Below are 57,671 nucleotides of genomic sequence, written 5' to 3' on the forward strand. Positions count from 1 at the left end.
TTACCTCTAGCTATAAACATCCTCTTTACTTGGTGGAATTTACCTTCACGGATTGTAAGTAATATTTCAGAACCATGCTCATTTGCAGTAATTATTTCTAATTTTGCAGGAAGACATTCATAATCATCCTCTAACACAATCCCTTTTTTGAATTCTGCAATATCTCTTTCATCAACTTTTTGATCTATCTCTGCATAATATACTTTATCTACATGATGTTTTGGGGATGTCAATCTATGATTTAGTTCACCATCATTAGTTAATAAAAGTAATCCAACTGTATCTTTATCTAACCTACCAACAGGGGCTGGTTTAAATACTTGATACTCATATGGTAGTAAATCTACTACTGTTTCATCATAATTATCGTGAGTTGCAGATACCACTCCATTAGGTTTATTTAGCATTATGTACACATATTCTCTATATAAAATCTCTTCTCCAAAGACTTTTATAATCATTGTATTAGGATCAACTTTTGCACTTACATCTTTTATAGTCTTTCCTTCAACTTCAATGTCTCCATTTTTAGCTAATTTCTTAATTTCTTTTCTAGAACCATATCCTAGATTCGCAAGTATTTTGTCTATTCTCTCCATCTTTAGCTCCTTTTTATAATATATCCATTTCAATATTTAAATCAATTTTTTTATAATCATCATATTTTGATAATGAATCTCTGCTTTTTGCAATAATAAAGACTGAATATTTCCCTAACTTTCTAGGTAAAAATGTATAATAATTTTTTTTACTAAGATTTTGAACTAGCTTCCAGTTTTTATCTTCGTTTATATAGAATTCGTACATAACATCTTCTCCATACATTGATTCTACTCGTATAGTAATCGGATAATCAATTATATATTCATCTTTATCAATATGTACATCTGTAATTTTAACAGTTTTAAATTCTTTAATACAAATCATTGTATTATTTAAATATTCTTTTTCAATTCCTGTATCAATATTCTTTTTAACTATATCAATAGAATAGCCACCTTCCACTCTAGGCTGGAATATTAACTTACCATTTTTTGAAAAATCGATTTCCTCAATTATCGTATTTTCTAATCGTATTATATATTTATACATTAAATTTTCAATATTATTTTTATGAAAATCAATAACGATTTTATCCCCAACTAAATATTCGTTTTTTGCTCCCATTATTGAATAATCAATTTTGTTCTCTCCAATATAAACAAATGTAATAGCCTTCTCATAGCATTTGTTATCTGCATCTATATTTTTTACAGTAGTCTCTATTTCATACTCACCAAATTTTTCTGTTGAAAAATTCAGTGTATTGTTCGTAGAATATTCAATGATATCTTCATTTCCTGATTTATTAATCTTATAATTATATAATATCTCACTTCCGCCTTCTGCAAAAACTTCTAAGTCAATAAAACCTTCTTCACCATTATTAATAAGTTTATTTATTGTGATATATTTGATTTTCACTTCTTCATCTTTATATGAATCCATATCCACAGCTACAGCTTTTTGAACTAAAACAGTTTCTTCTTCGCACGCTTGTCTATCTTCAGTTAATATTTCAATTTCTTTGAATTTTTCTTCTTCTTTAGCATTTAATTTTACTGAATACATTAAAGTAGTTTTATCATCAAAAGGTTCTTCGGAATCTTTTGATTTAACATAACATACCAAAGTATATGATCCCGGATTCTTTTCATTGTATTTTAGGATATTACTTTCTGAAAAATCACTTAAGATAATGTTTTTATTTTCATTATCTATCTTTTCAAACTTATAAAGTGCTTTACTTTTTAAACACTTTTGAACATCAACTTTAAATTTTAACTCATTCTCTGTATACAATAAAGTTTCACATGGGATTAGTGACTTAATCTCGTACTTTTCCTGTGGTATTACTTTTATCCTTGTTTTTTTCAAGTCTTCAAATGCTACTTCAGAATCTTCATCTTTACTCTGTATTGTAATAATATGCTCCCCAATATATTCAGTAACATATTCTATAGAGTTTTCTTTTGAATATTCTTTATAATGGATTTGATTTTCACCTTGATTTATTATATATTTGTACATTAATCCTTTATCCTTAGGAGATACATTTATTAAAACTTTTTCGCCAACAATTACCTCTTTTTTGTTTACATTGATTTTTTCAATGATATTAGTTTTAATATTACCAATTGAGTATTGACACTTATATATATAATCAAAAGGTTTTTTACTATGAGACATTTTAGCTTGTATCATAATTATATAATTCCCATCTTCTCTAGGTATCCATATAGCTTTTGTTGACATGCTATAGTTTTTCAAAGTCCTCCATCTGCCATTATACCCAATCATATACTTATATAACAATTTTTCATCTGAATGTTTATTAACGTTAATAATTATTTCTTTAAATTTCTTTTGTGGAGAATTCAAATTAAATCTAACATTTAATTCATTCATAAGCTTCACCTCTGACTCATAATATATCAATATACTAATTATATTACATTTCATTACTTTACACTAACATTTTTTGACTTGTTTAGTAAATGAGTTTATAATTAAGTTAATTCTTTAGAGTTTTAACCTTTTAGGAGGAATGGAATGCGTATAATAGACGCTTTTTTAGTGAATTTTAATAATATTAATATAAAATTTGATAATGCCGAAGATATTCTTAAAGATGAAATTATTCTTATAAATGGAACCTTACATATAAAAATTTCCAAAATTTCTGTTATAAAAGATGGTTATTACAACCTTTCTCTTTCTAATAAAATAAATATAAAATTTGAAAGCACATTGATATTTAAAAATATTACATTAAAATTGTCGTATTCTTCTCTGTTTAAGTCTGAAGAATTTAATAAAATTTATTCTACAGATAAAAAGTTAGGATATTCTTACACTTCCTCATGCACAGAATTTAGACTTTGGTCACCTGCGGCCACTTCAGTATCTCTTTTGCTATATAAAACAGGAGATTCAGATATTAAAGAAACACCAGAAAAATATGATATGTATGAAGAAAATGGAGTATGGACAATAAAACTTTATAGAAATTTAAAAAATTATTTTTTCAATTATAAAGTTAAAGTTTATGATTCTCAACGAGAAGTTGTTGATCCATATACACCTGCAGTAGGAATAAATGGTATGAGAGGATCTATTTTAGACTTAAAAGATACAAATCCTGTGAACTGGGAAAAAGATTTGTATATTCAAAATAACCAAATCACAGATACCGTAATATATGAAATAAATATTAAGGATATAACTTCAAATAAAAATAGTTCTATTTTAAATAGAGGCAAGTATTTAGGGTTAACAGAAAATAATACTATGTCTATTTATAATCAAAAAACTGGGTTTTCACATATAAAAGAATTAAGCATTACCCATGTACAAATTATGCCTTTCTATGATTTTAGTCAGAGTAGCATAGATGAAAAGAACCCAATTCAATATAATTGGGGATATGACCCTGTTAATTTAAATGCTCCTGAAGGGGTATATTCAACGGACCCTTTTGATCCTAAAACACGTATATTAGAATTAAAAAGTATGATTCAACACTTTCACAATAATAACATAGGAGTTATTATGGATGTTGTATACAACCATTTATTCAAACTAGAAGAAAGTAACTTTTATAACATTTTTCCTAAATATTATTTTAGGTATTATAATAGTAATGAACCTTCAAATGGTACTGGTTGTGGCAATGATACTGCATCAGAAAATGTTATGATGAGAAGATTTATAATTGATTCCGTTTGTTATTGGGCAAAAGAATACCATATTGATGGTTTTAGATTTGATTTAATGGGTATTCATGATATAGAAACTATGAAAGAAGTTTATTCTGCTTTAAAGAAAATTAATCCTAATATCATAATTTACGGCGAAGGGTGGGATTTAAATACTAATCTTCCCACAAACAAAAGAGCAACTATAAATAATAGTAAAAAACTCCCTGAAATCGGATTTTTTAATGATTATTTTAGAGATATACTCAAAGGTAATATTTTTGCACCTTATGATAAAGGCTATGTTAATGGAAAACCACATTTAGAATATGTAGTTAAAAATTGTATATTAGGTTCTATTGGTTATAATTGCAACCATCAGAAGTTTCTTAACCCAACTCAATCAATTAATTTTATATCTTGTCATGATAACCATACGTTATGGGATAAGTTCCAATTAAATTCTCAGGAATTTAATATCGACGAGAAAAAACAACTGGTTAAACTAGCCAATGTAGTTTTGCTCACAAGTCAAGGAGTTCCTTTTTTACATTCGGGAATGGAATTCTGTAGGACAAAAAAAGGTGTAGAAAATAGTTATAAATCACCAGATGAAATAAATTCAATTGATTGGAAAAGAAAAGCAGATTTTAAAGATGTATATGAGTATACTAAAGGTCTTATAAAACTTCGTCTAGCTCACCCTGCCTTTAGAATAGCTTCTAGCCATTTAGTAAAACAGTCAATAGAATTCATAGACAATGTACCAGAGAATGTTGTGGCGTTTTTTATAAAGAACTATGCTAATAATGACGAATGGAAAAATATTTTAATTATATATAATCCAAATAAGCACAGTGTAAATATTAACCTTCCATACAAATCTATTTTTCATCAAGTAGTAAACAAATACTATGTTGGTGAGAAGCCAATTAAAGTTCAAGAATCTAATATGTTACATGTTGAGTGTTTAAGCGCAAATATATATTATGAAAAATAGGCCCTGAAATAGGGTCTATTTATTTTTTATTCTTTTTAATCAAAAAAACTAAGTTCTTATAAAGTCGTTTGTTATCATCCTCAGTTCTTTTCTTAATTGAACCTGTCCTGCCTCCACCTCTCCTGATTTTTGCATATATATGTCTTTGTTCTAATAAAGTATCTATATTTTTTTCATCATAAATATAGCCCTTGGGACTTATAGCATAACATCCTCTTGGCAGCACCATAGCCGCTACCCCGTAATCTTGAGTAATTATTATATCACTTTTTTTTGCTTCATTAACAATTTTCATATCCACACTTTGAAATCCACTATCCACAATTCTTATTATGCTATAATCACTTTGCAAATAATGATTATAATCACAATACATTATTACCTCTATATCATGTTCTTTAGCAGCTTTTTCAATATAAGTTTTTCCTGGACATGCATCTGCATCTACTATTATTCTCATATTCACCAACTTTTCCAGTTGACAGTATACAATTGACAGTATAGGAGGATTTTCTTTCAGAAAATCTTTAAATAAAAGCTTTCGACTAAGGGTCAGCTTAAGAATTAATTCCACTTTTCATTAAAAAATATGCAATTACAAACATTTTTTTAATGAAATATAGTGGGAATTATTCTTAAACGATCCCTAAGCGAAAGCTTTCTTTAACTGTGAACTGTGCATTGTGAACTGTGCACTGTTTTTATAGTCTTTCTTCTAATTTTGCTTTTAAATCTTCAAATCCTGGTTTACCTAATAAAGCAAACATATTTTTCTTGTATGCTTCAACACCTGGTTGATTAAATGGATTAACACCTAATAAATATCCACCTAATCCACAAGCCTTTTCAAAGAAATATACTAAAGAACCAAAATAGTATGGAGTCAATTCAGGAATGTTAATAATAATATTAGGCACTCCACCGTCTACATGGGCAAGAACTGTCCCACTAAAGGCTTGATTATTGACAAAGTCCATATCTTTTCCTGCTAAAAAGTTTAGTCCATCTAGATTTTCTTCATTAGCTTCAACTATTATAGATTTTCTAGGCTTTTCAACATTCAATTGCGTTTCAAACAAAGTTCTCATACCATCTTGAATATATTGTCCCATTGAATGCAAATCAGTTGAGAAATCTGCTGCTGCTGGAAAAATACCCTTTTGATCTTTTCCGTCACTCTCACCGTATAATTGTTTCCACCATTCTCCCATGTAATGAAGACAAGGCTCAAAATTAACCATCATTTCAGTTGTCTTTCCTTTTGAATATAAAGCATTTCTTGCAGCTGCATATTGATATGCTATATTTTTCTCTAATTCAGGAACACTATATTCTTCTCTTGCATCTTGTGCACCTTTCATCATTTCATCAACATTTACACCTGCTGCTGCTATAGGCAAAAGACCAACTGGAGTTAATACCGAAAATCTTCCTCCAACATCATCTGGAATAATAAATGTTTCATATCCTTCTGAATCAGATAATTGTCTAAGTGCACCTCTTACTTTATCAGTTGTAGCGTATATTCTCTCTTTTGCTCCATCTTTTCCGTATTTTTTTTCTAACATATCTTTAAATATTCTAAAAGCTATTGCTGGTTCAGTTGTAGTTCCTGATTTAGAAATAACATTAACTGAGAAATCTTTATCTTTAACAAGCTCTAATAAATCTGCCATATATGTAGAACTAATATTGTTTCCAGCATATAAAACAGTAACTCCGTCTTTACTTCCACTTTGTAAATAATTATGGAATGTATTTGTTAACATTTCAATTGCAGCTCTAGCACCTAAATATGAACCACCAATTCCAATAACAACTAAAACCTCAGAATTAGCTTTAATTTTTTCAGCAGCCGCTTTTATTCTTGAGAATTCTTCTTTATCATAGTTCAATGGTAAATCTATCCACCCCAAAAATTCATTACCTGCTCCTGTCATATTATGTAACATACTATGCGCAGCACTTACCATTGGTTGTAATTGCTCAACTTCATGGTCATTTAAATATGGTTTTGTTTTCGATAAATCTAATGTGATTCCCATAATGTTTTAATACCTCCTTAAAAATTCATACAAAAAAATTTTAATTCAATAAAAAAAATAAATCAAGAAAAATAAATCACTACACTACCATTCATATATTCTCACAAAATATGTTACCATAAATTGTTATAAGTAACAACATGAGTAATCCTTTTCACCCCTAAATTATTTCAAACATTTTCATTCCTATGATAATAATTGCACTATCAGCTAATATATGAAGAATCCAAGAATTTATAAAGTTCTTTGATTTTGTGTCCAACCAGTTAAAGATAACTCCAACTGAAATTAATCCAAATAAAGCGAGAACCATTATAGGAAAATCAAACCACGTTCTAAAAATAGCTAAATGATATAAAGCAAAAGCTATTGAAGAAAAAACATATGCTATTTTAGTGTATCCCAATTCGTAAAGATTTAAAAATACAAAACCTCTAAAAAAGAATTCTTCTAAAAATGAATTTCCAAAAGTCACGTATAATCCTACTAAAATAAAATTAGATGGAGTAATTTTAGATTTTGTTTGCATTTCATTAGAAATAGCTGCAATATCAATATAACTTCTAAAAATAAAGTATGCCAATAATACTATTCCAAATGATATAGCACCAAAAATTATACCTAACTTAAAATGTTTCTTTGTTGTACTCGATAAGTTCAAAGCATTCTTTATTGATTGTTTTTTATAAAACCTAAAATATACATAAGGAACTAAAGTAAAAGCTATTATTTTTATTATAGTTTTTACAATATAACTAACTCCTATGCTTTGTTCTATAAAAAATAACAAAGAACAACATAGAATTGTAGAAAAAATTATAAAATATTTTTTAATCTTAGTCACATCCTTTCTTGAAAGACTAACAAAATGATTTTCTTTTATATTACCATATTTTAAACTTTTATTGCATAGAAAAAGCACCGAATAAATCGATACTTAAAATTTTTTCAAACCATTTATAATTATAATAATCTTACATATATCGCATAATCAACATCTTTAAAAACATTAAATATAAAACGATCAAAGCTATCCCTATTCTGTTTCATAAATTCATTAACAGTTTCAACAGCTATTTTTGCAGCTTCATCATTAGGGAATCTAAATTCTCCTGTAGAGATACAACAAAAGGCTAGTGTTCTAATCCCATTTTCTAAAGCTAGTGTTAAACATGATTTATAGCAATTTTTCAAATCTTGTTTTAGTGAATCATTTAATTTATTACTTACAATAGGACCTACTGTATGCAATACATATTGACTCGGAAGATTAAAAGCTCCTGTTAACATAGCAGTTCCAGTTGGCTCCTCATAATTCGCATTAAATTTTCTATTTTGTTGCATATAATCATTACAAGCTTCTCTCAACTGAATCCCTGCAACTGAGTGAATTGCATTGTCTATACATTTATGCTGGGGGATAAAGCAGCCTAACATTTGGGCATTTGCTGCATTTACAATTGCGCCTACCTCTAACCTTGTAATATCGCCCTGCCATATTGAAATTTTACTGCCAAATTCATTCTTAGAGTTAAATTCTTCCTCTATTGTTGGTATTTCATTTAACTTAACTATCCCTTTATCAATAATCTCTTGTTTCAGAAAATCATTTTGTACATCTAAAAATTCTTTTGAAATCTGTTTTGGTAATCTAACATTCATTAGAGAACGTAATAAACCTCTTTTGTCTTCTACTTTACTTAAGTTGATTTTTTGATACTGTTTAGATTCAGAAATTAATGTACTTATTAAATAATCTAATCTTTCTTTTTGTTGCATTCTACTCCTCACCCTTCTTAACTTCAGACATTTCTTCCATAACTACTTTAATATCCTCATCTATACAAATTGATTTATCTTTAATTTCATTTGGAACATATGCAGCGCCTTTATTTATACAAATATAAGTGGCATTTGGCCATGAATTAGTCATTCTCCAAAATGGATATTTTATTATTACAGGGGTATTCATTCCTACACCTAATTCAATAAATAGAACCTTATCTTCTTTATGTTTTGATAAGAAATTTTCATAGTTTTTATATTCAATATCCCAATTTTCATCCTGAATAAAATAATTATCTTTACGAAGATTTACTTCCATATCTCCACCACAAACAGGACATTTAGGAATTAACTCTGAAGGTATTTTTAAATCCTTTTGCTTTTCAATCATTTCATAAACAATATGTTCATTATCATATAATTTATCATGACAAGCCTTAGCGCATTGTAATAACCCATAATCACCTTGAGTGGCAAAAATTCTATTAGAATCAAAACCCGCCTTATAAAATAGATGGTCACCATTAGTTGTTAAAACAAAATAATCTTTATCTTTTATTAAATCTTTTAAATTCTTGTATGTACCATTTTCTTTAAACTCATATCTATTCATTAAAATATGATTACTCCAATAGCTCCATTTTTCTTCCTGAGTTTTAAAAGGATAAAAAGCTGCTGAATACATATCTGTCATTCCATATTTATTAATAAACTCTTTAAAATTACTCTCAAATCTTTCGCCACCATATTCGAGCCCAGCAGCTGTTGAAAGACCTGCTCCTGCACCAACTATTATAGCATCAGCATCTTTTATTAAGTTTTTAATTCTTTCATATCTGTATTCACTGTTACTAAGTGTATTCTGAACTTTTGCACCATTTTCAATTTTTCTATTTCTATTCTTAAATATATTTTTTATTTCCAAATTATTAACCTCCTATCATTTATAGATAAACTTATTCGAATATTTATCTATGCAATTCACAATTAACAATCTCATTCATTAACTTAAAACTTATACCTTATAACTTATTAATTCTTGAACTTTTATTCCTAATAATATACAATAGTATTGTAGTATCTTTCCGAAGGTACAGATATAAATATACTGGAGGTTTCTCTATGTCTACAAATAAAAAAATGCCGGATTGTCCTGTAGAAACAACACTATCATTAATAGGAAACAAATGGAAAGTATTGATTCTAAGAGATTTAATGGAGAAAACTATGCGTTTCAATGAATTAATGCGCTCAGTTTCAGGTATAACACAAAAGGTTCTTACAAGTCACCTTAGAGATATGGAGAGTGATGGTCTACTAACAAGAAAAATATATCCTGTCATTCCACCAAAAGTAGAATACTCTTTAACTGATACAGGCCGTAGCTTAAAACCCATTTTAGATACAATGGCAGTTTGGGGTAAAGAATTCAAACAAAATAGCACAGTATAGTTAGAAAGCTCAAAAACCATTTTAAATAAAGGTGTTGAGCTTTAATTTTACTTACTCTTCATATAACTAAGTACTTTCTTTCCACATTCTTTTCTATAGTCTTCTTCCATAGGCATCTTAGCTACTACAGCATTCACTGGACATACACTGTAACAAGACCCACATTCATCGCATCTATTACTATTTATTGAATACTTTTCTCCAGGTACAATTGCACTAAAAGTACATACTTTAAAGCAATTATCACAAGCTATACATTTATCCTTTTCTATTACAAAACCTGGCTTTATTTGCTCCATGCCTCCAAATGAGAATCTCTCACGCTCTAATTTATAATCACGCTTAGTTTTTGCAAAATCATAATTATATACTTCACCTTTATATCGGTACAATACAAAAGTTGTCATAGTTGGATATTTTTCAATATCTTTAACTAATGGTAAGAACCTTGAATCTTTCTCCTCTTTTTTTGTTAATTCTTCAAAGGATAGCTCTCTAACATCTCCACTTATTTTAATGAAAAAGCCTGCTGGGAAGTTTGGTAACCCATCCTTGTCATGCGTTGCTGGCACAGCATCTGCCACCATTGAGCATGCAGCAACTTTATTAGTTTTCTTTAATTGACGGTAAAAAGGCTTAACTTTCATAGTTTGAAAGTAAATTCCCTCATCATCATAAGTTAAAAAGTGAGCTATCCTAGTTTCAGGATATTCTCCATCAATTGTTGAAAATGCATATGCATTAAGCTTTTCAAATTTCTCAAATATTTCCTTACTATTTAACATAATACCGCTCCCCTATCTATTCATAAATTTTCTCAATTTTTGAGTTTTTGGATTGTCTAAGTAACTCATATACCCATGTTCTATAATTTCACCCTTGTCCATGAATATAAAATAATCAGCAAACTTTTTTAAGAATTCCATTTCGTGAGTAACAAAAATAAATTCAGTTCCTTTATTTTTTAATATCTGCACAGAATCTAATACTTCTTTTGTAAGAATTGGATCAAGCGCTGCTGTTGGTTCATCTAAAAATACCAATTCCGGTGAAGTAACAAAAGCTCTAGCTATTGAAGCTCTTTGAGCTTGCCCACCAGATACTTTATTAGGCTTTTGTTTCGCTATATCAATAAGATAAAACTCTTCTAAAACTTCATCACACTTCTTATTAGCCTGGCTCTTGTCCATTTTCTTTATCCTTTCTAATATTAATAGAATATTATTCTTTATAGATAAATGGGGAAAAAGATTGTGCTTTTGAAATACATAACCTATTTTATCATGATATTCTTTTAAACTATTTTGCACTAACTTAATATTATTAACTATAATTGTACCTTCATCAGCAATTTCGATTCCAGATAATTGACGCAAAAGTGTCGATTTACCGCAGCCTGACTCTCCAATAATTCCAAGAGAAGTTATATTCGAAATATTAATATTTAAATCTTTTAATATCAATTTATCATCATATGATTTACTTATATTATTTAACTCTATTTTCATACAGAAAATCTCCTTCCAACATAACCAGCTAGTAATGATAACGGTATTGTAATAATTAAATACATAACCCACATTACTAAATACCCTTCAATGGCAGCATAGTTTTTGTTAGAAATAACAGTTATTATATAAGATATTTCCGAAACAGACACTATTTTTAGTAGGGCTGAACCTTTAATAATACTAGATAAATTATTTATCATAGATGGAATTAAAGGCTTAACCATCTGAGGGATAATTACATATCTGTATTTTTGCCATCCATTAAAATGATATAAACTCATTACAGTGTATTGGTCCTCATCAACAACTGCACTAGCAGTTTGGTATGCATTAGCAATATATGGAGTCATGTAAAATGTTAATGCCATTATCCCTAATGCTAACTTCTCATTAATACCCAATCTTATGCCTAAAACATAAACCACTAAAAATATCATAACTAACAATGGTGTTCCCATTACTATTTCTTTCATTAAATTTGTTAGTGTTCTCAAAAACGTATTTTTACTATTCATACTTATAAAGAACATAAAACCAGATATCATACTAATTATTAATGTTACTACGCTTACCCATAAAGTAGTAAATAATGCACTAAGAAGTAAATTTGTCTCTTTCAATACCAAATCATACCTTAAGTTATCAGTTGCCGTAAATAATATAATTGCAAATCCTGCTATAACAATTGCGTAAGCTAATATTTTTTGAATGAATTGGCTGTTCTTACTGTTTTTATTCTGGTTTGTTGACGATGTATTCGAGTCCCAGTGATTTATCTTTAAGGAATTCTCCAATTTCATCGTCGTATTTGCTTCCAAGTTGTTCATATAAACCACCTTCCTCATACAATGTAGCTATAAATTCATTTGCTTTCTCTAATAATTCAGTGTTACCTTTTTTTACTGCAAAGGCTGAAGCAGAATATTCAGGGATTCCAAAATAAATTTCTGTAGTTTCTTTATTTGCCGCATGGTCACCAATAATAGTATTTGCCCCTACTAAAATATCATAATTACCTGACGTTACTTCCATTAACCCAGAAGCAATTTCTGTTATTTCAGTTACATCTAAACCATAATTTTGTGGCACACTTACTGAAATTGTTCCTGATAAACCTATTGCTCTTATTCCATCTATATTAAAAAAGTCCTGTGCTGCCATATCATCTGAAATATTGTTTTCCTCATAGAATTCTTTATTTACTAAAGCTAAAGTTCTTCCATAACGATATCCTTCTGAAAAATCAACCTTTTCTTTTCTTTCTTTCTTCACTGACATATCACTAATTACTATATCCGTTTCTCCAGTTTCTAAAGAAGGGATTAACATAGGGAAATCTGTATTTACAATTTGGACTTCTTGGCCAATATATTCTCCAAATGCATAAGCTAAATCCACTTCTAATCCTGCTGGATTTCCTTCATCATCCACATACATAAATGGAGGATATTTCAAGTCTATTGCTACCTTTAATACATCTTCATTACTTTTAGTATCCGATGAACCACATCCCGTTAAAATGCCTATTAACAACATACTCACTAATAATATTGATGCTAGTTTTTTCATTTTCTTTATCTCCTATCTTTATCTATAATTTTAGTTCACAGTTCACAGTGCACAGTTCACAGTTATTGAAACCTTTCGCAATCGAAAACCTTAATGAATGCAAAATTGACAATTCATAATTCATAATTGTAGATCTTATTCTTAAACAATCTCTTTCCTAAATTATGAATTATATATTTTTTTGCTTTGAAGCGGCCTCTTCCCTTATGATTTTATATTATAATATGTATCTATCCGTGTGAAGAACGCACTTCAAAGTGGTATAGGCACCAGATAGTATTATAGTATCTTTTAGATACTGTGAGAATTTCACAAATTCATATACAATAAAAAAAGCTCAAAAACCGCTTAAAATAACGGTTTTTGAGCATTATATTTTATTCCCACTCAATAGTTGCAGGTGGTTTACTTGTTATATCATATACAATTCTATTAACACCTTTAACTTCATTAACTATTCTTCTAGATACTGTATCTAATACTTCATAAGGTATTCTAGCCCAGTCAACAGTCATTGCATCTGAAGATGTTACAGCTCTTAAAGCTATTGTATGGCAGTAAGTTCTCTCGTCTCCCATAACCCCAACAGATTGGATGTTTGGTAGGCATGCAAAGTATTGCCAGATTTCTTCATCAAGTCCTGCATTTGCAATCTCTTCTCTATATATTGCATCTGCTTCTCTTGTGATAAATAATTTCTCATCAGTGATTTCTCCAAGAACTCTAATGGCAAGCCCTGGACCTGGAAAAGGCTGTCTCCACACTAATTTATGAGGGATACCTAATTCTTCACCAACAGCTCTAACTTCATCTTTAAATAATTCTCTCAAAGGCTCAATTAATTCAAAGTGCATATCTTCAGGTAATCCACCTACATTATGGTGACTTTTTATAGTTGCTGAGGTGTCTGTTCCACTTTCTACAACATCTGGATAAATAGTTCCTTGAACTAGAAAATCTAATTGTCCAAGCTTATTAGATTCTTCTTCAAACACTCTAATAAATTCTTCACCAATGATTTTTCTCTTCTTCTCAGGATCACTAACACCTTTAAGTTTCCCTAAAAATCTATCTTGAGCATTGACTCTAATTAAATTCATATCAAATTGCTTTTTGAATATATTTTCAACTTGATCTCCTTCATCTTTTCTAAGAAGACCGTGATCAACAAATACACATGTTAATTGCTTTCCAATTGCTTTATGAACCATAACCGCTGCAACTGAAGAATCTACCCCTCCTGATAATGCACATAAAACCTTTTTATCTCCAACTAATGCTTTGATTTCTGCAATTTTATCTTGAGCAAAAGAGGCCATTGACCAATCTCCTCTTACGTTACATATGTTAAATAAGAAGTTTCCAAGCATTTTTTGTCCAAATAAAGTGTGTTGTACTTCTGGATGGAATTGAACTCCATAAATTTTTCTTTCAGCATTTTCAAAAGCCGCAACTGGACATTGGTCTGTTGTTCCTATTACTTTGAAACCAGCTGGCACTTCAGAAACGTAGTCAGTATGACTCATCCATGATTGGTCTTTTTCATTCATTCCATCAAACAACAATGAAGTTGTATCTAATTCAACATCTTTTTTACCGTATTCTCTTATATCAGGACTTTCAACTTTACCACCTAATAAATGAGCAACTAATTGATGTCCATAACAAATTCCAAGTACAGGAATTCCAAGTTCAAATATTTCTTTTTCTATTGTTGCCGTTCCTTCACCATAAACACTACTATGTCCACCAGTGAATATAACGCCCTTAGGATTTTTCTCTTTTATTTTTTCTATTGTATAGTTATATGGTACAATTTCACAATATACATTGTGCTCTCTTACTCTTCTAGCAATAAGTTGATTGTATTGTCCACCAAAATCAATTACCAATACTAATTCTTTTTCCATATTGTCCTCCTATGTTATAAATCAGTTCACAATTAACAATGCACAGTGCACAGTTGTGGATGATTTTCCTAGGGGAAAATCTTAAAATTAAATTAAAAGCTTTCGTGTTAGCGAAAGGTGTCCTTTACTTTAAACTGTCAACCATCAACTGTAAACACAAATATCATATTTCAATAAGTTAAATTATAGTTTGATTATAAATTATAATTTATATGCGGTTTATCTATATATAATTATACTTCTAATTAAACACTAACGCTATAGTTAGGAGCTTCTTTAGTAATTGAAATATCATGCGGATGACTTTCTCTTAATCCTGAAGCTGATTGAGTTACAAATCTTGCATTTTCGTATAAATCCACTAAAGTTTTTGCACCTAAGTATCCCATACCAGAACGAATTCCACCAACTAATTGGAACAAAGTATCTTGAACAGGTCCTTTATAAGGCACTCTTCCTTCTACACCTTCTGGAACTAATTTTTTACTATCTTCTTGGAAATATCTATCTTTACTTCCTTCAGCCATAGCAGCTAAAGAACCCATACCTCTGTATACTTTATAGCTTCTTCCTTGATAAATCTCAAGTTCTCCTGGAGCTTCAGCACATCCTGCTAAAAGTGAACCCATCATTGCGATCTTTGCACCTGCTGCTAATGCTTTAACAACATCTCCTGAATATTTGATTCCTCCATCTGCAATTACAGGAATATCATATTTATTAGCTTCTTCTACACAATCCATAACAGCTGTTAATTGAGGTACCCCAACCCCTGCTACAACTCTTGTAGTACATATAGATCCTGGCCCAATTCCTACTTTTATACAATCAGCACCAGCTTCAATTAAATCTTTTGTTGCTTCTGCTGTAGCTATATTACCAGCGATAATTTGCAGTTCTGGATAAACTTCTTTCACTTTCTTAACAGCACTAATTACTCCCATTGAATGACCGTGCGCAGTATCTATAGTTATAACATCTACCCCAGCATTTACTAGAGCTTCTACTCTTTCCATCATATCTCCAGTTACTCCTACAGCAGCTCCACATAATAATCTACCTTTTTCATCTTTCGCTGCATTTGGAAACTTTCTTACTTTTTCGATATCTTTTATTGTTATTAAGCCTTTTAAGTTGTTATCTTTATCAACCAAAGGTAATTTTTCAATTCTGTGAGTTTTTAAAAGCTCTTTTGCTTCCTCTAGTGTAGTATCTTCTGCAGCAGTAACTAAATTTTCTTTAGTCATTACACTTTCAATTTTTTTAGAAAAATCAGTTTCAAATAATATATCTCTGTTAGTAATTATCCCAACCAATTTTTCTTCTACACATATAGGAACACCAGAAATTCTATATTTAGCCATTAAACCATTTGCTTCTTCAATTGTATTATCAGGTGCTAAAAAGAATGGATCTGTAATAACTCCATTTTCTTGTCTTTTTACTTTATCAACTTCACTCGCTTGTCTCTCAATACTCATATTCTTATGAACTACACCTATACCACCTTCTCTAGCCATTGATATAGCCATTTTTGAGTCAGTTACTGTATCCATACTTGCACTTATTAAAGGAATATTCAAGTTAATTTTTTTAGTCAATTTTGTCTTTAATGTAACTTCCTTTGGTAAAACCTCTGATTTATTTGGTACTAACAAAACATCATCGAATGTATAAGCTTGCTTCCATATTATTGCCATTACTTTCTTCCTCCTTTAGTTATTATAAATAATAATTTCCAATACTATAAAAATAGCATTAACTTCACAAAATATAGTTTAAGTGAAATTAATGCAGCATATGCAAAAATAACACTTATAGTCGAGAATTTACGGTTCTCGGTAGATACTCCTTGCCTTATTCAAGGTATATACAAGCGAAAAATAACTTTCTTATGAATATATTATTTTATATTCTATTTTATAATTTGCATTTTGTCAATTAAAATAATCTATTTTTTGATAAATTTCTTGCAATAATTTTTTTTTTAATCTTTTAATGAATTTATCTATGCTTAAAGTAAATAGAATATGATAAATTCAAGGAATTTTAATAGTAAATTTATTTTATTTTTTCTTTATTTTCCATATAGATACTCTTATTTTGATTGGGTAGACTTCATTTTATTTTTTATATTGCAATATTTCATTCATTAAATTCCAAACATTAACCTCTCCAGAAATAATTAACCTATATTTAACTTAATTCCTATTAGTTTTTAACAATAATTTTAGTATACTTTATCTATATGATTTTAGTTTGAGTAATACAAATTTTGTTAATAGGAAGTGAAATAATGTTAACGGAACTCAATAATATAATAACCTCTTGTGATATTAGGACGGTTTTTCAGCCAATTATAACTTTAAGAAACGGTTCAATTCTTGGTTACGAAGCTTTAAGTCGAGGACCTAAAAATTCTCCATTAGAATACCCAGATGAACTATTCAATACCGCAAAAAAGTATAATAAAACATGGGAGTTAGAGTATTTATGTAGAAAAATAGCAATAACGAGTGCCAAATACAAAAATTTACACAAGTTTCTTTTTCTAAATGTTGATCCAACCATAATCAATAGTAAAAATTTTATTAAAGGTTTTACAAAAGAATTTTTAATAGAAAACAATATATCCCCTAACTTAATTATTTTTGAAATTACCGAAAAAACGATTATAGATGACTATAATAATTTTAAGTCAGCTTTAAAAAACTATAAAAATCAAGGTTATGAAATTGCATTAGATGATTTTGGGTCCGGATATTCTGGTTTAAAAACTTTATATGAAACAAAGCCTAATTTTGCCAAAATAGATATGGATTTAGTCAGAAATATTCATAAAGATCATTTTAAAATTACATTAATGAAATCTTTAGTTACCTTTGCAAATTCTACCAATATAAAAATTATTGCCGAAGGCATTGAATCAAAAGAAGAACTTATGACACTAATTGAATTAGGTGTACATTACGGTCAAGGATATTACATTCAAAAACCTCAAGAAACTATTGAAGAAGATATTTTTGCTTTAAGAATCTTTGGATAGAAACGGAAATAAACAATCTTTTAAGCTTACTTCACTTACTATCGCTGCTTTATATGGTGCTTTTGAAGATAAATCAAGAACTAATATATCCAGTGAAATAAGCTTAGTAAAAAAAGAAGCAAAAAAAATCAACGGTAGTAGCTTAGTAATTAAAGACTTGAAAAACTTATCAATCTGTCAAATAAGGAATAACTTATTAGAATATACACTCTCTAAATCTTGTTGATAATATAAAGAGAGATTACTCAAATTAAAGTAATCTCTCTTTATATATTTTAACTTTTTAGTACATTCCGTCCATTCCCATACCCATTCCTGGACCAGCAGGTGCAGCTGGTTGTTTTTCTGGTAATTCAGCTACTACACACTCAGTTGTTAAGAATGTTGAAGCAACAGATGCAGCATTTTGTAATGCAGATCTTGTAACTTTAGTTGGATCAACTATTCCTCTCTCAACCATATTTACATATTCTTCACGAAGAGCATCGAAACCGAATCCATTTTCACTATTTTTGATCTTTTCAATTATAACAGATCCTTCTAAACCAGCATTTTCAGCAATTTGTCTTACTGGTTCTTCAAGAGCTCTTCTAACTATTTCAATACCAATTTTAGCATCTGCGTCCTCATTAGTTAATTCAGAAACTGCTTTTATTACATTGACATATGCAGTTCCACCACCAGGTACGATACCTTCTTCTACAGCTGCTTTAGTAGCTGCTAAAGCATCTTCAATTCTTAATTTTCTTTCTTTTAACTCAGTTTCAGTTGCAGCACCAACTTTGATTACAGCAACTCCACCAGCTAATTTTGCAAGTCTTTCTTGTAATTTTTCTCTATCAAACTCAGAAGTAGTAGTTTCGATTTGATTTCTTATTTGAGATACTCTATCATTTATAGCTGCTTTTTCTCCTCTACCATTAACAATAACAGTATTTTCTTTAGAAACCTTAACACTTTCAGCTCTACCTAACATATCAATAGTTACATCTTTTAAATCTCTTCCTAGTTCTTCAGAAATAACTTCTCCACCTGTAAGAGTAGCAATATCCAATAACATTTCTTTTCTTCTATCCCCAAATCCTGGAGCTTTAACAGCAACTGCAACGAAAGTTCCTCTTAATCTATTAACAATTATGTTTGCTAAAGCATCGCCTTCAACATCTTCTGCTATGATTAAAAGCTTTTTACCTTGTTGAACAATTTGCTCTAAAACTGGAAGTACATCTTGGAAATTACTGATTTTTTTATCAGTAATCAATACTACCGCATCATCTAAAACTGCTTCCATTTTTTCAGCATCTGTTACCATATATGGACTTAAGTATCCTCTATCAAACTGCATACCTTCAACAACATCTAACTCAGTTTCCATTGATTTAGATTCTTCTACAGTAATTACACCTTCGTTACCTACTTTTTCCATAGCATCAGCAATTAACTTACCTATAGTCTCATCTGCAGCTGAAATTGCAGCAACTCTAGCTATATCTTCTTTACCAGCTACTGGTTTAGAAGCATTTTTTATTCCTTCAACAGAAACCTCTACAGCACTTTTAATTCCTTGTCTTATTAACATAGGATTGGCACCAGCTGTTACGTTTTTTAAACCTTCTCTAATTATTGCTTGTGCTAATAATGTAGCAGTAGTAGTTCCATCTCCTGCAACGTCATTAGTTTTTGTTGCAACTTCCTTAACTAGTTGAGCTCCCATATTTTCATATGGATCCTCTAATTCGATTTCTCTTGCTATACTCACACCATCATTAGTTATTAATGGTGCTCCAAATTTTTTATCTAAAACAACATTTCTTCCTTTTGGTCCTAATGTAACTTTAACTGTATTCGCTAAAGTATCAACTCCTGCTTGCATACTTCTTCTTGCATCTTCGCCAAATTTTATGCTTTTAGCCATTTTATTTTCCTCCTATCAATTTGAACTTTTTATTCTACTACTGCTAAAATATCACTTTGTTTTAAAATAACGTAATCTACATTGTCATACTTAACTTCAGTTCCAGCATATTTTGAATATAGAACCTTATCTCCTACTTTTACTTCCATAACGATTTCTTTTCCATCTACTATTCCGCCAGGTCCTACTGCTACTACCTCTGCCTCTTGTGGTTTTTCTTTTGCTGAACCCATTAATACTATTCCGCTTTTAGTTTTTTCTTCTGCTTCTAAACTTTTAATTACTACTCTGTCACCAAGTGGTCTTATATTCATAAATAAACCCTCCTTATGTATAGAGAATACATAGTGAAACTTAATTTGTACTTGTATCAAAATCTCTACGTTTCAATGAGTTATGGACAAGTATAAATTAATAGTTCAACTTGAATCTCTATGTTATATAAATTTAATCATATATTGTTAGCACTCTCTATTATTGAGTGCTAATACAATTATAATATTAATTTATAGTAATTTTAATATCAAATTCCATAGTTTAACTAATTTTAGCATTTACATTGTATATCTCAAGATATTTCGTATTATCTTCCTTATTCATCAATTTACTTTAATTTACTCTAAATTTTTAAAAATGCTCCATATGTTATAATATTTTTGACTGATTTTTAAGAAACTATTCACACAAAAAAAAGATAAAGGTAGGCGATAATATGCGAATTAACTCAAAATTGATGATTGGATATGAAGTAATATTAACTTTAATGTTAACAATTATTCTAATCGTAGCAAGTTCAAAGTTTGTTCTTAAATTTAAACCAATATATTATTATGACGTAGTAAACTTAAATATTAGCGAACAAACAGATTATACAAATATTGAAATCAAACAAAATTATGATTATATAGTTCACTATGTAGGTTCATTAAAAAATATAGATTTTGAGCTTCCATCAATTAATTTTTCACAGTCAGGAAAGCAACATTTCAAAGAAGTTAAAGTTATATATAATACTCTTGATATATTATCAATGATTTTATTGGTAATTTTCGCTATCAATATAACAAATATTATAAAGCATAAAACATATAACTTCTTAAAATATACATCAATAACTTTATTAGGCTTACCTTTATTACTTGGTTCTTTTTTCTTAATTAATTTTGATAAAAGTTTTACTATTTTTCATAAAATATTTTTTAGAAATGATATGTGGCTATTTAATCCTGAAACAGACCCAATAATAAATATATTACCTCAAGAATTTTTCTTTCATAGCGCAATCATCCTTGTAATTATTTTAATAATATTTAGTGCTATAATTTACTATATTTATAGACTTATTAATAACAAATATATTAGAAATAGCTCAAAATATACTTTGTAACATTATATTGCTATATCTATGTAATAGCATATAAAAGAGCAATAACAAGAATAAATCAATTGTTTTCTCTTGTTATTGCTCTTATTATTCTTTCGCCCCTAAACACACCAACAATAAATAAAATACTCATTGTTACAGCAATAAAAACTAGCATATGATTCTTTCCACTCAATAATTCATGCCCAAAGTATGCTGATACAACTATTCCTGGAACTCTACCAATAGTTGAATATATAATAAAATCCTTAAAATTAATATCCGCTATTCCACAAAAATATCCTAATACATCTTTTGGAAGTCCCGGAATTAAATATATCAAAAAAACTATATATTTCATACTTCCAAGTTGTAGAATTTTGCTAAATAATTTTAAATCTTTTTCTGAAATTATTTTTTTTACAAATGGCTTTCCAAACTTAAATGATAGAGTATATACTATCATACTTCCCAAAGTAATTCCCATAATAGAAGCAATAGATCCTAAAAAAGTTCCGTAAATATAACCACTAGCTATTTGGATTATTTCGCCTGGTATAAAAAATGCAACCACTTGAACAATTTGTATTATCAAAAAAACTATATATCCAAAATTCCCATAACTCATTACAAGCTGTTTTATTTCTTGGGGGTCTTTTAGTATATAAAAATACTTTTTATAATATTCATATCCTACTATTGAAAAGAAAATGAGAATAAAGAAAAATATTATATATGGTTTATAGTTTTTTATTAAATCTTTTATAAGTTCAAACATTCACTCACCCTAATTTTAACTAATTTTTATATTATTCTCCCTAGCATAATAAAAAAGATATTGTTGTGCAAAGCCTGCTAGCATACCAAATTTATCCACACTAAATTCTCTGATTTTTTTCAAAGAGACATCTGGTGCCAAATAAAAAAACTGCATAGCTCTTTTCACCCATACATCTACAGGAAATGCTGAATATTTCCCCATAGAAAACAGCATTATACAATCTCCTACTTTAGGCCCAATTCCTTGCATCTTTTGAAGTTCTTTGTGACATAACTCATCTTCTAAATTACAAATGTAGTTAATATCTACTTCTCCACTATATATCTTCTTAACTGTATCATTTATATACTTTGCTCTAAATCCAACACCACATTCTCTAAAATCTTCTGTAGTCTTATCTTTTAAATCCTCAATACTAGGAAAAGAATAATAAACTTTGTCTTTATAAATTAATGGAGTTCCCCACTTTTGGGATATCTTATTAATTGCTCTTTTAATCATCGGAATTCGATTGTTAGAAGAAATAATAAAAGAAATTATTATTTCAAAAGGGTCTTGCTTTAAAATCCTTATCCCATTTCCAAATAAAACTGCTTTTTGTAAAGTATCGTCTTCTCTTAAAATCTCTTTTATAGAATCATAATCACGATATAAATCAAAATATTCAACCCAAACCTTCTCAAATTCTTCTTCATTAGTATTGTATATAATAACATCATTCCCTATTTTCTCAACTTCTATTACTTTATTATGTACAATACCTATATATGAGTCATTACTAGTCCTCTCCCATCTAAAGCATTGACCGCATTCAAATATATGTTTTAAATCAAAATTTCTAACTTCTTTAATTATTATTTTATTTACATAATTTTCAATATATTTAAAATCCATCTTTTATCACCCCAATATCAGATAATTATACTACTAAAAATTAAATTCGCTAATAAATATAACTAATACCTTTATAAATTATAACATATAATAAATTAACCTTGAGAGAATAAATTTATTCACTCAAGGTTTGATAATCTAAATTTTATTTTTTCTCATATACTTTTTAAGTTCTCTTTTTAAGAATAAAAACAACAAAGGAATTGAGTAAATTAATTGTCCTGCCATTTCTATTGATTCATTCTCCGGTACAAACTCCACTAAGCCTTCTCCAAATAAGTGTCCACCAATTATTATTAAAAATACAGTTAATGCAGCAAAAATCAAATTTAAATTTAGCTTAATTGTTGTTTTATACATTATTACCATTAACACTAAAGCAAATAATACACCCAGTAATATACCTATTGTAATATTTAAAGGATTTTGACTCATTGTTGGTAATAAAAATACAATTATCTCAAGACTTTCTCTAAAAATAGTTACTGCTGCCAATATAAATAGACTAGTCCCTTTTAATTTTATATCAAATTTTGAATTTACATCCAATGTAATATTTTTAGTTTTCCTTCCTATCCATACTATTTGATACAGGATAAGAACAGCTAAAAGTATCAGGGTTCCTCCAAAAAACAGCTTTTGTGCCATGCCTTCTAATGAATTGATTCCATTTATTAAAAAAGCACCCGATAAAATACTGAGAATCAATCCTGTACCACATCCTGCAAATATAAATTTTTGCAATTCTTGTCTATTGATTTTATAAACATAAACAATCAATGGCACAATAATAATTAACATCTCTAAAAATTCTCGAAAAGTAATAACTAAAGTAGTCCCCATATATTTTCCCCCTTTAACAATAATGCTTGTACTACTTTTACACAGTATTTCCCTTTTACTCTGAGAAATCTATGTATATTCATTTAAGGAAAAATAAACAGATATACTTATATATTTAAGATATGCTAATATTTCGTATGTGTTCCAAAATATAAATCCAAGAAACAAAGATACCCTTGATTCTTGGATTTATATTCTTTCAAATAAATTTTTACATAACTTTTACAACTTAATTTATTTTTCTCCATTTAGTAAATACGTTAATGTAAGCAAACTTTCACTTAAGTGAACATTTTCAATAATTATGTCTTCACCAGCTTCTAAATCTATTGGTGCAAAATTCCACACACCTTTGACTCCATTTTCAACTAATGTGTCACATACATGCTGAGCCTTTTCATTTGGTACACAAATAACCCCTACATCGATTTTATTGGCTTTTAAGAACTCACCTAAGTTATCTATATCCAAAACCTCAACGTCTCTTATTTTAAGTCCTATAAGCTTAGGATTGATATCAAATATTGCTTCTAGCCTAAATCCTATCTTTTGAAATTGTGAATAATTGGCAATTGCTTGCCCAATATTACCTGCCCCTACAATAACAGTTTTATATTCATAATTCAAACCTAAAATAGCACTGATTTCTTTATATAGATCTGCTACATTATATCCATATCCTTGTTGTCCAAAATCACCAAAACAATTTAAATCTTGTCTTATTTGAGAAGCTGTAAATCCTATTTTTGTACTTAATTCTTTTGATGAAATTCTATCTACGTCATTTTTTAATAATTCAAATAAGTATCTATGGTATTTAGGTAATCTTCTTACAACTGCCATTGAAATATTCTTCTTCTTTTCCACTTAGTGCACTCCTTTTCTTTAATTTCAATATAAATAAACTCTTAAAATTTCTATTATTAAATATTTTAACTACATAGCTTATTTAGTATTTAAGTTTCTTATGTTATAATCTTTGAAGATATAGTAATATTATATCAGTTTACTATATTTACTCTAATTAAATATTTCATTTTTATATTATAATAATTAATAATAAAAAAGACAAGTATTTAGATTGTTTATCATTTAACATTCTTACTTAATTGTAATATATTTATGTATACAATTTCAATACTTCTTTTTATTTTGTATAAATTTACATTAATTTTAACAATTTCTATTTATCCAAAGGAATTAAGAATTATTATACTCAATTTTAATTAAAATCACAATGTAATATTTTTAGGTAGGTGAAAATAATGGTTGTTCTAAGTTGTAAAAACATAAAAAAAAGTTATGGCATTGACATAATATTAAGTAATATAACATTCAATATTAATGAAGGAGAGAATATTGGTTTTGTCGGTCCTAATGGGGCAGGAAAATCCACTTTATTCAAGATACTATGTAAAAAAATTGAAGCTGATAGTGGTGAAATTTATATTGATAAAAACAAGAAAATAGGCTACTTGTCTCAACATTTATCACTAGAAAGTGACAATACAATTTATGATGAAATCCTTCTTGTTTTTAATGAGCTTATTGATCTTGAAAATAAAGTGGCTGAATTAGAAATTGAATTAAACAAACCTTATGATATAAATAATAGAGATTATCACGACAAAGTTATAAAATCATACACTGAACTATCAGAATTATATGTAACAAGAGGTGGATACACCTATAAAGGTGAAATAAATAAAGTTTTGAAAGGTCTTGGTTTTTCAGAAGGTGATTATACTAAAAAAATAAATATTCTAAGCGGTGGTCAAAAAACTAGAGTTGCTCTTTGTAAATTGTTACTTTCTAATCCGGAAATATTATTATTAGATGAACCAACTAACCATTTAGATTTAGAAGCAATTGAATGGCTTGAAGAATATTTAACAAACTATAAAGGCACCATAATAGTAATTTCCCACGATAGATTTTTCTTAGATAGTATTACAGATAAAACTATTGAAATTCAGAATGGGGAAATAGAAATGTATAATGGAAATTATACAAAATTTATAGATTTAAAAAAGAAAAGATTAGAAGAAAAGCAAAAAGCTTACTCTTTACAACAAAATGAAATAAAAAGACAAGAAGAAATTATTGATAAATATAAATCATTTAATAGAGAAAAAAGTATTCGTGCTGCACGAAGTAGACAAAAATCACTTGATAAAATTGAAAGAATCAAGGAACCACCAAAAGAACATAAAATTCATCGAATTACTTTTGATGCTGATATTAAGAGTGGAAATGATGTTCTTCATGCAGAAAATCTAAAAAAGCAATATGGAGAAAAACTTCTCTTTGAAAATGTTTTTTTAGATATAAACTCTGGTGAAAAAACTGCTCTTATAGGTGAAAATGGACGTGGAAAAACAACTCTGTTCAAAATAATTATGAATAAACTTTCTCCAGATGATGGATTTATTTCGTTAGGTAAAAATGTAATTATAGGTTATTATGATCAAGAGCAATCAGATTTACATTTTGAAAAAACTATCATAGACGAAGTTTGGGATGCTTATCCTCATATGACTACAACAGAATTAAGAAATGCATTAGCAGCCTTTTTATATAGAGGCGACGATGTATTCAAAGAAATTTCAAATCTAAGCGGTGGTGAGAAGTGTAGAATAAACTTATTGAAATTAATGCTCTCAAAGTCAAATTTTCTTCTTTTAGACGAACCTACCAATCATTTGGATGTTATGTCAAGAGAAGCTCTTGAAGATGCTTTAATGAGTTATGATGGAACTATTCTTGTTATTTCTCATGATAGATATTTTTTAAATAAAGTAGTAACAAAGATACATGAACTTACTTGTTCAGAAATTAAAACTTATTTAGGCAATTATAGCTACTTTATAGAAAAAAAGAAAAATCCAAATAGATTTATAGATGAAGAAAATTATACTGGTAAAACCAAGACTCAAATTAAAAATGAAAAGAAAAAACTAAAAGAAGAGAAAAAACTTCAGAAACAAAAGGAATTAGAAGTAAAAAGATTAGAAGAGTCAATTGCAAATCTTGAAATGGAAATTGAAGAACTGCAAAATAAACTTTGTTTAGAAGAAGTTTACTCAAGTCCTGAAAAAAGTGAAGGTATAAACAAAAAAATTAAGCTTAAAGAAGATAATTTAAGTGGATTATATGAAGAATGGGAAAACAGCATGTGATTCAATTTTATTATAAATTGCGAACTTTTCATTCAATATCAACATTCTTTTAAAATATAGCCAAACTTTAAAAGGGTATTATCCTCAGATAATACCTTTTTTTGTTATAGATAAACCACTTCAACTATAAATCTATACACGTCCATAACTCATTAAAACCTGAGATTTTGTACATGTATAGATTAAGTTTACGTATGATTTTTCTTTATTACTTCAGTTTCAAAATGTCTTTTACTTCCTCATCAATTTTTGTCTTTTCACAAATCCTTTTATGAACAATTTCTCTCTTCTCAATATCTTTTATACCATCTGGAATAGTTATTGAAGTTAATTTTTCCATTTCTCTTACTAATTCAAAATCGTCCACACCTATATATTTTTCATCTAAGGCATTCATAACTGATACTGTAAATTTATAAGGACTAGCTGTAGATATTATAACTGATTTATTTTTATCGTTTGATTTATTTTTATAATCTTTATATACAGCATAAGCAACAGCAGTATGTGTATCCATCAAATAACCTTCATTATCATAAACATCTTTTATTGATTCTAGAGTATTTTTCTCATTTGAATATCCGCCAATAAAATCAGCAATATTTTTTTTCATATCATCAGATATATTATAAGCACCTTTATCCTTTAGATCCTTCATTAGTTTATTTACAGTTTCACAATTTTCTCCGCTTACAAAATAAAGTAATCTTTCAAGGTTACTAGATATTAATATATCCATAGATGGTGAATTGGTTATATGAAATTCTCTTTCTTTATCGTACGTTCCTGTTGTTATGAAATCATATAATACTTTATTGTCATTAGATGCACATATTAACTTATCTATTGGTGTTCCCATTTGTTTAGCATAATATGCCGCTAAAATGTTACCAAAATTACCTGTAGGAACTACAACATTAATTTTTTCATCCTTTTCAATTTCTCCTTTTTTAAGAAGAAGAGCATATGTGTATACATAATAGGCAACTTGTGGAATCAACCTTCCGATATTAATGGAGTTTGCTGAAGAGAAAACATAACCATTATCATTAAGTAATTTATTAAATTCGTTACTAGTAAATATATTTTTAACTGCACTCTGGGCATCATCGAAGTTTCCTTTTATTCCAACTACAGTTGTATTTTCTCCTTTATGAGTCACCATCTGCATTCTTTGAACTTCACTAACTCCTTCTTGAGGGAAGAAAACTATTATTTTAGTTCCTTCAACATCAGAAAATCCTTCTAATGCCGCTTTTCCTGTATCTCCAGAAGTAGCAGTTAATATAACTATTTCTTTATCTGTTTTCTGTTTTTTAGCAGAAGTTGTCATTAGATGAGGTAATATTGACAAAGCCATATCCTTGAACGCTAACGTTGGTCCATGATATAATTCTAAGAAATATTCATCCCCAACTTTCTCAAGTGGTGCAATTGCCTCTGTATCAAATTTTTCATTATAAGCATTATCTATGCAATTTCTTAGCTCATCTTCAGTAAAATCAGTTAAAAACTTACTCATAACTTCAAAAGCAACTTCTCTATAATTCATATTTGAAATCTCTTCAAAATTCTTAACCAACTTTGGTATTTCATTAGGTACGAATAAGCCTCCATCTTTTGCTATTCCTTTTAAAATTGCTTCAGATGCGCAAACACTTTCTTCTCCACCTCTAGTACTTTTATATAATATATTATTCATTAATCTGCACATCCTTTTTTATAGCTTTTCAACTCTTATAATATTATTTACTTCTTCAACAAAAGAAAGTTTCTTTATCTCTTCCATTGATTTATTGATGTTACCTTCTAAAGTTTTATGAGTAACAAAGAACAATGCAACATTTTCAGTTCCTTGACCTCTTTGAATCATTGATGAAATACTCACATCGCTTTCCCCTAATATTGTAGATATTTGGCCTAATACACCTGGAATATCTTTAACTGTCAATCTGATGTAGTATTCAGTTTCTGTTTCATCCATACTCTTTAATTCTAAAGTCTCGTTTATTTTGCTCGCTACAGGCGTAGTGTAGTTATCTATATCTTTTCTAAGAATTGAAATTATATCCGCAACTACAGAACTACCTGTAGGTAAATCTCCGGCCCCTCTACCATACATCATTAAATCACCAATAGCATTTCCTTTTAAGAAAATTGCATTAAATGAGTCATTAACGTTTGCTAAGGGATGTCTTTCTGAAATCATAGCTGGATGAACTCTTATTTCTAATCCGCCATCACTCACTTTTGAAATCGCAAGTAATTTAATTACATACCCAAATTTCTTTGCATATTTTATATCAATAGGCTTTATTTGTCTAATACCTTCTCTATATATCTTTTCAACATCATAGTTTGCACCAACTGCAAGAGAAGTTAGGATTCTGATTTTATATAAAGCATCATATCCATCTACATCTGCAGTAGGATCTGCTTCTGCATAACCTTTTTCTTGAGCTTCTTTTAGTGCAGTTTCAAAATCACAACTTTCATAAGTCATCTTAGTTAACATATAATTCGTTGTTCCATTTATTATTCCGACAATTTCTTCTATCTTATTAGCAGTTAATGCTTCATTTAATCCATTTATTATTGGAATTCCACCAGCCACACTTGCTTCATAATAAAGCATAACTCCATTCTTTTTAGCCTCTTCTATTAGTTCGTCACCCACTGTTGCTATTGCAAATTTATTCGCAGTGATAACGTGCTTTTTACTTTTGATAGCTCTCATCATGTAATCTCTTGCTGGATCTATTCCACCCATAACTTCAACAATTATTCTAATGCTATCATCATTAAAAACTTCTTCAGGATCTGTAGTTAAAAGTTCCTCTGGTACGTCAAATCCCCTATTCTTGCTCTTATCTCTTACTAAAATTTTTGCAACTTCAATATCATAGCCGCTTCTTTCTGATACCTCTTCTCTGTTGGTATCAAGTATTTTCCATACTCCTCTGCCGACATTTCCAAGTCCCAATAAAGCAATTCTCACCTTTTTTCTCATAATCCCATGCCCCTTTTCTTTAAAATAATTATAAATCCAAAATAATACATAAAACTGGTTAATTCAATAACATTCATTTATATGAATAATTATAACAAAATAAATTATTATTATTATACTGTTAATCCAATAAAAAATAAAGACCTTTACAATAATTTGAGAAAATAAGAGGTCTCCCCCGAAAGGGACACCTCTTATTTTTTATTAAATAAGCCTCTATCAACATAATGAGTATGCAATAACTCATGTGCTTTATGAGAATTTGGTTTTTCTAAATATTCTTCATAGATTGCTTTAATATGAGGATTTTCATGAGATTTTCTGTATTGTTTAGCTTCATCTTCATCGTAAGTAGCTTTAGCTCTCAACTTACTTACCTCACTATTTTCTATCATTTTTGGATTTACTATAGGCTGGCCTCCACCAGTTACACAACCACCAGGACATGCCATTACCTCTATGAAGTGATATTCCTTCTCTCCACTTCTTATCATATCCATAACCTTTCTAGCATTTCCAAGCCCTGATATAACAGCAGTGTTTATTTTAGCTCCATTTGGAAGTTCAATAGTATTTTCTTTAACTCCTTCAACTCCGCGGACTGCATTAAACTCTAACTTATCAAGTTTTTCCTTCCCTGTTAGTTCAAAAACTGTCCTTAAAGCAGCTTCTGCAACTCCACCTGTTACACCAAAAATTACAGCAGCTCCAGTTGATTCCCCTAAAGGATTATCAAAATCATCTTCTGGTAACTTAACGAAATCTACTGCTGATTCTTTAATCATCTGAGCTAACTCTCTTGTTGTAAGAACTATATCAACATCCTGCATGCTAGCATTTGATAATTCTTCTCTTCTATTCTCAAACTTTTTAGCAACACAAGGCATAATAGAAACAACAACAATATCCTTTGGATCAATATCATTCTTTTGCGCAAAATAAGATTTTATAAGTGCCCCTTCCATCTCATGAGGGGATTTACAAGTAGACAAATTATCTAAGAAATCCGGGAAATTATGCTCAGCAAATTTTATCCATCCAGGACAACAAGAAGTCATTAATGGTAAAGTACCATTATTGCTTATTCTTGATAATAATTCCGTTCCTTCTTCCATAATAGTTAAATCAGCAGCAAAATCAGTATCAAAAACTTTGTCAAATCCCATTCTTCTCAAAGCTGTTACCATTTTACCTGTAACTCTTGTACCAATTGGCATTCCAAATTCTTCTCCTAGAGCAACTCTAACTGCAGGAGCTGTTTGAACTACTACATATTTGTTTTCATCAATAATAGCATCCCAAGTATCTCTAATACTATCTTTTTCATGAAGCGCACCTGTAGGACATGCATTTATACATTGACCACAATTAATACAAATACTTTCTCCTAAAGGTCTATCATAAGCAGAAGCTACCTTTGTATCAAACCCTCTACCAGAGAAATTTATTGCACCTACTGTTTGAACTTCATTACAAGCAGCAATACATCTTCCACATAAAACACATTTTTCTGGATCTCTTACCACAGACATTGAAGAAACATCTAGTGCGCAAGCCGAAAAATCACCTTCGTATTCTATTTCTCTAATATTTAAATCTTCAGCTAACTGTTGAAGTTCACAACTACCATTTCTTGTACAGATAGTACAATCTCTATTATGATTAGATAATAATAATTCTACCACTGTTTTTCTTGCTTCTCTAACTTTAGCTGTATTTGTTTTAATTTCCAACCCTTCACTTACTTTTAATGTACAAGAAGGAAGTAGTTTTGGTCCCGCTTCAACAAGACATACTCTACAGCTTGATACTTCATTAATTTCTTTTAAAAAACATAAAGTTGGAATATCAATTCCATTAGCTTTAGCTACCTGCAAAACCGTACTTCCTTTTGGTGCTTCTACCTTTATACCATCTATTATCATATTAACAGTATCCATTGTATCACCCCTTCTCACTATCTAGTAATTATTGCATCAAATGGACATACTTCTACGCAGAAACCACATTTACTACATTTATCCGGATCTATAATATGTAGTTCCCCAACTTTTCCACTGATAGCACCCACATTACAATTTCTAACACACATTCCACATTTCTTACATTTATCTTCAAGAATTACATATTCAAATAATGGTTTACATACTTTTGCTGGACATTTCTTTTCATTAACATGTGCTTCATACTCATCTATAAAATATCTCATTGTAGATAAAATAGGATTAGGCGCTGTCTGCCCAAGTCCGCAAAGAGCTGTCAATTTTATTTGTTTTGATAGTCTTTCTAACTTTTTAATATCTTTTGGCTCTCCCTTACCATTTGTTATCTTTTCAAGCAATTCAAGTAGTCTCTTTGTACCTATTCTACATGAAGTACATTTACCGCAAGACTCATCTCTGGTAAAATCAAGGAAGAATCTAGCAACATCAACCATACAGTTGTCTTCATCCATTACTATCATACCACCTGAACCCATCATAGAACCTAATTCTATTAATGTATCATATTCTATAGGTACATCAATGTGAGCAGCTGGAATACAACCACCTGAAGGACCTCCTGTTTGAACGGCTTTGAATTCCTTACCATTTGGAATTCCGCCACCTACATCAAAAATTACATCTTTTAAATGCATACCCATTGGAATTTCTACTAATCCTGCATTTCTTATTTTTCCTCCAAGGGCAAATACTTTTGTTCCCGGACTCTTTTCAGTACCTATACTTCTAAACCACTTTGCACCATTTAATATAATAGGACAAATATTCATTAGTGTTTCAACATTGTTTATACAAGTAGGTTTTTTCCATAAACCACTAACTGAAGGGAATGGTGGTTTTGTAACAGGCATTCCTCTTTTACCTTCTATAGATTGCATAAGAGCTGTTTCTTCACCACAAACAAAAGCTCCTGCACCTAATCTTATTTCTATATCAAAATTAAAGTCTGTTCCAAATATTTTATCCCCAAGTACACCATACTCTTTCGCTTTATCAATTGCTACTTGGAGTCTCTCAACAGCTAATGGATACTCAACTCTAACATAGATAAAACCCTTATCAGCCCCAATTGCATATCCTGCTATAGCCATAGCTTCAAGTACTGAATGAGGATCTCCTTCTAAAGCTGAACGGTCCATAAATGCGCCAGGGTCACCTTCATCGGCATTACAAATAATATATTTTTGATCACTAACTTGCTCAGCAGTAAAGCCCCATTTTAGTCCAGTAGAGAATCCTCCACCACCTCGACCACGTAAACCGGAATCTTTGATAACATTTACAACATCTTCTGGTTTCATTTCTGTAAGAGCATTTGCTAAAGCTTTATAACCATCTACAGCTATATATTCTTCAATATTTTCTGGATCAATAATTCCGCAATTTCTTAGAGTAATTCTTTGTTGCTTTTTAAATATATTGAGATCATTAATTGATTTTACTCTATGACTTTTACCATCATTTTTATATAACAATCTTTGAAGTGGTTTTTCCTTAATAATGTGCTCTTCTATTAATTCTCTAACATCTTTTGTTGTAACATGTCCATAAACTGTACCTTCTGGATAAATAATAACTATAGGTGCACTTTCACATAACCCTATACATGATATATCTAAAACTTCTACTTCATTCTCTAATTTTAATTGTCTTAACTGTTGTTTAAAAACCTTAGAAAGTTTCTTTGAGTCCGCAGTACTATTAGAGCCACAATTACTTACTAAAATTTGCGAAGTATAAAATTCCATACAAACACCCCTCCCCTTACTCTATTATAGAATAGTCATTTAATATAGTATTACCAGCAACATGAATTGAACAGCTATCAACTATTTTACCTTTCATGATGTGGTCTCTTATAACCATTCTTGCTTTGTGAGGAGTCATATTTACATAAGTAACTTTCTCTTCACCAGGTCTAAGCACTTCAACAATAGGTTCCAATTTACATACACCTATACATCCAGTTTTAACCAAAACAACATTCTCCAATTCCATAGCATCTATCTTTTGTTTCATAGCGTCATAAACAGGTTGTGCCCCTGCTGCAATCCCACATGTAGCCATTCCTACAACTATTCTAGTAGTTTCTCTATCTCTATTTTGATTTACTCTATCTAAATTTTCTTTTTTAATATTCTCTAAATCTACAATAGTTAGCTTTTTCAAAATATCACCCCCGACTATTTATATTCCTCTAAGATTCTTATAACATCATTTGGATGTAATCCACCATAGACTTTATCATCAACCATTATTACAGGTGCCAATCCACATGAACCTATGCATCTAGCTGCTTCTAAAGTGAATTTCCCATCTTCAGTTGTTTTACCAACCTCAACTTTTAATTCATGAGAGAATTTATCAAGAATATTTTGAGCTCCTTTTACATAACACGCTGTACCTAAACACACCTTAATTTGATGTTTACCTTTAGGCTCCAATGAGAACTGACTATAGAATGTAGCAACACCATAAATTTCAGCCAACGGTATTTTTAATTCTTCTGATACTACTTCTAATGCTTCTTCGTTAAGGTATCCATACATCTTTTGAACTTCATGCATTACTGGAATCAATGCTCCCTTAACATTTTTAAATTTTTGCACCATTTCCCTAGTTTTGATAATTCTGTCATCTCTGTCATCTTTCTTGTTTGAGCAACAACATTTTCCTGTCAAAATAATCACCCCTTAATAGTTTGTTATTTAACTAACACTCTTAATTAAAAAAATATAATTAATTTGTGGATTTGATAGTATTTTTTGGATTTATTTACAGATAATAATTATTACTAGATTCTTTTTATTTCTTAATATTCTGATTTATTGAAAAGATTCAAATTTTCTGACATTACAATAATTAATATACCACAAATTTATCAAAATTTCCATCGTTAAAATAACTTTTATGTAAAAAAAAAGCAGGTAGTTTGTTATACTTCTACCTACTTTTGTTATTAAATTATCATAGTCTTTACAGAAACACCTTCAATTTTAGTTAATTCCTCTTTTAACTCCATCACTTCACTATTCTTTGAACATAGTTCTAACAATATCAGTCCTTTTCTAGAACAATTATCTTCTTCAAGGTTATGTAACCCTAATCTTGTTTTTATAATGCATCCCTTTTTCGTAAGAATTTCTTGAACTTTAGGAGCATATTCATTCCTTGGGTTAATAGAAACTGCCATAATAGTTATATCCATTATCCACCTCCAATAATACTATATTAGTAGGTATGTTTATAAATAATGTTGATACAACTTCTAGATACATTGCAATCAACAACAATAAAAAAACAGCACCTGCAAGCATATTATTTGCAATTAGCACTGTTTTTAATCCACTATTTTGAAAAACAACTCAAATCTAATAAATCATATCTATTTAAAAACTTTTCTAAGCTTTTAGCTGCAATTTCAACTCCACCTTCAGAGTATGATTCAATATTTATCGGAATTACAGGATCATGTAATGACATTCTAACCAAAAACCATCCATCTCCATTTTCTTTATCCAAATCTATTCTGACACCTTCAAAGTTATTTGGAACTATAGACCATCCTTTTTTTTGCTTGGCAAATTTCGTTAAATCTTCAAGTACCCCACTTCCATAATTCCCAAATTCTTCAGTGTTTATTTTAACTCTGTACTCATTAGATACTAATGGAGTTTCTAATGCTGAAATTAGTTCCGTTATATTTTTATTCTTCTCTAATTTCATCTTCGCTAATTTTATTAAAATTTTAGCAGTAAGATAAGCTCCATCATCTAAAAAGTAATTTTCTTTAATTGCTGCATGACCAGAAGTCTCTATAGCTAAATGAGATTCAGTACCCTCATTATTCAACCTAATAGCCTCGTTAATAACATTTTTATATCCTCTTTTAAATCGATGATGAACACCTTTAAGGTCATTTTCTATGAATTTTTTTAATCCGTTTGAAGTAACAGAATCTGTAACAATAGTTGAATTAGGATGCTCTTCTAGTATTATTGCAGAAATTAAAGCTATTAAACTATTCCTATTAATAGCATTACCATTGCCATCCACAACAGCAGCTCTATCTACATCTGTATCAAAAATTATCCCAAAATCAGCTTTATTGGATTTTACAGCCTCTTGGATTGATTCCATAGCTTCTTTTACTTCTGGATTTGGTATATGATTTGGAAATCTTCCATCTGGGTTTAAAAATTGACTACCAGTTATATCTGCTCCTAATGGTTCTAAGACTTTTGATGCAAAAAATCCACCTGCTCCATTACCTGCATCTACAATTATTTTTAGTCCTTCTAAAGGCTTTTCCCAATTATTTTTTGAATTTACTTCTTTTCTAATTTTTTTTACAAATATATCTGAGTAAACTGATATAAAATCAATTTCTTGAGACTCAATATTTCTCTCTTCATATGTATAGTTATATTCTTCAGCAATAGTCAGAATTTCTTTTATGTCTACTTTCTCAAGACCGCCTTCTTTTGTGAAAAACTTCAATCCATTTCTATTAAAAGGTAGGTGACTTGCAGTAATCATTATAGCACCATCAAAATTATATCCATCAACAACCGTTGTCATAAACATAGCTGGTGTTGAAGCTAATCCACAATCAAAAACAACACTTTCTTCTGAACTCAAACCTTTTATTAAAGCCTTCTTTAATTCTGGGCCTGATAATCTAGAATCATTTCCAACGGCAATTTTAATGTCTTTTGCACTCTTTCCAATTTTATTTGATAACCAAACCATAAATGAGTACCCTATTTTTTCAACTACTTCTCCAGTTAAATTAACATTTTCCCCATGTACACCTTCTAAAGCTACCCCTCTTATGTCTGTTCCATTTTGTAACTTACTCCATTTTATATCCAAAAGTTCCACCCCTTAAAATAAGTTTTTGTTTTAATCTTTTGTTGATTTTAAAGAACACAATAACTATAAATTGCGAAGAAAAGCGCTTCACAATTTATAGTTAAGAGTGAAGAGTTAAAAGTTAAGAGTTGTGGACACCTTTCGCAAGCGAAAGCTTTTAATTATATAAAAAAATTAAATACCTTCCTTTTTCATTAGCAAAAGATCCTTAGTCACGTTAGCGAAGCTAACAAAGGCTTAGTTAAAGATTTTCTACAAGAAAATCAACCTTAACTCTTCACTCTTAACTTTTAACTCTTAACTAATCTGTTTGGCATTTTATTTTACCTACCTGCTCACTACTACCTAACAAAACTGGTTTAAAACATAACCTAAAATAAATATACTGTTTTGATTTCAAATGTTATTTTATCATTTAATGCTTACTTATACCACAAAAAGAGTAATTGTCAAATTATTTTTTCTAAATTTCTTTAAATTCCTTACACTTTTTAACAAACAAATCTATATTGTTTTTCTCTTCTCTTACTTTTTCCTCCGTCATGCCACCTCTACCTAACCTATCACAGATAGTTAATAATGCTATTTCATCAATGGAAACTTCCTTTGTCAAATTTTCTAGATTTGCAAAAGGTAAATCCTTTACTACAAAAAGAGCATTCATATGCCATCGAACTAATGATGCAACTCTTATTATGAATTCTTCGTCTTCAGTTAACTCTTGCAAAAACTTAATTGCTAATTTTCTTCCATACCTATCATGATCATATGATACAATTCTTCCTTTTTTTAATTTTGTTGTAGGATGTTTCCCTAAATCATGTAAAAGAGCTGCCCACATAAAAGTTTTTTGATCCATGCTCTTTTTTTTCATATCAGCAGCCATATCTACCACTAGCATTGTATGATTCCAAACTGATCCTTCGGGATGATATTTTAAATTTTGAGGTACTTCTTTCAACACACTTAACAATTTATAAGGATACATTTCACTAATTGACTTATCTTTAAAGATTTCTTGAAAATAATTTGATGGCTTTTCATCTTTTAAAAGATGCTCTGTAAATTCATTAAATAGTTTTTTCTTTTCCAAATAAAATTCACCTCAGTACTATATTTTTTAAAATCATACTTACATAATTATACTTCTAATATCTTCCCTTTTTCATTACATAGAGTTATAATGTACAAGGATAATTAAGTTTATGTATTATTTACCGTTTATTTTTTATAAGGAGAGTTGAGAATGTTAGGAATATTAATATCATTAACAATAGGAATCATTATTGGGCTTTTATTTAAATTTTCTCCTAAACAGAAAAAATTAATTTCAAATTTACAATTAGTTGGAGTAACTTTTTTGCTGTTTTCTATGGGAGCATCTATGGGAACCCAAAAATCTATTATATCTAATTTAAGAAACATTGGTAAATCATCTTTATTTTTTGCAATTAGCACTTCATTATTCAGTATTATTGTAGTTTATTTATTAACTCGCATATTTATAATAGGAGACCAAAAAAAATGACGTATATAATTGTATTATCTATTATTATAGGAGCTTTTACTGGCCATTATATTCTACCTGCCAATATGGCGACTCATTTAGACTCAATCTCTAGTATTAGTCTATATATACTAATTTTCTTAGTAGGAATAGATGTTGGAAATAACAAATCTTTATTAAAAGATTTAAAGAACCTTGGTTTTAAAATTTTATTTGTGCCTTTTGGAATAATTGTAGGAAGCCTTTTTGGCGGTGTTATAGCTAGTTTACTATGTGGTATGTCAGTAAAAACCGGTTTATCTATTGCATCAGGTTTTGGCTGGTATAGCCTATCTGGTGTACTCTTAACCAATTTATGTAACGCTGAAGTAGGTACTATCGCCTTTCTTACTAACGTATTAAGAGAGCTCTTTGCGGTTATCACAATACCTATCTTGGCAAAAAAGCTTAATTTTTTTACAGCTATTGCCCCAGCTGGTGCCACTTCTATGGATACAACACTGCCACTAATATCAAATGCTACTAACTCTGAAGTAGCAATTGTTTCATTTATAAATGGGGCTTTACTTACTGCACTAGTTCCTTTAATGGTTACTTTTTTCTTTACAATGTAAGAACAAAGGCTTTGTTTTAAGCTCTAGTTCGTTTTTTATTTCAACAGTAAACTTTTTATTCAATATCAATATTAGTTTAAAACATAGCAAAAAAACTGTAGCATTGGCTACAGTTTTACCTTCTATTTTTTAAATCCACATATTCTTGATTAGGTTCTATATTTTGATAAGCCGGTCTAATTATTTTAGGTTCACTAACTATTTGCTCTATTCTGTGAGCACACCACCCTGCAACTCTAGCTGTTGCAAATATCGGAGTATACAATTCTTTTGGAATATTAAGCATATCATATACAAATCCAGAGTATAAATCTACATTTGCACATATATCCTTACCATTTTTAATTTCTTTAAAGATTTCTATAGTTAATTCTTCAATATTTCTATAAAATTCATACTCAGAAGTTCTATTTTTCTCTTTTGCAAGTTCATATGCCTTTTCTTTTAAAAGTACTGCTCTAGGATCAGATATAGTATAAATTGCATGCCCCATACCATAAATTAGCCCTTTTCTATCAAAAACTTCTTTTTTCAATATTCTATATAAATAATCTTTTAACGCTTCTTTATCTCTCCAATTTGAAACATTTTCTTTTATATTCTCTATCATTTGAATAACTTTTATATTAGCGCCGCCATGCTTTGGTCCTTTTAAAGATCCTACCGCAGAAGCAATTGCAGAGTAAGTGTCTGTACCTGTAGATGAAACAACATGCGTAGCAAAACTTGAATTATTACCACCACCATGTTCTGCATGAAGCACTAAAGATAAATCTAATAATTCAGCCTCTTTTTCTGTAAATTTATTATCCGGTCTAATAAGATGAAGTATATTTTCTGCTGTATCTAGCCCAGTATTAGGAGAGTGTAAATACAAACTTTTTTTATCATAATAATGTGCTTTTGCTTGATATCCATAAGCTATAAATGATGGAAATCTTGAAAGCATCTTAATACTTTGTTCAATCAAACCTTTTACACTAATATCGTCTGGATTTTCATCAAAAGAATATGATACCAGAACACTTCTTTGTAATTTATTCATAATATCTTTACTCGGAAATTTTAAAATCATATCTTCAATAAAACCTTCTGGTAATTTTCTATAATTGGAAAGAATAATTTTAAACTCCTGAAGTTCCTCTTGTGAAGGAAGTCTTCCAAAAAGCAATAAATAACTTATTTCTTCAAATCCGTGTCTTTTCTCATTTTGAAAGCCATTTACTAACTTTTTTAGACTTATCCCTCTATAATTAAGTCGACCTTCTATAGATGTTTTTTTACCTTCATTCAGTACATACCCATGAACACTTCCAACTTGAGTAAGACCAACTAAAACCCCGGTTCCATTGTTATTTCTAAGTCCTCTTTTGAGTTCATACTTATCATATAAACTTGTATCTATTTTATTATTTATCTCTGCTTTTAATGCAAGTTTATCAAAAATATTATACTTTAAGTATTCAGACATTAAATCCCCTCCTTATTTAACTTACGCAATTTACTTAAGCCCCAAAATCATATAATATATATATTCTAACATAACAGATTAAATAATTAAATACTTATTTACTTTTATGAATATTAATGCATGATTAGCGTGGTTTTATTTATAATAATACAATATCAGTAAATACATATTTCATTTCTATATTTTTACACAATACTTTTTTAGATCTTTTTCTATGTGTTTTGCGCATTTAACAGTAATAACGTTCTATGTATACACATCAGATATTAATTATTGCGATTTAATTTCCTCAAAAATGCAAGAAAGTTTATGAATAATTCATAAACTTTCTTGCATTATTATATTTATGCATTTTTTCTAGAACGCTAATAAAATTCATTAATAAATTAATTTAAACTTTTCTTATCTATTCCATAATACTCGCTTAAGACTCCCTTTTCTCCATTTGTTAGATTTATTAATCCATTTTCTTTTTTAATATACTCATCAGCTGATATTTCTAACAACTCTCCTATTTCAGCTTCACTATTTCCATTGGCTTTCCTTAATTCTTTTAAGTTTTCATTCATTTATTTCACCCCATTTATTTTCTCAAAGTATTCATTATATATATAGTTTAACCTCTTGATAATAGCTCATACTGCATAATATATTACGAATAACCCACTTTGATTATTTTTTGTATTTTTCTAATTAATTTTGTTATAATTACTTAAGGCATTATTAGTAAAGTTTCTTAATGGATTTTCTATAATTGGAGGGTAAGTAGATAAATGAATAATTTTGATTTAACCATTTTAATAATAGTTGCTTTTTTAGCTTTCGTTGGATATATTAGAGGTTTTTTTCTCAGTTTAGTAAATTTAATTAAATATATAGTAGCAGTTATTGGAACTAAGATTTTATCGCCATTTGTAATCGTATTTTTGTGGGAATCATCATTAAGAGAAAACTTATTTCACTTTGTGTCTCAAAAATTAACGACTTTAAACTTAGAAACATACTTTTTTTCAAATAGCTCGCTTGAATCTTCTAGTTCTCAGATACCTTTATTTAAAAACTTATTTGAGAACCATTTATTAAAAGCAGAAAATTCATTTTCAGAATTTTTCACAAAAATGTTTATTTCAGCTATTGGAACATTAATAACATTTTTAGCTATATTATTTGTATTAACAATATTCACAAACATAATCAATAGAACTATAAAAAAATCAAAAATTCTCAATGCATCTAATAAATTTTTAGGACTTTTATTTGGACTTCTAACTAGCATATTGATTATAATCATAATTTTAGTAGTATTCGCACCTCTAATTTACACCTATAGTTTAAATGATTCAATTGCTAATTCTAAAATATTAAATTTTTTCTATAACAGTAATTTATACATTAAAATCTTATCTGATTGGACTAAATATTTTCCTGCCATTATAAAATAATTAAAATTGCTACCAATATAATAAAGCTAAGTTCCTAAAAACTTAGCTTTATTAATTGTATTTTATAATTTTAATAGAAAAATTGCATAATTATTATAATCATGCAATTTGCTTTTTAGATATTATATTAATCTTGTAAATTAGCAATAAAATCTACTAATTTTTCTACAGCTAGCTGTTCATCATCGCCCTCTGCTTTTATTGTAATAACAGTCCCTTTATTCATACCTAAAGATAAAACATTTAACATACTTTTACCATTAGCTGTTTTTTCACCTTTAATTAAAGTAATGTTACTCTTATATTTCATTGCCTCTGCAATAAAAAGAGATGCCGGTCTTGCATGTAACCCAGTTTCATTAATTATTTCTACTTGTTTTTCGTACATATAAACTCCTCCTTAAAATTTTATCTCAGCCCATTTGTTATCCAAAAATATTCTAATTTCTCTACCACTCTTTTAATTATATATTATTTTGAAGTTTTTTTCACATTAATTTTATATTTTTTATAATTTTTTCTCTATAATTTTTTTCTTATTAAGTTTTACACAAAATAAAAGCCAAGTTAAAAATAACTTAGCCTAAATACTCCATCCTATATTTATTTAAAAACTCTTCTTTTGACCAATTTAAAATAATTTTATTTTCAAACCTTTTTATAAAGGTTTTATATTCCCAATCTTTTAACCTAGTATAATAGTTTTTAGTAATATCATATATATCTTTTGGGAAAGATAAAAATCCATACATTACTGATAACTCATTTTGTTCTATATTATTTATTGAATTATATATCTTAAGAATCTTTCTACAAGCACTAAAATCATATACATTATTCTTTTCAATTTTATTTATGAAATTACTTAAATCATGTATTTTTAAATCTATTACTGCATAATCAAAATCTATAAAATAAGTTTCATTATCCTTTATTAAAAGATTATGATGTGCTAAATCATGATGACAAAGAATAATTTTGTTCTCCTCACTACATAATTTGTAATAATTTGATGCTTCCAAAAATTTTATGCTATCTTTCATTTGCTTTTCTATTCTTGGATAAATTTCTAAGAAAGTTTTATCGAATTCATTTTCTTTATTTAAATTTGCTATGTTATAAAATAACTCCATCTGCTTTAACTTAACTTTAAAATTTTCTATCATATTCCCACATATATTTTTATTTGTATTGTAATATTTAAATCCTTCAGATGCTATGTGCAAATCAGCTATTCCTTTAGTATTTGTTTCCACATCAATTGGATTATCAAATTGACTTTCTCTCCCATCAATCATATCCATAATAAAATAATAATCTTCCTTCCACTGATAAAAATTTTTTCCATCCTTTGTCTTATTTATTTTCATTATTCTATCAAAACCATTTGACCTAATATAATCTAATCCCTTTAAAATAAAATTATAAGTTTCAAGATTATAATTTATTCTTTTTAAAATCTTATAACCTTTATCTGTCTCTAATATAAATATTTTTCTCATAGGAATTATATCAATAACTTCAAAATCATAATTATTAAACACATTAATATTCAAATCATATTTAACCAAATCGCTTTTATTTTTTATCTTTATTACATGAAGCATTTTTACACCTCTATTATTTACTATTATGTGGATTTCATTTCAATTTTTATTTTATTCATATATTTTTTTTCTTTTTCCCAAGAAATACTTTCATTATAAAATTTTTTATTAGTAAAATATTTTATTGCATATTTTATATAGTCATAAGGATAATCCAATAAACATTTAATGTATTCTTCACTAAAGTGATCTAATTTTTCTTCTTTACAATATATATTTATTAATTTTTCCCAGTTTAGAACACTCCCTTTTATTTTTGTCCTAGATATTAAGAAAAAAACATCATTCTCATACATGTCTAAACAGCACCGATTTAATGTTCCATAGTGTATACCTTTGTTCTGCCATAAGTTTGAAAAACAACTATTTCCAATACATATTTCTTCTCTTTCCATACATCGTTTTAATAAGTTATTATACTTTTCATGTTGTGCAATATAGTAAAGATTTTGTGTCTTTGCAAAAAATCCCGAAATGTTATCTAATAAAAATTCTTCGAAAGTACTTTTTTTCTTTTCACCTTTTAGTTCACTAATATATTGGTATGCAATTTTCTGTTTATTCTTAAATTGTTGTATTAGAGATCCTCTTTTATCGGGAATTTTATTCCACATTTTTGGGATATATCCTCTACAACTGTCATGAAACTTAACTATCAACATAAGTTGGTTTTCAAAGGTTTCATCATTTATTACCACTTGTTCACTGTGGTTATTACCTATATTTACACCATTTCTACTTAAAAACTCTTTTAGAGGATCTAATCCATTTTTCATAAGTTCACCTCTATTTCAATTCTTTACTGTATTTTTTCATTAAATACTTTTTCTCTTTTTGTAATTTTTTAAGCTTCTTCTTTTTTTTATTAATTTTTTTTAATTGCTTAACATATTCTTTAAGTTCATCAACAGATTTTTCGTATTCGTTTAAATCCAAATCATCTTTTACAAATTCTTTAATATTTTCTTCATTCATATCAACACCCCCTAAATTATCTGCCTTACTTTTTTATTCTTAAATTCATTAATAAAGCTTTGTTTTTTATCTCTATCCTCAATATAATGTGTTAGCTTTTTCATGAAAAAATCAATACCCCAATTTTTCTTCTCCCAATAATATTGTATCCCTCTTTGCCAATAATCCTGGGGAAATTCCATAAAAGCTGCCATAATTGGTATATCGCTATCCTTAATAGGATAAATTTTATTATATTCACTAATAATTTCCTTAGAGTTCTTTATACTCCAATTATTATATTTCATCCTCCGAATTAAAAGAGATGCTAAATCATGCAAATGAGTATCTAAAATACAATAATCAAAATCAATAACATAAATATTATTAATGTCATCAATTAAAATATTATGATATGCAAAATCATGATGACAAAATCCTTTTAATTCTATTTCCTCTTTCATACTATTAAAATATAAACTTTTTTTTAAATTATTAATTGAATTTTCAGCTCTTATTAATTCTTCATCCATTACATTTAGATAAGTTTTATCAAAAATATCCATAGAAGTTTTTTTTAGAATTCTTTCTTTAAAATCAAGAATTTCACACTTTCTAGTAGAAAATGTATCTATCCACTTTAACCATCCAACTCTAGGTTTCATATACTTTTCTATTTTGAAATTTTCACTCTTCAAATGAAGTTCAGCAAGCTTTCTACTTACTATTTTCAACTGCTCTTCATTTGAATAGTCACTTTTTTTTGCATTTACCCATTCTGTAAAATAAGCATATCTTCCATCTAATTCTATATAGTCTTTATTATCATCAGTTTTTATTATCTGTGGAATATTTTCGAAATTATTATTTTGGAGATGTTTTATTGCTGCTACAATAAACAAAAAATGATCAATACCGTAATTAATTGTTTTTAAACAATATTCTCTTTCTGTAGTTTTTATTTTGAATACATTTTTTAATTGTTCAATGGATTGAATTTTTAAATTATATCTTTTTTCAACATATGATTTCACTTCATCTTTATCCAATTCAAATCCTCCAAATATTTTTCTCATTTTATTATATGATTAATAATTTTACTATGTGATTATAGCTTTTAATGCCAATAGCCTTCTGAAAATGAACTTATGCATTGTTTTGTCTATATTCAATGCACGATGCATAAAGTTATAAGAACTATATAATCACATACAGCTTGTATACTTAATAATTTATATTATGAGGTTATTCAAGGAGTGATTTAATGAAAATTGCTATAGATGCAAGAGGAATAAATCTGTACAAAGGTACTGGAATTGGTACTTATACAGAAAAGTTGCTACTAAATTTAATTAATTATAAAGAAAACTATTATAAATTATTCTGGACAAAAGGAAATCGTGATTCTTTTTCTAAAAGCAATGTAGACATTACACTTACCGCTAGTAAATCTCACAAGTTTTTTAATGACTATTATATCCCTAATAATTTAAATAATTCAGATGTCCAAATTTATCATGTCCCTCAAAATGGAATAGGCTTAAATGAAAGCATAAATTGTAAAAAAGTAATAACAGTACATGATTTGATACCCTATTTAATGCCTGAAACAGTAGGCAAAGGTTATATAAAAAAATTTTTAGCTCAAATGCCAAAAATCATTGATTTATGTGATGGAATTCTTACAGTATCGAATTGTTCAAAAAATGATATCATTAGATTCTTTAATGTAGATGAAGATAAAATATTTGTAACTCCACTTGCAGCAGATAGCAAATATAAGCCTTTAAATAAACATGAATGTATTGCATACACTGAAAAAAAATTTGGTATCCAAAAACCTTTTTTACTCTATATAGGTGGTTTTAGTCAAAGAAAAAATGTTAAAGAATTGATTTTGGCTTTCTTAAAAACTTATAAGTCTCTAAAAAAAGATTACTGTCTTGTAATCGGAGGTTCTAGAAAAGATCTAGGTCAAAAATTATATAACCAATTTAATCATCATGAAAACATCATGTTTACTGGGTATATTGAATCATTTGAATTGCCTATATTATACAACGCTGCTGATTTATTTGTATATCCTTCATTATATGAAGGTTTTGGGCTTCCCCCTCTTGAGGCAATGAAATGTGGAACACCTGTAATTACATCTAATTTATCATCAATTCCAGAGGTAGTGAAAGATGCCGGAATACTTATAAATCCTTATAAAAGAAATGAATTACAAGAAGCTATAGTTAAAATTTTAAATAATGATGATTTAAGATTAGAATATATAAAAAGATCCTTAGAAAGAGCAAAAGACTTCAATTGGCAAAAAACTGCTACTATAACTGAAAATGCTTATAGAACTATAATTGAAAGTAATTAATACTTAAAACCAGGCCATTAGCCTGGTTTTATATTTAAACTATCTCATGTGTTCCTTTTCCAATTCCACTAAAATAAAAACTTGGTTCATATCCAATTTTTTTAGTATACCTATCTTTAACCATTTTAGTAAACTCTTTAATTTCAGATGATAAAACTAAGGCTATGGCACACCCTCCAAATCCTGCACCTGTCATTCTAGCTCCAATACAACTATCTACTTTTAAAGATTCAGATACTATAGTATCAAGCTCTTTTCCAGTAACCTCATATAAATCCCTTAAGGAATTATGTGAACCAGTTAAAATTTCTCCAAATTTAATTATGTCCCCATTATTTAAGTAATCAAAAGATTCTTTAACCCTATTATTTTCGAAAACTGCATGCTGTACTCTTTTTCTAACAGTTTCATTCTCAATTTTATTCTGTAATTGAATAAAATCATCTGTGGATAAAACACAAAGACTATTAATATCCTTATATTGTTTTAATATATTAAGAGCTTCTTCACACTCTGCTCTTCTTTCATTGTATTTCGATTCATTTAGGGCTCGTCTCTTATTTGTATTCATTAAAACAAGAGTATACTCTTTTAAATCTACATCAGCATATTTATATTCTAATGTATTACAATCCAATAAAATTCCTTTATTCTTTTTACCCATTCCTACTGCAAACTGATCCATGATACCACAGTTTACTCCAACAAAATTATTTTCACAATTTTGACCGATTTTAACTAGCTCTACTCTATCAATTTTGTCATTATTAAATAAATTATTAACTATTACCCCTATAAGTAATTCAAGAGACGCCGATGATGATAATCCTGCTCCATTTGGAATATTTCCACATATTAAAATATCCATTCCACCAACATCATATCCTTTTTCCTTCATAATTTTAATTACACCTTTGGGATAATTTGCCCAATCATCATCTTCAAAAAATTTAATATTCTCTAATTGGACAGAAACTTTCAAATCAAAATTAGTGGAAGCTAAATTTATTATGTTATCATCTCTTCTACTTACTATCCCATAAGTTCCAAATTGTAAAGCACATGGAAATACATATCCTCCATTATAATCAATATGCTCTCCTATTAAATTAACTCTACCCGGAGAAAAAAAGCTTTTATATCCCTTATCACCATATATTTTTTTAAATTCACTTACTAGCTCTTTGTATTCCATCATAAAACCTCCTAAATAAACTCTTTCAGAAAACCTTTTCTATAAACAGTCAATATACTCTTTTCTATATGCTACTTAATTAAATAATAACCTATATACTTCTACAACTATCTCGAATAATAAGTTTAGTATTTAATACAATTTTCCTTTTATTTTTTATCTCTTTCTCAATAATATTAATCAATTCTAACGCTGCTTTTTTCCCAATCTCCTTCATTCTTAAATCAATTGTTGTTAGCTTAGGACTACAAATCTTAGATAATAAGGTATTGTCACAACTTATTAATGAAATATCATCAGGAATTTTCAATCCTAAATTTTTAGACGCATTAATTACACCTAGAGCCATAAGCTCATTGCAAGCAAATATTGCAGTTGGCCTATCTTTATCTGAAAGCAATTCTATAATTTTCTTTTCAACTATTTCTACTACATCCACACTGTTACTTTGTTTAACTGTAAGTATATTTTTATAGTCTAAGTGTTTCTCTTCTATAATATTTTCATATATTTTTTGCTTAATATCATAGGAATAACTTTTTTTACCCCGTACAAAAGCAATTTTAGTATGATTTAACTCCAATAAATATCTAAAAGCTTCCTTAGTACCAACTTCTTCATCATATGATATAAAATTACTATCAGCACCTTTTCCAGAACCATTGATAACAATCGTAGGAATAGTACTACTTATATTATCTATAAGCCCCTTTTCCATATTTTCATAAGTTGGATTAATTACTATCATACCATCTATTTGTCTGGATTTATGTGTCTCAATAAGTTTTTTCTCTTCAGCTACATCTCCATAGGTATTAGACAGCGATATGGAATATCCTTTAGCTTTTACATTATTCTCAAATTCTTCTACTATTGTAGGGAAAAACAAGTTTGTTATCCCAGGTACAACAACACCAATCATAGATGTCTTCTTTGTTATTAAACTTCTAGCCATTTCATTAGGCTTATAATTAAGACGTTTTATTGTTTCTTCTACTTTGATTCTTGTTTCTTTTTTTACAGGATAATTATTATTTAGAACTCTAGAAACAGTAGTTATAGACACACCTGCTTCTCTCGCCACATCGTTTATTGTAACTGCCATGTATTTACCTACCTTTTTTATTTTATTAGAAATGCAAAGCAATTAATAGTTGTAAGGTTTAAGTTATAAGTTATGGATACCTTTCACGGAGTAAAAGTACCTTATTTCAATCTGCAAAGCAGATAAAGACTTAGTTAAAGATTTTCTGAAAGAAAATAATCCTTAACTGTGCACTGTAAACTGTGCATTGTCCACTGAAATAAAATGTGGAAGTAATGACACAATTTATTTCATGTATCCATCTGGATGATTATTATGCCATTCCCAAGCAGTTTCTATTATAGTTTCTAATGAATCATACCTAGGTTTCCAATCTAATTCTTTTTTTGCTTTTTCAGAAGAAGCTATTAATATTGCTGGATCGCCTGGTCTTCTCTCTGCTATTTCAGCTTTTATTTCTTTTCCAGTGACTTTTCTTGTAACATCTATTACTTCTTTTACAGAAAATCCTTTCCCATTACCTAGATTATATGTTTTACTTTCTCCACCATCTCTCAATTTGTTAAGAGCCATCAAATGAGCAGATGCTAAGTCAGTTACATGAATATAATCTCTAACGCATGAACCATCTTCTGTATCATAGTCATCCCCAAAAATCATTATTTTATCTCTTTTTCCAAGAGCCACTTGTAATATTATTGGTATTAGATGAGATTCAGGTCTATGATCTTCTCCAATTTTGCCACTAACATGCGCTCCAGCAGCATTAAAATATCTCAAAACAGTATATTTTATTCCATAAGCATTATCACACCATTTAAGAATTCTTTCAACAGCTAATTTTGATTCTCCATAAGGATTTGTTGGAAAAGTTTTATCTTCTTCAAGAATTGGTGTGTTTTCAGGCTCCCCATAAGTAGCTGCTGTTGAAGAAAACACAATTTTATAAACACCATAATCATTCATTGCTTTTAATAAGCTCAATGTTGAACCTACATTATTTTCAAAATATTTTATTGGATTTTCAACACTTTCTCCAACAAGAGAATCTGCCGCAAAATCAATAACAGCTTCAATTTTATTTTCAGTAAAAACTTTATCTAAGATAGCCCTGTCTCTTAAGTCACCTTCATAAATTTTGCCATCTAGAATCGCATCTCTATGCCCCTTTTGAAAATTATCTAAGATAACCACTTCTTCTCCATTTTCAAGCAATTCAGCAACCATATGGCTACCAATATACCCTGCTCCTCCACAAACTAATATAGACATTTTTTATACTCCCCTTTCATAGAAAACCTTTTCTATATTTATAATATCAAACCCTCTCTTTTAAATCAATAGTTATTTTAAGACAGACTTATTATAAATAGCGAAGAAAAGCACTTCGCAATTTATAGTGACAAGTTACAAGTGATAAGTGACAAGTTATGGATACCTTTCGTAAACGAAAGCTTTTAATTAAACAAAAGATAAAAAGAATCCTTTTGCGTAGCAAAAGTACAGTTTCCATCATCGAAGATGATAAAAGCTTAGTTTAAAGATTTTCTGTAAGAAAATCATCATCAACTTGTCACTTGTAACTTATCACTTGTCACTATTTTAGTTCGCATTTTATTTCAGATACTAAAAAACACCTCAAACAATTGAGATGTTTTTTAGTTCGCTATCCTTTTGAAAACTTATCATTTCCTTTTTCATTGAATACTTTTTCCCATTCTTTATCCGCATAAGGTTTCCACTCTTCTGAAATCTTTTTGATATTATCAATAAAATTTTTATCATGAAGCATAATTTGTCCACCATCATCTGTAGGTTTTGCTCCAACTTTTGAACAAACATCTCTTACTACTTCAGGATTGTCTATCATCATACAAGGTCTAAGCATATTTTTGTTATATGGTTGTATATGTCTAAGTTCTTTAAAGAAAGGATCTCTGAATGCTTCAACTAAAGGTTTTCCTTTTAAATTTTTTGAAGCAAAGTGCGCAAAAATACAAGGTTCTACATCTTCATTTACATTAACATGGCAGAAGAATTTACCTGCTATACATCCACCAACATATGGAGCATCATTAAAGAAATCTATTGTAAAATAAGGTTTTGTTCTTCTTATTTCTCTACTTCTTTTACCTAAATACACTCTTTGCTCTGGTGTCAACATCATGTTAAAATTAGGTTCTTTTGTTCCAACAGGCATGAACAAGAAATACCAGTTCATTTTTGCGCCTTTTCTAACTAGCTCATCTACAAATTCATCCGATAATACTGAATCAATATTTGTTCTTGTTACCGCTGTAGATATTCCAAATAAAATCCCTCTATCATTTAATAAATCCATAGAATGCATTACTTTTTTATAAACACCTTTTCCTCTTCTTGCATCAGTTTCTTTTTCTTTTCCTTCAACTGATAACATTGGGAATACATTGCCTGATTTTTGAAGTCTATCTGCTATTTCATCATCAATCATAGTACCATTCGTAAATGGAGAGAACATAACATCATCATATTTCTCATAAATATCCAATAATTCTTTATAGAAAAATGGCTCGCCACCTAATACTATTATATAATAAATTCCTAAATCTCTTGCTTCTCCTATAATTCTGTCCACTTCTTCAATAGACATTTTAGGCTTGTTCAACATGTCAGTTGCATAACATCCATTACATCTCAAATTACATTGCATTGTTGGACTTATCAATAACACAAATGGAATTTTTGTATCTTCCTTTTCTAACATCTTAGCTCTTTTAGATCCAGCAAACCAATTAGCATTTGCAAAAAAGTTAGTAACAAATTTTTCTAAACACTTTTTATTTGTATCCTTAAGGATATTTTGAATTAATTTGTAGGTTGCAGGTTGTGTTTTATAGAATTTATAAACATAGTCAATTTGTTGAATCTGTTTATCATCTTTTGTCATTTTCTTGATCAATTCAAATATTTTATCAACATTTTCTTCTGGGTTTTTATAAATGGTATCCACAACTTTCTTAAGTAAAGTTTGCTTAACGCTTTTTTCTATGTTGTCCTTAATTCCCATGTTTATTCCCCCTTAAATATTTTATATTAACGAAGTAGTTATAATGTAAGATTAATTTAGTTTAACTCTTCAATGTTAGGTTCTATATTTCATTATAGAACCAAATGACTAAAAGTCAATATTGCAATAGAGGTGTTTACAGACTTTTAATATATTTGTATTTATTGTATTTTTTTCCTTCTGTAGTTTATTTATATGAAATTTCTTTTAAAATATTCAAAAGACTTTCGCTAAGCGAAAGTCTTATTTTAGATTTACTTCATATATATTTTTTAATACTTCAAAATCAACTTTTCCAGGATGATTTTTTAATTTCATTTCATTTTTACTCATAGCTTCTGCATACTTAATAATATCTTCCTCACCCAGTTTAAACTCAGTACCAAACAATTTGATCAAATACTCTCCAAATTCTTTTACTGATTCAAATCCAGTTAATAATAAAAACATTTTTACTTTTTCTTTGTTAGTCTCATTACATAATTTTAAATAACCTTCCAGAACAAGTCCATTCGCCTTACCATGTGGAACTCCATGAAAATAAGTTAGATGGTATCCCATGCCATGAGGTAATGAAGTACCACATTGAGCAATGACTAATCCACCTAAAGTAGACATTAACAGCAGTTTTTCTCTAATTTCAAAAGAATATTTTCTTTCTAATAATTCCTCTTTGCACTCTGAAAACAACCTAAATCCTTTTTCTGCCGAAGAATCACTTATTATGTTGGCATTGACATTTAAATACCCTTCCATTAAATGAGATAATGCATCAATACTAGTATTAACAGTAACCTCATCTGGACAAGTTTCCAAATATTTCGCATCTAAGAAGGCATATCTAGGAAAAACTTTGTGAAAAAAGTTTCTTTTTGTTTTTGTTCTATGATCAGTAAATATAGCGAATGGTGTAACTTCAGTGCCAGTTCCCGCTGTTGTTGGTATCGCAATAATTGGTATAGATTCTAATCTAGGTCCATTAAATAAATCTTCTACTTGGAAATTGTTGTTATTAATATATACACCAATACCTTTTGCGGCATCTATAGGAGATCCTCCTCCTACTCCAATAATAAAATCAACATTTTCCTTTCTTCCAATTTCACCAGCTTTTTTAACAGTATCAATTGATGGATTCTCTTCTACTTCATTAAATACTAGGTATTTACAGCCAATTTCATTCATTAATTTTTTTATCTCATCTAATGAACCATTTTTTTTAGAAGATGATTTTCCTGTAATAATAAAAGCTTTCTTCCCAAACACTTTTAATAAATCAATTTTTTCTTTGAGTATATCTTTTCCATAAAAAACTTCTGTAGGCATATAATATCTAAATTGTTCCAAAATAAACTCCTCCAATTCTAATATAGCTAAACTTTCTATATAGTCTATCCATACATTAATCTCTTTATAATAATATTATACCATGTACACAAGAACAAAGAGACCTAATCTAAGGTCTCCTGCATAAATCTATTAAACCGGTGGTGTAAATACTCGTTGTGCTAAGTCTGAATCAATCATGTATATGCCGTTATTATCTTCTCCGACTCTTTTCAATTTGCTTAGTATTGTTGAAAAATTTGATTCTTCTTCTACCTGTTCATCTATGAACCACTTCAAAAAACTTATTGTAGCATGTTCTCTTTCTTCAGTTGCAATATCTGTTAATAAGTATATTCTGCTAGTAACAAACTTTTCATGTTCTAATCCTTTTGAAAATACATCTATTAGAGACTCAAAGTCATTTTCTGGCGTATGGAGCGATTCTAACTTTACTCTTCCTCCCATTTCATTAATATAATTAAAAATTTTCATCGCATGAAAATTTTCTTCTTCAGCTTGAACTTTGAAAAAATTTTCAAATCCTGGTAAATCTTCCGAAGCAGCGTATGCCGCCATCGCTAAATAAAAATGAGAAGAATATAATTCATAATTTATTTGTTTGTTCAATTCACTAAATAATCTTTCGCTGATCATCCTTTTATCCTCCTTAATTGCACTTTTGTTTTCCCTTGCTTTTTCTAATTTAATTATATATTACTTAACTAATAATGTAAAGTATTAAATAATGATTATTATTTAATACTTTTCACTCGTTACAGATACTCTTTTTTATTATCTTCTACCAATCTATTAACTAAATACTTTATTTCTTGTTCCTTATCTTTTGGCATTACCAACAAAACATCATCTGTATTAATTATAATTAGGTCTTTTAACCCGAACCCAATTATTAGTTTCTTATTACCAAATACATCGCAATTTTCACTTTGTTCTAAGAAAGTGTTTCCTTTTATATTATTCCCTCTATAGCTATCAAAAAATCTAGCTAATGCAGAAAAACTCCCAATATCATCCCATTCAAAATTACATTTAATTACATAGGCCTTTCTAGTTTTTTGCATTATTCCGAAGTCAACAGAAATACCATCTATTAAATTATATTGTTGATCTATTATTGTTTCTTCCTCATCTGTATCAATGTATTTATATATTTCCATTAAATTTTTATAGGTCTTTGGTAAATATTTTTCCATTTCTCTTAAGAACACGTCTACTCGCCAAACAAACATACCGCTATTCCATAAATATGAACCTGTTATAAGAAAATCCTTTGCCACCTCAATATTAGGTTTTTCAGTAAATCTATCTACTTTATAAGTTGGCATTTTACCATACATTCTTTCTCCCATCTTGATATAACCATATCCTGTCTCAGGTCTAGTAGGTTCTATTCCAAGAGTAACTAAGCCTCTTCTTTTTTGAGCAATCTCTAATGCAACTTTAATTGTATCTAAAAACTTTTTTTCACCTTGTATATGATGATCTGAAGGTAATACAAGCATAACCGCATCTTTGTCTTTTTTTAACAATTTAATCGCTGATAGCCCTATACAAGTAGCAGTCTCTTTATTTGCTGGTTCCACATAAACATTATCTTCGTTTATTTCATCTATTTCATCTATAACATCCGCTTTATATTTTTTGTTAGTTATAATGTAAATATTCTTTATATCCACCAAAGATTTAACTCTGTCTACTGTATTTCTTAAAAAACTTTTTTCATTAATTATATTTAAAAATTGTTTTGGTTTTTTCTCTCTGGATAATGGATATAGCCTTGTCCCTTTTCCCCCGGCTAAAATCAAAACGTATACCACTCTTAGCACTCCAAAAAATTATTATATATTATCCTATGTATCTTATATAAATATAGTGAACAATTAATTCAATTAATTAAAAAGTCACAGTTGAAATAAATTACGAACTTGTTCGTAATTTATAAAAGTTGCCCCAAAATTAACAGCTACTTAAAATAAATCCAAATAAAAAAGATATGGCTATAAAAGCCTTATCTTTTCATTATGTTTTTATTTTTATCACAAATAATATTTAATTCTTTATCTAACCTCTTTGTTTTCAGGATTACCTTATGTTTCCATAAATCTACAATGTATTTTACAGTATTTTCTGCATATCCCAACTCTAATTCTCTACCATCATAAACATGTTCAATAGTAAGAGTTTTATCACTAGGAGACATATCTATAACTCGTATATTTGGAATAGTTCCTACTCCACAAGTATTACTTAAAGTGTTCCTTATTTCTTTCCAACCTGGATCATCAGGCACCTCTTCAACAATATAGTCCCTGCCATGCTTCCCATACTGGAATAAATTCAATTCTTGACACAATTCTTCAGTAAGATATCGTCTAATAAATGACGAATCTCTCTCCATCAATCTTACTTCGAACATTTTCTCTCTTCCATATTTTTTTTCGATATCTTCAAACATTTTAAATCCTAGATAATAAGGATTCATTCTACCCAGTATTGGTGCAATTACATCATTATGTCTCTTAATAAATTCGAAATTCATTGACTGTGGCAAATCTAGTTCTTTTAATATATTGTAGTGCCAATAACTTGCCCATCCCTCATTCATAATTTTTGTTTCAATTTGAGGAATAAAATACTTAGTCTCTTTTCTCACAATTTCAAGAATATTAATTTGCCATTCTGCTAATTCTCCATACTTACAAATAAAATAAATTAAATCATCCTCCGGTTCTATAGGTATTTTTTCTATTTTTGGAGGTTCTTCTTCTTTATAAGGTTTTAAAATATCAAATTCATCAGTATTTTTTTTATAAGAATCCATTTTTCTCTTTACCATTTCTTCATGAGTAATACGTTTTTCTCCAATAACTTTAGACGTTTGAAACTTTATTGCATGAGCTGCATCAATCATCTTTTCAACCTCAGCATAGCCTATACTTGGATCATTTATATAGCTTCTTACAAAACTAGCATTATTCTTAAATGACTCTAAAGTATAATCCGCATCTGTTCCGTCAGTAAACATTCTATTGTTTTTGAAGAAATCATTATGACCATATACATGGGCAATTGTTAATACCTGAAGTAACAAAGAATTATCTTTCATTAAATATGCCAAACAAGGATTGGAATTTATAACCATTTCATATGGAAGCCCTGTTAAATTATACTGATATAATGTTTTTAATCTTTCATATGCTTTACCATAACTCCAATGCGGATATTTTGAAGGCATTCCAACATAAACTTCATATGCAATCATATCTTTATAGCTAATTATTTCAAATTCTTGTGGATAATAATTAAGTCCTATTTTTTGCGCAATCTTCTCAATTCTATTATTCCATTGCATTAATTCTTCTACTGTATAGTCCAAAGAACCACCCCGCTCTAGAATTTTGCTGAACAAAATTCATACTAAGGTTATTCCATAAAAAGTAATTTAGTAGAACTTCAACCACAATATGAATTGTCAGAAATCTTTAATCTGCAATATATAGCGTCAGAACGCATTAATCTGTGGTAGATATTGTGGTTGATTTTAGTTCAACTTACTTTTTGTGGTTTAACCATACTGAAATATACAAGTCACAATCCTCAGTTTATGGTATTTTTCAATAGAGAATTGTGACCCGCAAACTATAAACTAAATAATTTAACTCTTAAATACATCTTGAACTAAAATTCTCTTTAATGTTGGCCATAAATCTTCTTTATACTCTATGGATGCAGTAGTAAAATTATTCTTTTTAACATCCTTTTTTAATTTTTCTTTTATAGTATTGTAGTAACTTTGTCTTCCAATTTCTACATAACCAAATAAGTTTGATATATCACATAAGTTGTTTGCAGCAGTTACTGCTCTCTCATTGTCATCAGCCCAGTTATCTCCGTCACTTACATGAAAAGCATATATATTCCAAACTCCAGGGTCATATCTTTCATCAATAACTTCTAGCGCTTTGTTATATCCACTTGATATATAAGTTCCACCTGATTCTGCTTTATGGAAAAAATCATGCTCATTCACTTCTTTCCCTGTGGTAGTATGAGAAATAAATATCACTTCTACGTTTACATACTTTATTTTTACAAATTGATATAAAAGGAAGAAAAATGATCTAGCCAAATATTTTTTATTTTGA

53 protein-coding genes and 1 riboswitch (2 of these 54 cut by a window edge) are annotated in these 57,671 nt (G+C 28.8%); of the genes, 9 read left to right on the forward strand and 44 right to left on the reverse strand.

The window, feature by feature from the left end; genetic code table 11:
- Both ACQ3F0_RS16860 and ACQ3F0_RS16865 read right to left on the reverse strand, forming a co-directional pair.
- Positions 1–599 carry the 5' portion of a pseudouridine synthase gene (locus tag ACQ3F0_RS16860; protein WP_428866522.1) on the reverse strand. The gene continues 118 nt to the left of window position 1, outside the view, so only the first 599 of its 717 coding nucleotides appear in the window; the start codon lies at positions 597–599; its stop codon lies beyond the left edge, outside the window.
- A 13-nt stretch (positions 600–612) separates the two neighbouring features.
- Complete coding sequence (locus ACQ3F0_RS16865) at positions 613–2,448, reverse strand: triple tyrosine motif-containing protein (RefSeq protein ID WP_428866523.1); 1,836 nt, start codon at positions 2,446–2,448, stop codon at positions 613–615.
- 144 nt (positions 2,449–2,592) lie between these two features.
- On the opposite strand from ACQ3F0_RS16865, the gene pulA reads away from it, so the two are divergent.
- Entirely contained in the window at positions 2,593–4,737 is a 2,145-nt protein-coding gene (gene pulA, locus ACQ3F0_RS16870) for a type I pullulanase (RefSeq protein WP_428866524.1), read from the forward strand.
- A gap of 19 nt (positions 4,738–4,756) precedes the next feature.
- Here pulA and ACQ3F0_RS16875 read toward each other — a convergent pair whose 3' ends face one another.
- The 5 genes from ACQ3F0_RS16875 to ACQ3F0_RS16895 form a co-directional block, all read right to left on the reverse strand.
- Entirely contained in the window at positions 4,757–5,197 is a 441-nt protein-coding gene (locus ACQ3F0_RS16875; protein WP_428866525.1) for a YaiI/YqxD family protein, read from the reverse strand.
- Positions 5,198–5,438: 241 nt separating this feature from the next.
- Complete coding sequence (locus ACQ3F0_RS16880; RefSeq protein WP_428866526.1) at positions 5,439–6,782, reverse strand: glucose-6-phosphate isomerase; 1,344 nt, start codon at positions 6,780–6,782, stop codon at positions 5,439–5,441.
- 160 nt (positions 6,783–6,942) lie between these two features.
- Complete coding sequence (locus tag ACQ3F0_RS16885) at positions 6,943–7,626, reverse strand: CPBP family intramembrane glutamic endopeptidase (RefSeq protein ID WP_428866527.1); 684 nt, start codon at positions 7,624–7,626, stop codon at positions 6,943–6,945.
- A gap of 119 nt (positions 7,627–7,745) precedes the next feature.
- Positions 7,746–8,561 carry a protein-ADP-ribose hydrolase gene (locus ACQ3F0_RS16890; protein WP_428866528.1) on the reverse strand — a complete coding sequence of 272 codons (816 nt, stop codon included), beginning with the start codon at positions 8,559–8,561 and terminating at the stop codon, positions 7,746–7,748.
- A 1-nt stretch (position 8,562) separates the two neighbouring features.
- Complete coding sequence (locus ACQ3F0_RS16895) at positions 8,563–9,492, reverse strand: SIR2 family NAD-dependent protein deacylase (protein ID WP_428866529.1); 930 nt, start codon at positions 9,490–9,492, stop codon at positions 8,563–8,565.
- Between the two features lie 197 nt (positions 9,493–9,689).
- On the opposite strand from ACQ3F0_RS16895, the gene ACQ3F0_RS16900 reads away from it, so the two are divergent.
- Positions 9,690–10,019, forward strand: coding sequence for a winged helix-turn-helix transcriptional regulator (locus ACQ3F0_RS16900; protein ID WP_428866530.1), 330 nt, complete (start codon positions 9,690–9,692; stop codon positions 10,017–10,019).
- Between the two features lie 47 nt (positions 10,020–10,066).
- On the opposite strand, the gene ACQ3F0_RS16905 is transcribed toward ACQ3F0_RS16900, so the two are convergent.
- The 6 genes from ACQ3F0_RS16905 to guaB all read right to left on the reverse strand — a co-directional run bounded on the left by ACQ3F0_RS16905 (position 10,067) and on the right by guaB (position 16,709).
- Positions 10,067–10,804 carry a 4Fe-4S binding protein gene (locus ACQ3F0_RS16905; protein ID WP_428866531.1) on the reverse strand — a complete coding sequence of 246 codons (738 nt, stop codon included), beginning with the start codon at positions 10,802–10,804 and terminating at the stop codon, positions 10,067–10,069.
- Positions 10,805–10,816: 12 nt separating this feature from the next.
- A complete protein-coding gene (locus tag ACQ3F0_RS16910) occupies positions 10,817–11,527 on the reverse strand; it encodes an amino acid ABC transporter ATP-binding protein (protein ID WP_428866532.1) in 711 nt (236 codons plus the stop codon).
- Positions 11,524–12,357 (reverse strand): amino acid ABC transporter permease, encoded by an 834-nt coding sequence (locus ACQ3F0_RS16915; protein ID WP_428866533.1) that lies wholly within the window; start codon positions 12,355–12,357, stop codon positions 11,524–11,526. Before ACQ3F0_RS16915 ends, ACQ3F0_RS16910 begins: the two co-directional genes overlap by 4 nt.
- Complete coding sequence (locus ACQ3F0_RS16920) at positions 12,263–13,099, reverse strand: transporter substrate-binding domain-containing protein (protein ID WP_428866534.1); 837 nt, start codon at positions 13,097–13,099, stop codon at positions 12,263–12,265. Before ACQ3F0_RS16920 ends, ACQ3F0_RS16915 begins: the two co-directional genes overlap by 95 nt.
- A 377-nt stretch (positions 13,100–13,476) precedes the next feature.
- Positions 13,477–15,009 carry a glutamine-hydrolyzing GMP synthase gene (guaA, locus tag ACQ3F0_RS16925; RefSeq protein WP_428866535.1) on the reverse strand — a complete coding sequence of 511 codons (1,533 nt, stop codon included), beginning with the start codon at positions 15,007–15,009 and terminating at the stop codon, positions 13,477–13,479.
- 245 nt (positions 15,010–15,254) lie between these two features.
- On the reverse strand, positions 15,255–16,709 hold the full coding sequence (guaB, locus tag ACQ3F0_RS16930; RefSeq protein WP_428866536.1) for an IMP dehydrogenase: 1,455 nt from the start codon (positions 16,707–16,709) through the stop codon (positions 15,255–15,257).
- A 98-nt stretch (positions 16,710–16,807) separates the two neighbouring features.
- Positions 16,808–16,905: riboswitch (purine riboswitch) on the reverse strand.
- A gap of 400 nt (positions 16,906–17,305) precedes the next feature.
- Between guaB and ACQ3F0_RS16935 the strand changes: the two genes are divergently transcribed.
- Complete coding sequence (locus ACQ3F0_RS16935; protein ID WP_428866537.1) at positions 17,306–18,055, forward strand: EAL domain-containing protein; 750 nt, start codon at positions 17,306–17,308, stop codon at positions 18,053–18,055.
- A gap of 283 nt (positions 18,056–18,338) precedes the next feature.
- Here the strand turns inward: ACQ3F0_RS16935 and groL are convergent, their stop codons facing one another.
- Both groL and groES read right to left on the reverse strand, forming a co-directional pair.
- On the reverse strand, positions 18,339–19,970 hold the full coding sequence (gene groL / locus ACQ3F0_RS16940) for a chaperonin GroEL (protein WP_428866538.1): 1,632 nt from the start codon (positions 19,968–19,970) through the stop codon (positions 18,339–18,341).
- A gap of 29 nt (positions 19,971–19,999) precedes the next feature.
- A complete protein-coding gene (gene groES, locus ACQ3F0_RS16945) occupies positions 20,000–20,284 on the reverse strand; it encodes a co-chaperone GroES (protein ID WP_428866539.1) in 285 nt (94 codons plus the stop codon).
- Between the two features lie 398 nt (positions 20,285–20,682).
- Between groES and ACQ3F0_RS16950 the strand changes: the two genes are divergently transcribed.
- Positions 20,683–21,357 carry a TIGR01906 family membrane protein gene (locus tag ACQ3F0_RS16950; protein WP_428866540.1) on the forward strand — a complete coding sequence of 225 codons (675 nt, stop codon included), beginning with the start codon at positions 20,683–20,685 and terminating at the stop codon, positions 21,355–21,357.
- Positions 21,358–21,412: 55 nt separating this feature from the next.
- Here the strand turns inward: ACQ3F0_RS16950 and ACQ3F0_RS16955 are convergent, their stop codons facing one another.
- The 4 genes from ACQ3F0_RS16955 to ACQ3F0_RS16970 form a co-directional block, all read right to left on the reverse strand.
- Complete coding sequence (locus ACQ3F0_RS16955) at positions 21,413–22,111, reverse strand: TVP38/TMEM64 family protein (RefSeq protein WP_428866541.1); 699 nt, start codon at positions 22,109–22,111, stop codon at positions 21,413–21,415.
- Positions 22,112–22,126: 15 nt separating this feature from the next.
- Positions 22,127–23,008, reverse strand: coding sequence for a DNA-3-methyladenine glycosylase family protein (locus tag ACQ3F0_RS16960; protein WP_428866542.1), 882 nt, complete (start codon positions 23,006–23,008; stop codon positions 22,127–22,129).
- Between the two features lie 138 nt (positions 23,009–23,146).
- On the reverse strand, positions 23,147–23,851 hold the full coding sequence (locus tag ACQ3F0_RS16965; RefSeq protein ID WP_428866543.1) for an FTR1 family iron permease: 705 nt from the start codon (positions 23,849–23,851) through the stop codon (positions 23,147–23,149).
- A 234-nt stretch (positions 23,852–24,085) separates the two neighbouring features.
- Entirely contained in the window at positions 24,086–24,718 is a 633-nt protein-coding gene (locus tag ACQ3F0_RS16970; protein WP_428866544.1) for a redox-sensing transcriptional repressor Rex, read from the reverse strand.
- A 398-nt stretch (positions 24,719–25,116) separates the two neighbouring features.
- Here ACQ3F0_RS16970 and ACQ3F0_RS16975 point away from each other — a divergent pair, with 398 nt between their 5' ends.
- Positions 25,117–27,030, forward strand: coding sequence for an ABC-F family ATP-binding cassette domain-containing protein (locus ACQ3F0_RS16975; protein WP_428866545.1), 1,914 nt, complete (start codon positions 25,117–25,119; stop codon positions 27,028–27,030).
- A 208-nt stretch (positions 27,031–27,238) separates the two neighbouring features.
- Here the strand turns inward: ACQ3F0_RS16975 and thrC are convergent, their stop codons facing one another.
- The 9 genes from thrC to ACQ3F0_RS17020 form a co-directional block, all read right to left on the reverse strand.
- On the reverse strand, positions 27,239–28,732 hold the full coding sequence (gene thrC / locus ACQ3F0_RS16980) for a threonine synthase (protein ID WP_428866546.1): 1,494 nt from the start codon (positions 28,730–28,732) through the stop codon (positions 27,239–27,241).
- A gap of 18 nt (positions 28,733–28,750) precedes the next feature.
- Positions 28,751–30,040 carry a homoserine dehydrogenase gene (locus ACQ3F0_RS16985; RefSeq protein ID WP_428866547.1) on the reverse strand — a complete coding sequence of 430 codons (1,290 nt, stop codon included), beginning with the start codon at positions 30,038–30,040 and terminating at the stop codon, positions 28,751–28,753.
- 194 nt (positions 30,041–30,234) lie between these two features.
- Positions 30,235–31,980, reverse strand: coding sequence for an NADH-dependent [FeFe] hydrogenase, group A6 (locus ACQ3F0_RS16990; RefSeq protein WP_428866548.1), 1,746 nt, complete (start codon positions 31,978–31,980; stop codon positions 30,235–30,237).
- Positions 31,981–31,997: 17 nt separating this feature from the next.
- Positions 31,998–33,791 (reverse strand): NADH-ubiquinone oxidoreductase-F iron-sulfur binding region domain-containing protein, encoded by a 1,794-nt coding sequence (locus ACQ3F0_RS16995; protein ID WP_428866549.1) that lies wholly within the window; start codon positions 33,789–33,791, stop codon positions 31,998–32,000.
- A 16-nt stretch (positions 33,792–33,807) separates the two neighbouring features.
- On the reverse strand, positions 33,808–34,212 hold the full coding sequence (locus ACQ3F0_RS17000; protein ID WP_428866550.1) for a (2Fe-2S) ferredoxin domain-containing protein: 405 nt from the start codon (positions 34,210–34,212) through the stop codon (positions 33,808–33,810).
- A 14-nt stretch (positions 34,213–34,226) separates the two neighbouring features.
- On the reverse strand, positions 34,227–34,733 hold the full coding sequence (gene nuoE, locus ACQ3F0_RS17005; protein WP_487250443.1) for an NADH-quinone oxidoreductase subunit NuoE: 507 nt from the start codon (positions 34,731–34,733) through the stop codon (positions 34,227–34,229).
- Positions 34,734–35,002: 269 nt separating this feature from the next.
- Positions 35,003–35,251, reverse strand: coding sequence for a CPF_0552 family protein (locus ACQ3F0_RS17010; protein ID WP_428866551.1), 249 nt, complete (start codon positions 35,249–35,251; stop codon positions 35,003–35,005).
- Between the two features lie 140 nt (positions 35,252–35,391).
- Positions 35,392–36,918 (reverse strand): phosphohexomutase domain-containing protein, encoded by a 1,527-nt coding sequence (locus ACQ3F0_RS17015; RefSeq protein ID WP_428866552.1) that lies wholly within the window; start codon positions 36,916–36,918, stop codon positions 35,392–35,394.
- Positions 36,919–37,381: 463 nt separating this feature from the next.
- A complete protein-coding gene (locus ACQ3F0_RS17020) occupies positions 37,382–38,011 on the reverse strand; it encodes an HD domain-containing protein (protein ID WP_428866553.1) in 630 nt (209 codons plus the stop codon).
- Positions 38,012–38,164: 153 nt separating this feature from the next.
- Between ACQ3F0_RS17020 and ACQ3F0_RS17025 the strand changes: the two genes are divergently transcribed.
- Both ACQ3F0_RS17025 and ACQ3F0_RS17030 read left to right on the forward strand, forming a co-directional pair.
- A complete protein-coding gene (locus ACQ3F0_RS17025; protein WP_428866554.1) occupies positions 38,165–38,446 on the forward strand; it encodes a LysO family transporter in 282 nt (93 codons plus the stop codon).
- The gene (locus ACQ3F0_RS17030) at positions 38,443–39,039 is read left to right on the forward strand and encodes a LysO family transporter (RefSeq protein WP_428866555.1); all 597 of its coding nucleotides are present in this window, start codon (positions 38,443–38,445) and stop codon (positions 39,037–39,039) included. The genes ACQ3F0_RS17025 and ACQ3F0_RS17030 overlap by 4 nt, the downstream gene beginning before the upstream one ends.
- Before the next feature lie 115 nt (positions 39,040–39,154).
- On the opposite strand, the gene ACQ3F0_RS17035 is transcribed toward ACQ3F0_RS17030, so the two are convergent.
- The gene (locus tag ACQ3F0_RS17035; RefSeq protein ID WP_428866556.1) at positions 39,155–40,510 is read right to left on the reverse strand and encodes a citrate/2-methylcitrate synthase; all 1,356 of its coding nucleotides are present in this window, start codon (positions 40,508–40,510) and stop codon (positions 39,155–39,157) included.
- Between the two features lie 386 nt (positions 40,511–40,896).
- A complete protein-coding gene (locus ACQ3F0_RS17040; protein WP_428866557.1) occupies positions 40,897–41,079 on the reverse strand; it encodes a hypothetical protein in 183 nt (60 codons plus the stop codon).
- A 204-nt stretch (positions 41,080–41,283) separates the two neighbouring features.
- On the opposite strand from ACQ3F0_RS17040, the gene ACQ3F0_RS17045 reads away from it, so the two are divergent.
- Positions 41,284–41,952, forward strand: a complete 669-nt coding sequence (locus tag ACQ3F0_RS17045) for a CvpA family protein (protein WP_428866558.1) — start codon at positions 41,284–41,286, stop codon at positions 41,950–41,952.
- Positions 41,953–42,079: 127 nt separating this feature from the next.
- Here the strand turns inward: ACQ3F0_RS17045 and ACQ3F0_RS17050 are convergent, their stop codons facing one another.
- The 5 genes from ACQ3F0_RS17050 to ACQ3F0_RS17070 form a co-directional block, all read right to left on the reverse strand.
- On the reverse strand, positions 42,080–42,340 hold the full coding sequence (locus tag ACQ3F0_RS17050) for an HPr family phosphocarrier protein (RefSeq protein WP_428866559.1): 261 nt from the start codon (positions 42,338–42,340) through the stop codon (positions 42,080–42,082).
- Positions 42,341–42,530: 190 nt separating this feature from the next.
- Positions 42,531–43,559: a CotS family spore coat protein gene (locus tag ACQ3F0_RS17055; RefSeq protein WP_428866560.1), complete on the reverse strand. Its 1,029-nt coding sequence runs from the start codon at positions 43,557–43,559 to the stop codon at positions 42,531–42,533.
- Positions 43,560–43,582: 23 nt separating this feature from the next.
- Positions 43,583–44,335 (reverse strand): hypothetical protein, encoded by a 753-nt coding sequence (locus ACQ3F0_RS17060; protein WP_428866561.1) that lies wholly within the window; start codon positions 44,333–44,335, stop codon positions 43,583–43,585.
- A gap of 10 nt (positions 44,336–44,345) precedes the next feature.
- Positions 44,346–44,534, reverse strand: coding sequence for a hypothetical protein (locus tag ACQ3F0_RS17065; protein ID WP_428866562.1), 189 nt, complete (start codon positions 44,532–44,534; stop codon positions 44,346–44,348).
- A gap of 11 nt (positions 44,535–44,545) precedes the next feature.
- Positions 44,546–45,562, reverse strand: a complete 1,017-nt coding sequence (locus ACQ3F0_RS17070; protein WP_428866563.1) for a CotS family spore coat protein — start codon at positions 45,560–45,562, stop codon at positions 44,546–44,548.
- A 215-nt stretch (positions 45,563–45,777) separates the two neighbouring features.
- Between ACQ3F0_RS17070 and ACQ3F0_RS17075 the strand changes: the two genes are divergently transcribed.
- Complete coding sequence (locus tag ACQ3F0_RS17075) at positions 45,778–46,887, forward strand: glycosyltransferase family 4 protein (RefSeq protein WP_428866564.1); 1,110 nt, start codon at positions 45,778–45,780, stop codon at positions 46,885–46,887.
- A gap of 34 nt (positions 46,888–46,921) precedes the next feature.
- Here the strand turns inward: ACQ3F0_RS17075 and ACQ3F0_RS17080 are convergent, their stop codons facing one another.
- The 9 genes from ACQ3F0_RS17080 to yhbH form a co-directional block, all read right to left on the reverse strand.
- Entirely contained in the window at positions 46,922–48,082 is a 1,161-nt protein-coding gene (locus tag ACQ3F0_RS17080) for a galactokinase (RefSeq protein ID WP_428866565.1), read from the reverse strand.
- A gap of 91 nt (positions 48,083–48,173) precedes the next feature.
- Positions 48,174–49,187, reverse strand: coding sequence for a LacI family DNA-binding transcriptional regulator (locus tag ACQ3F0_RS17085; protein WP_428866566.1), 1,014 nt, complete (start codon positions 49,185–49,187; stop codon positions 48,174–48,176).
- 225 nt (positions 49,188–49,412) lie between these two features.
- On the reverse strand, positions 49,413–50,399 hold the full coding sequence (gene galE, locus ACQ3F0_RS17090) for a UDP-glucose 4-epimerase GalE (RefSeq protein ID WP_428866567.1): 987 nt from the start codon (positions 50,397–50,399) through the stop codon (positions 49,413–49,415).
- 394 nt (positions 50,400–50,793) lie between these two features.
- Positions 50,794–52,176, reverse strand: a complete 1,383-nt coding sequence (locus ACQ3F0_RS17095; protein ID WP_428866568.1) for a radical SAM/SPASM domain-containing protein — start codon at positions 52,174–52,176, stop codon at positions 50,794–50,796.
- Between the two features lie 243 nt (positions 52,177–52,419).
- Positions 52,420–53,523 (reverse strand): iron-containing alcohol dehydrogenase family protein, encoded by a 1,104-nt coding sequence (locus ACQ3F0_RS17100; RefSeq protein WP_428866569.1) that lies wholly within the window; start codon positions 53,521–53,523, stop codon positions 52,420–52,422.
- A 132-nt stretch (positions 53,524–53,655) separates the two neighbouring features.
- Positions 53,656–54,159 carry a ferritin gene (locus ACQ3F0_RS17105; protein ID WP_428866570.1) on the reverse strand — a complete coding sequence of 168 codons (504 nt, stop codon included), beginning with the start codon at positions 54,157–54,159 and terminating at the stop codon, positions 53,656–53,658.
- Positions 54,160–54,278: 119 nt separating this feature from the next.
- A complete protein-coding gene (locus ACQ3F0_RS17110; protein WP_428866571.1) occupies positions 54,279–55,343 on the reverse strand; it encodes a mannose-1-phosphate guanylyltransferase in 1,065 nt (354 codons plus the stop codon).
- A gap of 191 nt (positions 55,344–55,534) precedes the next feature.
- The gene (locus tag ACQ3F0_RS17115; protein WP_428866572.1) at positions 55,535–56,902 is read right to left on the reverse strand and encodes a SpoVR family protein; all 1,368 of its coding nucleotides are present in this window, start codon (positions 56,900–56,902) and stop codon (positions 55,535–55,537) included.
- A gap of 279 nt (positions 56,903–57,181) precedes the next feature.
- A protein-coding gene (gene yhbH / locus ACQ3F0_RS17120) for a sporulation protein YhbH (RefSeq protein WP_428866573.1) crosses the window boundary here: on the reverse strand, positions 57,182–57,671 show its end. It continues 680 nt past the right edge of the window; the window shows 490 of its 1,170 coding nt (coding positions 681–1,170); the start codon falls outside the window, past its right edge — the gene reads right to left on this strand; its stop codon occupies positions 57,182–57,184.

The sequence above is a fragment of the Clostridium sediminicola genome, assembly GCF_050402865.1.
GTDB classification, from domain to species: Bacteria; Bacillota; Clostridia; order Clostridiales; family Clostridiaceae; genus Clostridium_AF; species Clostridium_AF sediminicola.

What these genes read in the sequence shown, in the direction of transcription:
- groL (WP_428866538.1), bottom strand. Translation starts at nt 19,970, where the DNA reads ATGGCTAAAAGCATAAAATTTGGCGAAGATGCAAGAAGAAGTATGCAA.
- ACQ3F0_RS16955 (WP_428866541.1), bottom strand. Translation starts at nt 22,111, where the DNA reads ATGTTTGAACTTATAAAAGATTTAATAAAAAACTATAAACCATATATA.
- ACQ3F0_RS17045 (WP_428866558.1), top strand. Translation starts at nt 41,284, where the DNA reads ATGAATAATTTTGATTTAACCATTTTAATAATAGTTGCTTTTTTAGCT.
- ACQ3F0_RS16880 (WP_428866526.1), bottom strand. Translation starts at nt 6,782, where the DNA reads ATGGGAATCACATTAGATTTATCGAAAACAAAACCATATTTAAATGAC.
- ACQ3F0_RS17055 (WP_428866560.1), bottom strand. Translation starts at nt 43,559, where the DNA reads ATGCTTCATGTAATAAAGATAAAAAATAAAAGCGATTTGGTTAAATAT.
- pulA (WP_428866524.1), top strand. Translation starts at nt 2,593, where the DNA reads ATGCGTATAATAGACGCTTTTTTAGTGAATTTTAATAATATTAATATA.
- ACQ3F0_RS16890 (WP_428866528.1), bottom strand. Translation starts at nt 8,561, where the DNA reads ATGCAACAAAAAGAAAGATTAGATTATTTAATAAGTACATTAATTTCT.
- groES (WP_428866539.1), bottom strand. Translation starts at nt 20,284, where the DNA reads ATGAATATAAGACCACTTGGTGACAGAGTAGTAATTAAAAGTTTAGAA.
- ACQ3F0_RS17060 (WP_428866561.1), bottom strand. Translation starts at nt 44,335, where the DNA reads ATGAAAAATGGATTAGATCCTCTAAAAGAGTTTTTAAGTAGAAATGGT.
- ACQ3F0_RS16875 (WP_428866525.1), bottom strand. Translation starts at nt 5,197, where the DNA reads ATGAGAATAATAGTAGATGCAGATGCATGTCCAGGAAAAACTTATATT.
- thrC (WP_428866546.1), bottom strand. Translation starts at nt 28,732, where the DNA reads ATGAATAATATATTATATAAAAGTACTAGAGGTGGAGAAGAAAGTGTT.
- ACQ3F0_RS16965 (WP_428866543.1), bottom strand. Translation starts at nt 23,851, where the DNA reads ATGGGGACTACTTTAGTTATTACTTTTCGAGAATTTTTAGAGATGTTA.
- ACQ3F0_RS16935 (WP_428866537.1), top strand. Translation starts at nt 17,306, where the DNA reads ATGTTAACGGAACTCAATAATATAATAACCTCTTGTGATATTAGGACG.
- galE (WP_428866567.1), bottom strand. Translation starts at nt 50,399, where the DNA reads ATGTCTATATTAGTTTGTGGAGGAGCAGGGTATATTGGTAGCCATATG.
- ACQ3F0_RS17035 (WP_428866556.1), bottom strand. Translation starts at nt 40,510, where the DNA reads ATGTCTGAATACTTAAAGTATAATATTTTTGATAAACTTGCATTAAAA.
- ACQ3F0_RS17030 (WP_428866555.1), top strand. Translation starts at nt 38,443, where the DNA reads ATGACGTATATAATTGTATTATCTATTATTATAGGAGCTTTTACTGGC.
- guaA (WP_428866535.1), bottom strand. Translation starts at nt 15,009, where the DNA reads ATGGAAAAAGAATTAGTATTGGTAATTGATTTTGGTGGACAATACAAT.
- ACQ3F0_RS17105 (WP_428866570.1), bottom strand. Translation starts at nt 54,159, where the DNA reads ATGATCAGCGAAAGATTATTTAGTGAATTGAACAAACAAATAAATTAT.
- ACQ3F0_RS17025 (WP_428866554.1), top strand. Translation starts at nt 38,165, where the DNA reads ATGTTAGGAATATTAATATCATTAACAATAGGAATCATTATTGGGCTT.
- ACQ3F0_RS16960 (WP_428866542.1), bottom strand. Translation starts at nt 23,008, where the DNA reads ATGGATTTTAAATATATTGAAAATTATGTAAATAAAATAATAATTAAA.
- ACQ3F0_RS16920 (WP_428866534.1), bottom strand. Translation starts at nt 13,099, where the DNA reads ATGAAAAAACTAGCATCAATATTATTAGTGAGTATGTTGTTAATAGGC.
- ACQ3F0_RS16865 (WP_428866523.1), bottom strand. Translation starts at nt 2,448, where the DNA reads ATGAATGAATTAAATGTTAGATTTAATTTGAATTCTCCACAAAAGAAA.
- ACQ3F0_RS17080 (WP_428866565.1), bottom strand. Translation starts at nt 48,082, where the DNA reads ATGGAATACAAAGAGCTAGTAAGTGAATTTAAAAAAATATATGGTGAT.
- ACQ3F0_RS16995 (WP_428866549.1), bottom strand. Translation starts at nt 33,791, where the DNA reads ATGGAATTTTATACTTCGCAAATTTTAGTAAGTAATTGTGGCTCTAAT.
- ACQ3F0_RS16915 (WP_428866533.1), bottom strand. Translation starts at nt 12,357, where the DNA reads ATGAACAACTTGGAAGCAAATACGACGATGAAATTGGAGAATTCCTTA.
- ACQ3F0_RS16900 (WP_428866530.1), top strand. Translation starts at nt 9,690, where the DNA reads ATGTCTACAAATAAAAAAATGCCGGATTGTCCTGTAGAAACAACACTA.
- guaB (WP_428866536.1), bottom strand. Translation starts at nt 16,709, where the DNA reads ATGGCAATAATATGGAAGCAAGCTTATACATTCGATGATGTTTTGTTA.
- ACQ3F0_RS16910 (WP_428866532.1), bottom strand. Translation starts at nt 11,527, where the DNA reads ATGAAAATAGAGTTAAATAATATAAGTAAATCATATGATGATAAATTG.
- ACQ3F0_RS16950 (WP_428866540.1), top strand. Translation starts at nt 20,683, where the DNA reads ATGCGAATTAACTCAAAATTGATGATTGGATATGAAGTAATATTAACT.
- ACQ3F0_RS17075 (WP_428866564.1), top strand. Translation starts at nt 45,778, where the DNA reads ATGAAAATTGCTATAGATGCAAGAGGAATAAATCTGTACAAAGGTACT.
- ACQ3F0_RS16905 (WP_428866531.1), bottom strand. Translation starts at nt 10,804, where the DNA reads ATGTTAAATAGTAAGGAAATATTTGAGAAATTTGAAAAGCTTAATGCA.
- ACQ3F0_RS17010 (WP_428866551.1), bottom strand. Translation starts at nt 35,251, where the DNA reads ATGGATATAACTATTATGGCAGTTTCTATTAACCCAAGGAATGAATAT.
- ACQ3F0_RS17040 (WP_428866557.1), bottom strand. Translation starts at nt 41,079, where the DNA reads ATGAATGAAAACTTAAAAGAATTAAGGAAAGCCAATGGAAATAGTGAA.
- ACQ3F0_RS17050 (WP_428866559.1), bottom strand. Translation starts at nt 42,340, where the DNA reads ATGTACGAAAAACAAGTAGAAATAATTAATGAAACTGGGTTACATGCA.
- ACQ3F0_RS16990 (WP_428866548.1), bottom strand. Translation starts at nt 31,980, where the DNA reads ATGGATACTGTTAATATGATAATAGATGGTATAAAGGTAGAAGCACCA.
- ACQ3F0_RS17065 (WP_428866562.1), bottom strand. Translation starts at nt 44,534, where the DNA reads ATGAATGAAGAAAATATTAAAGAATTTGTAAAAGATGATTTGGATTTA.
- ACQ3F0_RS17095 (WP_428866568.1), bottom strand. Translation starts at nt 52,176, where the DNA reads ATGGGAATTAAGGACAACATAGAAAAAAGCGTTAAGCAAACTTTACTT.
- ACQ3F0_RS17085 (WP_428866566.1), bottom strand. Translation starts at nt 49,187, where the DNA reads ATGGCAGTTACAATAAACGATGTGGCGAGAGAAGCAGGTGTGTCTATA.
- ACQ3F0_RS16985 (WP_428866547.1), bottom strand. Translation starts at nt 30,040, where the DNA reads ATGAGAAAAAAGGTGAGAATTGCTTTATTGGGACTTGGAAATGTCGGC.
- ACQ3F0_RS16975 (WP_428866545.1), top strand. Translation starts at nt 25,117, where the DNA reads ATGGTTGTTCTAAGTTGTAAAAACATAAAAAAAAGTTATGGCATTGAC.